The organism is Paracoccus sp. PAR01 (genome assembly GCF_014851995.1).
In the GTDB taxonomy this organism is placed as follows: Bacteria; Pseudomonadota; Alphaproteobacteria; order Rhodobacterales; family Rhodobacteraceae; genus Paracoccus; species Paracoccus litorisediminis.
This window is the reverse complement of record NZ_JACVAW010000002.1, coordinates 226,946-282,899: the sequence shown is the minus strand read 5'-3', so window position 1 is coordinate 282,899 and position 55,954 is coordinate 226,946. Positions and strand designations below refer to the sequence as shown.

The following is a 55,954-nucleotide window of genomic DNA, read 5'->3' as shown; positions in this document are numbered from 1 at the left end:
TTTGGCATCGTGCTGATGCTGGATCGGCTGGCGGCGATGATGGTGGCGCTGACCGCCGCTTTGGCGCTGGCGGTGCAGCTTTACGCCTTTGGTTCGGGCTGGGACCGCAAGGGCTGGCATTTCCATGCGCTGTGGCAGTTCCAGTTGATGGGCGTCTGCGGCGCCTTCCTGACCGGAGACGCCTTCAACCTTTTCGTCTTTTTCGAGATCCTGCTGATCGCCAGCTACGGGCTGATGATCCATGGCGGCGGCCCGATGCGACTGCGCGCGGGCGTGCAATACATCGCCTATAACCTTGCCGGATCGACCCTGTTTCTGGCCGCTTTGGGGGTGCTTTACGCCGTCACCGGCACGCTGAACATGGCCGACATGGCCGCCCGCGTCGCCGTCATGCCGGCCGAGGACACGGCGCTGCTGCGCACCGGCGCAGTGCTGCTGATGCTGGTCTTTGCGATCAAGGCCTCGCTGGTGCCGCTGCATTTCTGGCTGCCCTCGACCTATGCCAATGCGCCGGGTCCGGTCGCGGCGCTGTTCGCGGTGATGACCAAGGTCGGGGTCTATGCGATCCTGCGCTTCTACACGCTGATCTTTCCGCAGGACACGGTGATCGAGGGGGTGGTGATGGACCTGCTGCTACCCGCCGCCCTGTTCACACTGGCGATCGGGCAGATTGGCATTCTGGGCACGCGCAATCTGGGCCGTCTGGCAGCCTTTGCAGCGATTGGCTCGGTCGGCACGCTGATGATCGCGGTGTCGCAATTCACCCCGCAGGCGACCACGGCGGCGATCTATTACATTATCCACTCGACCCTTGCCGGGGCGGCGCTGTTTCTGGTCGTCGACATGGTCGGTGCCCGACGCGGAGACCTGTGGCTGCGTCTGGACGGGGTCATGCCGGGCAATGGGCTGATCGCGGCGCTGTTCTTTGCCACCGCCATTGCCGTGGTAGGCATGCCGCCGTTTTCGGGCTTCATCGGCAAGCTGCTGGTGCTGGACGCCACCCGCGATGCGGCGGCTGCTCCGTGGATCTGGGGTACGGTGATCCTGTCCTCGCTGGTGGCGATCTATGGCATGTCGCGGGCGGGCTCGCTGGTGTTCTGGAAGTCCTACGAGCTGCAAGAGGTACCGGTGCCCGTCGCCGCGCCCGCCGCGCCGCGCCGCGGTCCGATCCCGACCAAGCTGGAACCCGATGAGCATATTCAGGATCTGGGCGACGCAGCCTCGCCCGCGCTGGCGGCCAGCGCCGTGGGTCTGTTGCTGGCGGGGATCGTGGCGCTGACCATCTTTGCCGGGCCGGTGACGCGTTTTGCCGAGGCGACCGCCGATCAGCTGTACAACCCCTCAATCTACCTGCACGCGGTGCTTGAGGGGCAGGAGGGCACGAAATGATGCGCCGCCTGCTGCCACATCCCTATCTGTCGCTGGTCCTGATTGCGGTCTGGATGCTGCTGGTGAACCGCTGGGCCGTCGGATCGCTGGTCTTTGCGGTGATCCTTGGCGTGGTGATCCCGCTGATGACGGCGCCCTATTGGCCCGATACGGCCAAGCTGAAATCTCCGGGCCGGATTCCCGGCTATCTGGCGATCGTGCTGCATGACATCGTCAAGGCGAACTTCGACGTGGCCCGGATTGTGCTGTTCAAACCGCGCCGCGATCTGCAGCCTGCATGGATCGTCATTCCGCTGGAGCTGACCCAGCCCGAGGCAATCACCGCCTTGGCCTCGACCATCACGCTGACGCCCGGCACGCTGACCTGCGATCTGTCCGAGGACGGACAGGCGCTGCTGGTCCATTGCCTGCACGCGCCCGATCCCCAAGCCATCGTCGATGAGATCAAGGACCGTTACGAGGCCCGCTTGAAGGAGATCTTTGCATGATCGGTTACGCGCTGGCTTTCGCCTATGTCTGCTTTGGACTGGGGATGCTGTTCTGCCTGTATCGCGTGGTCCGCGCGCCCGGCATTGCCGACCGGGTGCTGGCGCTGGACACGATGACCATCAATGCCATCGCGCTTCTGGCGCTGTTCGGCATCGACAAGGGCACCGGCATGTATTTCGAGGCCTCGCTGCTGTTCGCGATGGTCGGCTTCATCTCGACCGTCGCTTACGGGAAATTCATCCTGCGCGGCGACATCATCGAATAAGGGGCAGCCAATGGAAATGATCGGGGAAATCGTCGTTTCGTTCCTGCTGGTGGTGGGCGGGATCTTTGGCTTTGTCGGCTCTTATGGGCTGGTGAAGCTGCCCGACCAGATGACGCGGCTGCATGCGCCGACGAAGTCGGCGACGTTGGGCGTGGGCGCGGTGCTGATCGGCTCGCTGGTGTGGTTTCCGACCCAACACGGGCAGGTCACGTGGCATGAACTGCTGATCACCCTGTTCCTGTTCCTGACCGCGCCGGTCACCGGCAATGTCATCGCCAAGGCCAACATGCATGTGAACTGGCGCGAGGAGGAAATTCCCAAGCCTTCGCCCGACACCTCATGGTCGACCTATGGCGATCCCATGCATGAGCCGCTGAACAAGGGCTGATCGTTTCACTTGCCGCCCTTAAGATTGTATTGATGCCGCGCGCCATAATTGGCGTCGCGGTTCAAGTTTTTTGCAGGATCTTATGAAGAAGTTCGCTTCAGTTGCGGTCATTTGCCTTGTTGCAGCCTGTTCCCAGCCGGGTGCGCCCAAACCGGACAATCCGATTGTCCCAAGCATGCCCAAGGGCATCGTGCGGACCGACGGGCATGGGGCGGTCAATGTCTCGGTCGCGGGTGACGCCCAGTGTCGGGCTTTGTCGGCCTCGGAAACCGGGATCGCCCTTGCGCAGACCAACGCGGTGCGTGCGCAGGCGGGGTTGTCGCCCTTGCGCGGGAACGCCAAGCTGCAAAAGGCGGCCCAGCAACAGGCCTGCGACATGGCCAGGCGCGGCCAGATGGATCATCGCGGGGCGACCTCGACCGGGCCGGGGATGCGGGTCAAGCAACTGGGCTACAAGCCCCGCATCACCGCTGAAAACATCGCGGCCGGGGCCAGTTCGATCTTTGACCTGAATGGCGCGCTGCGGGAATGGTCAAGCTCGGCCAAGCACCGCGAGAACATCGTGATTCCCCAGTTGCAGGATATGGGGATCGGACACGCGCTGTCCGCTGACGGGCGTTTCGCCTATTGGTCGGTGGTCTATTCCGCGCCGCGTTGAATGAAAAAGGCCGCCCTTGGGGCGGCCTTTGCGTTCCGGGGGCAGGGCCTCAGATCAGGCCCGCATGTTTGAGCGCGGCGTCGATCGCCACCTTGGTCGCCTCGGTCAGCCCGACCAGCGGCAGGCGTACACGGTCGCTGCACAGGCCCAGTTTCGACATCGCGTATTTCGCCCCGGCCACGCCCGGCTCAAGGAAGATCGCGACATGCAGCGGCATCAGCTTGTCCTGATATTCCAGCGCCTTGGCGAAATCGCCCGCCATCATCGCCTGCTGGAATTCCGAGCAGAGCCGCGGCGCGACGTTGGCCGTGACCGAGATGCAGCCAACGCCGCCATGGGCGTTGAAGCCAAGCGCGGTGTCGTCATTGCCGGACAGCTGGATGAAATCCGTGCCGCAGGTGATGCGCTGCTGGCTGACGCGCTCCAGCTTGCCGGTCGCGTCCTTCACGCCGATGATGCGCGGCAGCTTGGCCAGTTCGCCCATCGTTTCGGGGGTCATGTCGATGACCGAGCGGCCGGGGATGTTGTAGATGATGATCGGCAGGGCGCTGGCGTCATGCAGCGCGGTGTAATGCGCGATCAGGCCGGGTTGGGTCGGCTTGTTGTAATAGGGGGTCACGACCAGCGCGGCATCGGCGCCCGCGGCCTGCGCGTGCTGGATCAGACCAATCCCCTCACGCGTGGAATTGGACCCGGCACCGGCGATGACCGGGATGCGACCGGCGGCAAGGCGCACGACCTCTTCGACGACGGTGCGGTGTTCGTCATGGCTCAGGGTCGGGCTTTCGCCGGTGGTGCCGACGGGTACCAGCCCATGGCTGCCCTCGGCGATATGCCACTCGACCAGCTTCTTCAGCGCAGCGAGATCCAGTTCCCCCTCGGGGGTGAATGGCGTGACCAGCGCGGGCAGAGAGCCTTTGAACATGACAGTATCCTGAGTTTGAATCTTTGTTGGCCTTACATCCCGTGGCGGCGCTTGCCAAGGATGTGAGTTGCGCGACGGCAGGAAAGCCCGCAGTAATGGGGACATGATGTATCCTTTGCGCGACAGGGTTCTGGGGCCCTTGCTGGCCCTTTCGCTGGCCTTTGGCCTGCAACCTGCGCATGCCGAGGACGCCGGGGCGATTGCCAGCGCGCTGGCCGCGTCGGGCGCACGCGACTGGGCGGATGCCGAATCCTATGCCCGCAAATCCGGTCCGATGGCGCAGGCGCTGATCGAATGGCAGAAATTGCGGGCAGGGCAGGGGACTTGGCCGGAATATCTGGCCTTTGCCCGCGCGCATCGCGATTGGCCGGGGATGACGCTGCTGTATCGCCGGGGCGATGCGCTGCTGCGCCGGGATCTGCCCGCGACCGAGATCATCGACTGGTTCGGCCCGCGCCGCCCCGACACGGTGGCCGGGGCCAAGGCGCTGGTCACCGCGCTGCGCGAGACGGATGCCGCAGCGGCACAGGCGGAACTGGCGCGCTTCTGGACGACTCAGCCGCTGACCGACCCCGAATCCGACAATTTCGTCGCCATCTATGGCGCGGATCTGGTCGGATTGCACGACGCGCGCCTGTCCAGCCTGCTGGATCAGGGCGAATGGGAATCGGCCGAGATTGCCTTGCCGCTGGCGACGCCCGCCGCGCAGAATATCGGCCGGGCACGCATCGCGCTGCAATCCGGCAAGGCTGGGGTCGATGCGCTGATCCTTGTCCTGTCCGACGAACAGCGCGCCGATGCCGGGCTGGCGCTGGACCGTTTCCGCTGGCGGATGCGGGCGAAAATGCCGGATCTGGCGCGAGAGTTGATGCTGGAACGCTCGACCGATGCGCAGGCGCTGCGCGTCCCCGAGGATTGGGCCAAGGCCCGCGCCGATTTCGTACGCGAGGCGATGCGCGCAGGCGACTGGCCGCTGGCCGAGAAGCTGGCCGCCGGGAACTTCCTTCCCGAAGGCGGCGAGCCCTTCATCGATCTGGAATGGCTGGCCGGGTTCGCTGCGCTGAAACAGGGCGCAAGCGACCGCGCGCTTGGGCATTTCACCCGGCTGCAGGCGGGCGTCAGCAGCCCGATCTCGCTGTCGCGGGCGCTTTACTGGCAGGGCCGCGCGCATGAGGCCGCTGGCGACAAGGATGCCGCGCGCGGCGCCTATCTGCATGCCGCAAGCTGGCAGACCGCTTATTACGGCCAGCTGGCCGCCGAAAAGCTGCGCCAGCCGATGCAGCCCGCTTTAGCGGTTCCGGGTCTGGCCAATGACAGCCTGCCGGAATGGCGTGACAGCGATCTGCGGTACAATCCGGTCTGGCAGGCGGGCGTCTGGCTGATGGCGGCGGGCGATACCGATCAGGCGGCGCGCTTCTTCCTGCATCTGGCCGAGACCGCCGCGCCGGAGGATATCGGTCGCATGGCCCGGATGATGCTGGAAATGCACCATCCGTGGTATGCCTTGCGTCTGGCCAAGGCGGCCGCAGCCAAGGGTGTGATCTATCCTGCCGCCTATTTCCCGCTGACCGGGCTTGAGACCAAGCCGCTGGGCCTGCCGCCGGAACTGGTCATGTCGATTGCCCGCCGGGAAAGCGAATTCAACCACACGGTCTCGTCGCATGTCGGCGCGCAGGGGCTGATGCAGGTGATGCCCGGAACCGCCAAGGAAATGGCCCGCAAGCTGGGCGAGCCTTATGACGCGCCGCGTCTGTCCAAGGACGCCGCCTATAACGCGCGATTGGGGGCGGCCTATCTGGTTGGGTTGCGCGACCGCTTCGGTCCGTCAATTGCCTTGGTCAGCGCCGGCTACAATGCCGGGCCGGGGCGCTCGGCGCGCTGGATCAACGATTTCGGCGATCTGCGCCGCGCTGCCGACCCGATCGAGTGGGTCGAGATGATCCCCTTTGACGAAACCCGCAACTACGTCATGCGCGTGGCCGAGGCGCTGCCGGTCTACCGCGCGCGCATCATGGGCAAGCCCGCGCCCATCGTGCCCAGCTTTGACCTGAGCGGCGGGGGCATCATGCCGATCCCGCCGCAGCCTCCGATCCGTCTGGCCCTGTCGAAGCGTCCGCCAATGTCGGAGCGCGCGCTGATCCATTACGCGGCGGGCGGCGTGCTGGCCGAGGTGCTTGGCCCCGCCCCCGACATTCAGGAAGCCAAGGCTGCCGTCACCCCTGCCGAGCAGCCCGTTCCCGCTGGCGCGACCGCCACCAGGTGAACAGGCCCGCGCCGACGACGATCAGCCCGCCAAGGGCGACGTTGGGGGCCAGCGTCTCGCCAAAGATCAGCACGCCAAAGATGCTGACCCAGACCAGTTGGGTATAGGAAAACGGCTGCAGCGCCGAGGCCTCGGCCATCTCATAGGCCTTGATCAGCAGCATATGCCCGGCTGCCGCCCCAAGGCAGAGCAGCAACAGCCACGGCAGATCCCAAGCAGCAATAGGTTGCCATTCTCTCAGGCCGAAAGGCGTGATTGCGACGGCCCCCGCCACGGCAGTCCAGAAGAAGCTGACCATGGCCCCATCGTCGCGCGCGACCAGACGTGTGAGCAGCCCGTATAGTGCGAACATCACGGCGGCGAGGAAGGGCAGGGCGGCCTCGGTCGAAAACACCCCGCTGCCGGGTTTCAGCACGATCAGGATGCCGGTGAACCCCACGGCGACGGCGGCCCAGCGTCGCCAGCCCACCTTCTCGCCAAGGACTGGGCCGGACAGAGCCGAGATCAGCAGTGGATAGCAGGCAAAGATGGCATGGGTGTTGATCAGGCCCAGCCGGACAAAGGCCTCGACCGTGACCACGACCTCGAAGACCAGAAGCACACCGCGAAATATCTGCATTCCCGGTCGCTTTGAACGGATTGCGCCGCGAATTCCGCCCGGCGACCGGGCACAAAGCAGCAGCACGAAGCCGACAAAGAACCAGTAGCGCAGGGTGATGACGAAAATCGGCGAATAGGCTGCGCCAAGATAGCGCGACATGCCGTCCATCATGGCAAAGACAAGCGCGGCCGCGCAGATCATCATGATGGCTTTTCCCTGCCGATCCTCGCCCGGTGAAGGCTGATAAGAGGCGGTCGGGGAGTCTGGCGGGGCCAAGTGAGGCCCCGTCCGGTGGTTCTCAGTCATGGCGGGCTTTCCTCTGGTATGGAAGCCATGCGCCCGACCGGCGGAAAGGTCAACCGGGGTCAGTCCCGGCTGCGGATGATTTCCGCGAAGGGTTCGAACAGCTGGGCATTGCCCGCGATGATCGAGCCGGATTCGACCGGGTTGTCCTCGGAACGGATCGATTCGACGAAGCCGCCCGCTTCCTTGACCAGCAGGATGCCCGCAGCCACGTCCCAAGATTTGATCCCGCGTTCCCAGTAGCCGTCGAAGCGGCCCGAGGCGACATAGGCCAGATCAAGCGAGGCCGCACCCCAACGACGCACGCCGGCGGTCAGCGGCATCAGGCGGCTGAGGTCGCGGATGGACGCGGGCAGGCCGGGCTGACCCGCGAAGGGCACGCCGGTCGCAAAGATCGATTCGATCATGTGGCGGCGGCCCGACACGCGGATGCGGCGGTCGTTCAGGAAGGCGCCGTCGCCTTTTTCGGCGGTGTACATCTCGTCCTTGGCGGCGTCATAGACCACGGCGGCGACGATTTCGCCCTTGTGCTCCAGCGCGATGCTAACCGCCCAATGCGGCAGGCCGTGCAGGAAGTTGGTGGTCCCGTCCAGCGGGTCGACGATCCAGCGGCGGGTCGGGTCCTCGCCGGCATCAGTACCGGTTTCCTCGCCAACCCAGCCGTAGTTCGGGCGGGCGCCACGCAGTTCTTCCTTGATGATGCGCTCGGCCTCGCGGTCGGCGCGACTGACGAAGTCGCCTGCGCCTTTGACGCTGACCTGAAGGTTTTCGACCTCGCGGAAGTCCTTGACAAGGCTGCGGCCCGCCTTGCGCGCGGCCTTGATCATGATGTTGAGATTGGCGCTGGCCATTGCATTACCTTTTTTGGGATTGGCAGCCTATTAGACAAAGTGCCGGAAAAAGTGAAGCGATAGCGGGTCATGGCCCCCATGCAGTGGCCGCGACGGAACAGATCGGTCGGATTTGGGCGTGGGGCTTGTGAATCCCCATGGCCCGACTACTTCATTTCTGCATCATCAGCAGGAGGGCCCCATGCCCCAATCCAAGCTTTTCGAGCCGATCACGATCGGAGGCTCGACCCTTGCGAACCGCATCGTCATTGCTCCCATGTGCCAGTATTCGGCCGAAGATGGCAAGATGACGGACTGGCACCTGATGCATCTGGGCATGCTGGCGCAATCGGGCGCGGGTATCCTGACCATTGAGGCGACCGCCGTCCTGCCTGAAGGCCGCATCAGCTATGCCGATGTTGGCCTGTGGGACGACCCGACCGAGGCGGCGATCGACCGCGTGCTGAAGTCCGTGCGGGCATGGTCCCACATGCCCATCGCGATCCAGCTGGCCCATGCCGGACGCAAGGCCTCGACCGCGAAGCCCTGGGATGGCGGCGGCCAGATCGCGCCCGATCACGCGAATGGCTGGCAGACCGTCTCGGCCTCTGACCTGCCCTTCGCGGCCAGCGACAACCCTCCGGTCGCGCTGGACAAGGCCGGGATGGCCAAGGTGCGCGAGGCCTTTGCCGAGGCCGCCCGCCGTTCGGTCAGGCTGGGCATCGACGCGATCCAGATCCATGCCGCGCATGGCTATCTGCTGCACCAGTTCCTGTCGCCCCTGTCGAACAAGCGTACGGATGAATATGGCGGCAGCCTTGAAAACCGCATGCGCTTCCCGCTTGAGGTCTTTGATGCGGTGAAGGCTGCCGTCCCCGAGGGCTATCCCGTTACCGTGCGCCTGTCCGGCACCGATTGGGTCGATGGCGACGACTGGCAAGAGGGTGGCTGGGACAGCGACAGCACCGTCGCGATCTCGGTCGAGCTTGAGGCTCGGGGCTGTCACGCGATCCATGTGTCCAGCGGCGGGCTTGACCCGCGGCAAAAGATCCCGGTCGGGCCGAACTATCAGGTGCCGCTGGCCCGCGCGGTGAAACAGGCCGTGGGTATTCCGGTCATTGCCGTCGGGCTGATCACCGAGGCGCATCAGGCCGAGGCCATCGTGTCCACGGGCGATGCCGATATGATCGCGGTGGCGCGTACCGTGCTTTACGACCCGCGCTGGCCCTGGCATGTCGCGGCCGAACTGGGGGCCAGTGTCACCGCCTCGCCGCAATATCTGCGCTGCCAGCCCTCGACGCTGAAATCGCTGTTCAAGACGGCCTGACCCGTCCCGCCGGGGCGCGCAAATCGCCCCGGCATCACGGATACGTCATCGGCGGTTGTTCTTGGCGGTCATTTCGCTACAGTGGGTGCGTCCCACTTATGGAAAGCGGCCGCCGACTCTTCGATGATCGACGACATTTCCGACACGCCCGAGCCCCCGCGAAGATGCGGGCCGGGCCAAGTCGAAACCCTCGCCCCTGATCCCGGGGGTGACCCTTCGCCGGAGCCCGGCCCTAGCCGACCCGAGGCGCGCCAGAGCCTGTCTCAGCGCCTGACGACGCTTGCGCAGGACAGTCAGCGGCAGCGCATTGCCATGGGCGACCTGCTGACCCTGATGCCGGGGCAGGCGCTGGCGGCACTGATTCTGATCTTTGCCGTGCCGAATGTCGTCCCCGCCCCGCCGGGGTTGTCGGCAATTCTGGGTTGGCCGCTGATCTATCTGACATGGCAGCAGATGACCGGGCAAAACCCGTGGTTGCCGCCGTTCATCTCGCGGCGCTCGATGCCGCGCAATATGTTTGCAGGCGTGGTGCGGCGCGTGACGCCGCCGCTTTCCGCGCTGGAGCACCTGCTTCGCCCCCGTATCGCCGCCTTGGTCACACCCCGCAGCGAAAGGCTGATCGGTGGGCTGTGCCTTGCCTTGTCCGTCGTGCTGCTGCTGCCGGTACCCTTGGGCAACATGCTGCCCGCCTTTGCCATCAGCGTCATGATGCTGGGCCTGCTCGAACGTGACGGGCTGTGGGCGGGTCTTGGCGCGGTGCTGGGCATCGTTTCTTTCGCCATCGCGGTCGGGGTCGTCTATGCGATGATCAAGGCCGTGATTTTTCTTTTGTCGCGTGCGCTGGCCTGACCTGCAACCGCATCGTTTCCGGAACCGAGCTGTCCCATGTGGATCGAAATAACCATCGTCGTCCTTCTGACCCTGCTCAACGGCCTGCTGGCCATGTCCGAGCTGGCTATCGTCTCGTCGCGCCCGGCGCGGCTGAAGGTGCTGGCCGACAGGGGCAACCGCGGGGCCGCGACCGCGATCCGTCTGGCCGAGGAGCCGGGACGGTTCCTGTCCTCGGTGCAGATCGGGATCACGCTGGTCGGCGTGCTGTCGGGGGCGTTTTCCGGGGCGACGCTGGGCGCGCGTCTGGCCAATGCTCTGCCCGGCTGGGGCGTGCCGCCGACGCTGGCGCAGCCCCTGGGCATGGGCGGCGTGGTCGTGGCCATCACCTATTTGTCGCTGATCCTGGGTGAGCTTGTGCCCAAGCAGATTGCCCTGCGGTCGCCCGAAACCGTCGCGGTGAAGGTCGCGCCGCTGATGAAGGGCATCTCGCGCGTCGCCGCGCCGCTGGTCTGGCTGCTGGATCGCTCGGGCAGGCTGGTGCTGTCGCTGCTGCGCCAGACAGGCGATGACGATCGCGGCATCTCGGACGAGGAAATCCGTCTGGTCATCGCCGAGGCCGAAAGCGCCGGCGTCATGCACCGTGCCGAGACCGAGATGATCGCCGGCGTCATGCGCATTGCCGACCGCAGCGCGCGCGGGCTGATGACCCAGCGTCGCGACATTGCCGCCGTCGACGTGAATGACAGCTATGCGACCATCGCACGCAAGTTCAAGGACAGCCACCGTACCCGCCTGCCGGTCAGCGACGGCAACGAAAACGAGATGATCGGCGTCGTTGCCAGCGCCGACCTGATTTCGGTGAATGGCCAGCAGTTCGATCTGCGTGCGCTGATGAAGCCCGCCCCGATCATCCCCGAGACCATGGACGCCCCCGAGGTCATCGCCAAGCTGCGCGCCTCTCCGGGTCAGATGCTGCTGGTCTATGACGAGTACGGCCATTTCGAGGGCGTGGTGACGCCGATGGACGTGCTTGAGGCGATCACCGGCGAATTCGTCGGCATGGATGACGACGAACCGAAACTGGTCCAGCGCGAGGATGGCAGCCTGCTGATCGCGGGCTGGATGCCGGTCGATGAATTCGCCGACCGCCTGTCGGTGCCGCTGTCGGACGATCACGACTATTCGACCGTCGCCGGACTGGTGCTGGATCTGGCGGGCGCAATCCCGCAGGTGGGCGATGTGGTGGAATGGGACGGCTGGCGGATCGAGGTCGTCGACCTTGACGGGCGGAGGATCGACAAGCTGCTGGTGTCGCGCCCCGCGCGCAGCGATTAATGCGCCCCGCACGCGCCGATTAAGGGGGGTTCTTGTTCCGGCGCATCGTGATAATCACCGCTTATGAACTTCACGCTGCGCCAGATCACCTATTTCCTTGCCGTCGCGCGGCTGCGCAACTTCGGACGCGCGGCCGAGGTATCCAACGTCTCGCAACCCGGCCTCTCCAGCCAGATTGCCCAGCTTGAGGCGCGTCTGGGCGGTGCGCTGTTCGAACGCGGCGCGGGCACCGGGCCGGTTCGGCTGACCGCGCTGGGGGACCGGCTGCTGCCCATCGCGCAAGAGCTGATGGATTCGGCGCAGCGCTTGCAGGCTGTGGCGCGGGCGGGACGTGGCGCGCTGACCGGCAAGCTGCGGCTGGCACTGATCCCGACGGTGGCGCCCTATCTGATCCCGCATCTGATCTCGGCCCTGCGGCAAAGCCATCCGGCGCTGGATCTGGAACTGCATGAGGTGGTGACCGACGACCTGCTGGCCGGGATCGCCAGCCATCGTTACGACGCCGGGCTGATGGCCCTGCCGGTGATGGAAGCGGGCATCATGGCCGAGCCGGTCCTGCGCGACGGCTTTCTGGTCGCCCTGTCCGAGGATGACACCACCTTCCTGTCCGGCCCCGCCAAGCCCGAAAGCATTGCGGCGGAACGCCTGCTGCTGCTGGCCGACGGGCATTGTCTGCGCGATCAGGCGCTGGAGGTCTGCGGCATGCGCAACCCGCGCCGCAAGGTGAACCTTGAGGCGGCATCGATGGCCACGCTGATGCGGATGGTGTCAAGCGGGCTGGGGATGACGCTGATCCCGCGCATCGCCCTCGCCGATGAGAACCACGATGGCCGCTTGCGCATCGTGCCCTTTGCCGCGCCAGAACCCTCACGCGATCTGGCAGTGGTCTGGCGGCGCAATGCCGATGCCGGAACCGATGCGCGGGCGTTGGCCGAGGTGATCCGCGGCCTTGCCCCCGCGCTGGGGGTTCAGGCGCTCACTTCCTGATGGTGACTGGAAGCGTCATGGGCGTCGCCTTGCCAGACGGCGGCGGCGGCATCTTGGGCAGTCTGGCTGCCTGACGCGCCAGCGCGGCATCGGTCTTGGCATCGCCGGTCGAACTCCCCAACCGACCGCCCGAGACACTTCCATTCGCGTTGATGGTGAACAACACGGTCACATGGACCCCGCCTTTGTTCAGCCTTGCCCGCATCATGTGGCGGGCCACCGAAGATTGCACCTTGGATTGCCATGACGCCACCTGTTTGGCCGAGGGCGCGCCGCCCTGAGACGGAGCTGCCGTGCGGGTCGAAGGCTGAGCGCGGAGCGTGGTCGTGGCCTTGCGGGCGGTCTGCTCTTCTTTGGCGACTTCCTTCTTCTTCTCGACCTTCTTCGGTTCCGGTTCCTTCTGGACGACCTTGGGTTCCGGCTCCGGCTCGGGTTCGGGAGGCTCGGGGCGGGTCTTGGGACGCACAGATTTCTGCAGCACCACCGCATCGGCGGGCGGCGGGAACAGCGTGTTCATGTCCGGCAGCGGTTCCAGCTGCGGCAGCGGCTCATCCATGACGAAATCGGGCGCAGGTTCGGGTTCCGGCTCGGGCTCTGGTTCAGGCTCCGGCGTGGGTTCGGGCGCGGCCTCGGCGATTTCCGGGGCCTCTGCCTCATCCGGCGGGGCTGCGGCCTCGGGCATCGGGGCCAGTTCGACAAAGATCGGGTCGGGCAGGCCGGGGGGCGCTGCCGCCTCGGCCCGATGCATGATCCAGATCGCGCCGCCCAGATGCGCGGCCAGCACGACGACCGCTACCGAGCCCCAAAGCGCGCCATCGCGTATCGCCGCCTGCGCGCTCATGGCTGAGGGGTTCCGGCGGGGGCAGGAGCAGGAGCGGCGGCCGGAGCGGCGGCGGCAGGGACCGCGCCGGGCGCTGCGGCGGTCGATTCCAACCCGACCAGCGCGATTTTCAGGTAGCCGGTCTCGCGCAGCGTGTTCATCACGCCCATAAGGTCGCCATAGGTCACGGCCTTGTCGGCGCGCAGGAAGATGCGCCTTTCGTGGTCATTCTCGGTGGCGGTGGCCAGTGCTGCGGCCAGACCGCCCGCCGGAATATCGTCATTGCCCAAGGCCAGCGTCAGGTCGGGCTTGACCGTGACCCAGACCGGTTGATCCGGGCGCTGCGCGGGGGTCGCATTGGAAACCGGCAGGTCCACATTCACATCGACCGTCGCCAGCGGGGCGGCGACCATGAAGATGATCAGCAGCACCAGCATGACGTCGATGAAGGGGGTGACGTTGATCTCGTGGTTCTCGACCAGATCGTCGCCTTGCGATTCGCGGACACTGCCAGCCATGGCTCAGACCTCGCTGCGAGGGGTGGTGCCGCGGAAATCCAGATCGCGGCTGACAAGACGCTTCACCCCGGCCGAGGCATTGGCCAGACGCAGCCGGTAGCCGGTGATGGCGCGGGCAAAGACGTTGTAGATGACGACGGCCGGAATTGCGGCGACCAGACCGATGGCGGTGGCCAGCAGCGCCTCGGCGATGCCGGGGGCGACGACGGCAAGGTTGGTGGTCTGCGATTCCGAAATGCCGATGAAGCTGTTCATGATGCCCCAGACGGTCCCGAACAGCCCGACGAACGGCGCGGTCGAGCCGATGGTCGCCAGAACCCCGGTGCCACGGCCCATGCGGCGGCTGGCAACGGCCTCGATGCGGTCAAGATGGGACTCAACGCGCTCTTTCAGCCCGGAATCGCCCGCCACGTCCAGTGCCGGGGCCGAGCGGTCATATTCCGTCGCCGCTGCCTTGATCATGCGCGAGACAGGGTCCTTGCGTCGCCCGGTGGCGGCAAGGGCCGCGGGCAGGCTGGTTGCGGATTCAACGCGGCGGATGCCGGTCTGAACGCGGCGCAGCGCCCCCATCAGTTCAAGGAATTTCGCGAAAAGCACGGTCCAGGTCACGACCGAGGCGAATGCCAGCCCGATCATCACGCCCTTCACGACCCAGTCAGCGGCCCAGAACATCCCCATCGGCGACAGGTCATGGGGCAGGTTCGGATCGCGCTCCTGCGGGGAAAGCGGTTCCAGCGCGTCCTGGATCACTTCGGGCAGGATGCTGCTGGAGGTGGGTGCTGCCAGCTGCGCCTCGGGTACCGGAGCGGGGACGATCGCCGGAGTGGCAGCCACAGGCGCGGCTTCGGTGGACGCTGCCGGAGCGGTTGCCGGTGCAGGAACAGTTGCTGGTGCGGCAGGAACGGTCGCAGGCGGCGTCGACACCGCAGGCACCTCGGTCGTCGTGACCGGGGCTGCGGGTGCTGCCGGTTCAGTGGCTGCGGGTGCGGTCTGCGCCGGCTCGACCGCTGGGGCCACGGCGCCATTTGCCGCCTCCTGCGCGCAAAGGGGCGAAGCCGTCGCCAGACATGCTAGAACAAGTGCGGTCCCCACGCGGGTGCGCGGCAGCGACGATTGGCTCATGGTGATCCTTCGTATCTTCGGCATTAGATCCGTCCGCACTGGCTGATGGCGCATCCTTTCCACGAAAGGAATTCCGCCCCATGGCCGCGGCTTTTGCGGAGGGTATTAATCTTCGGGGTAAAATTGTCAACTATTGGCCGGGTTTCAGGCCCCGGTATCTGGCGTCCCTGCCGTCCAATAGGCCGCCAGATGGGCGTGCCGTTTGTCATGGCCCAGCTTGTCCAGCAGCAGATGCCGCAGCATGGCGATCCGGGACTTTTCTCCTGCCATCCAAAGATGTTCGGTGGATTCCGGGGGGCTTTCCTGCAGGATCGTGGCCAGAGCCTCGGCCCCGTCCGGCAGGGGGGTCACGGAAATGTTCCCGGTCTTGGGCATAGGATAGTCGGATTCTGCCCCCAGAAGCCATGCTGTCCCCATGGCATCGGGGCGCGACTCGAGGATGCGGGCGATGGCGGGCCACGCGGTCTGGTCCCCGGCCAGCAGCAAGCGCTCGGTCGTCGGAATGCCGCCGCCCGACGGCCCCATCAAGCCGACCAGATCGCCCTCGGGTCCGGCCAAAGCCCAATCCGAGATACGCCCGCCATGATGCAGGAAGATGTCGGTCTCAAGCCAGCCGGCATCGGCATCGATGGCCCGCACCGTATAGACCGGTCGATGCAGCGTCTTGGTCCCGGAGGGCCATTGCACCTGCCCGTTCGCACCCAGCCGTGGCCATTCGGGGGCCGTGTCACCCGCCACCGGCAGGACCAGCCGGAAATGGATCGAATCCAAGGTCGCCAGCCGCCCCAGATCAGGGCCATGCAACCGCATGCGCAAAAAATCCGCCGAGATCCGCCGCACCTTGCCCACCCGCGCCAGACTGAAATTCGCCGGCGGCTTGCCGATATCGGCCAGTGAGGACCAGCGCAGGCGCTGCACCGTTTCGGGCATGGTTTCGGCCAGATGCTCGACGATGGCTTCCTGAATGGCCGACAGCCATTCGGGACGATGCGCATGGGCAAAGACCAGCACGTCGCCGCCGCGCTTCTTGACGCCAAACTCGCCCAGCTCCGTCTCGCACCAGGTCGAGCGGCCATGCCCATCATGGACCTCCAACCCATGCTCCAGCGCCTCTTGCCGCAACAGCAGGTCCAGCGGGGCGAAATCGATGCCCCGCAGCATGGCTTCGGACTGGAACTCGGGTGGCGTGGTCAGTCGCATCGCATTTCTTTCATTGGCACAGGGAACCCTTATGCCCGCACCCAGCCCCGGCGCATGATATCACGCGCCAAGGCCCGATTTCACCGTTTTACAAATACCCATGCGACGGCGCAGGTCGCACAGGTCAGGCCGATTGGGCGATCAGCCGTGCCGCCGCTTCGATCCCGCCCGGTCCATGGGCAATGCCAAGCGCATCCATCCCGGCCTCGATCACCGCCAGCGTGCCCAGCAGCTGATGGGCGCTGACATGGCCCATATGGGCGATGCGCAGCCCGGCTTCGGGATCGGCAGCGCCAAGGCCGACGCCCAGCGTCAGCCCGGCCTTTTCCTGCGTCCAGGCCCGCAGCGCAGTGGCATTCGGGATCGTCGCCGCCGTGACCGAGCGCGCGCGCCCGGCCGGGTCCGCGACCACCGTGGAAATCCCGGTCCCGCCCGCACCCCATGCCTCCAGCGCAGCCCAGGTCGCGCGGGCCAGCGCCTCGTGCCGAGCCCAGGCGACGGGCAGCGTTTCCTCGTCCAGCAGCAGGGTCAGCGCCTCGTTCATGCCATAGACATGCTGAACCGGCGGCGTGCCGCCCCAGAACTGCCACAACTCCTGCGCCTCGGATCGCGGCGTCCAGTCCCAGTACGGCGTCGCCAGATCGGTGCGGCCCAGCAGCTTCACCCGGTCCGAGAACCAGACCAGCGCCAGTCCCGGCGGCACCATCAGCCCCTTCTGACTGGCCGAAACCAGCAGGTCGATGCCCCACTCATCCATCAGCAACGGCTCGCAACCCAGCGAGGCGATGGCATCGACGGCCAGCAGCGCCGGGTGATCGCCCATCGCCGCACGGATCGCCGGAATATCGGCCCGCGCCGAACTGGCGGTATCGACCTGACAGACCAGCACGGCCTTGATCCGGCCCTCGCGGTCCTCGGCCAGACGTTCGGCCAGCCTTTGCGGATCGGGCGGGCTTAGTCCGAAATCCAGCGTCTCGACCTCGATCCCCAGCCCCCGCGCGGTCTGCGCCCAGCCCCGCCCGAAATGGCCCGAGGTCAGCACCAGTGCCAGCTCGCCCCGGTTGAACAGGTTCACGTTCGCGGCTTCCCAGCCGGCATGGCCATTGCCGATATAGGGTACGCAATGCGCCGACGTTCCGGCCAGACGCTTCAGCCGTGCGATCATGGCCAGGTTTTCCTGCGCCAGTTCGGGGCCATAAATGTCGGGGGAGGGGCGGTGCATCGCGCGCAACACGCGGTCGGGAACGGGCGAGGGGCCGGGGATGGCGATGACCGGACGCCCAAGGGCAAAGCTCATGACGTGACGCCTTTTTTGCAGAACGTGCAATCGGTAGGCCCGCGCCGTTGCGGCGTCAACCGGGGGCGGCCCTTGCCCTGAGGGGCTGCGCGGCTTATCCCTTGGCGAGTTTCTTGCGGGGCAGCGATGGCCGAAAAAATCCAGAAAACAGCCAATCTGTTCTCACGCATGTGGCGGGACTACCTGCATCCCTACTGGGCGCGGATCTCGCTGGCACTGTTCTTCCTGGTCCTTGAGGGCTCGACGCTGGGCCTGCTCAGCTGGATGCTGAAGCCGCTTTTCGACCGCGTCTTCGTCGGTGGCGACAGCGACGCGATCTGGTGGGTCGGCGGCGTGATCTTTGGCCTGTTCCTGCTGCGGGCCGCGACTTTCGTTATCAACCGAAGCCTGATGACCTCGGTGTCGCTGGCGGTGTCGACGACGATGCAGACCGACATGCTGCGCCATGTGATGACGCTGGACGGGGCATTCTTCCAGAAGAACCCTCCCGGCGCGATGATCGAGCGGGTGCAGGGCGATTCCATCGCGGTGCAAGGGGTATGGTCCACCTTCATCTCGGGGATGGGGCGCGACATCGTCTCGTTGGTGTCGCTGTTCGGCGTGGCGATCGCGGTCGATCCGGAATGGACCTTGGCCGCGCTGATCGGTGCGCCGCTGCTGATCCTGCCGATGGTCATGGTCCAGCGCTACATCCGCCGCAAGATGCGCCAGAACCGCCAGAATGCCAGCCAGCGCGCCACCCGTCTGGATGAGGTCCTGCACGGTATCAACGCGGTCAAGCTGAACCGGATGGAGGATTATCAGGCCGGTCGCTTCGCCCAGATCGTCGACCGCATCCGCATCGGCCAGATCAAGATGTCAGCCATCGGCGCGACGGTTCCGGCACTGGTCGACGTGGTGACCGGCCTTGGTTTCATGGGCGTCCTTTGGCTGGGCGGGGCCGAGGTCATGTCGGGCGAACGCACGGTCGGCGACTTCATGTCCTTCTTTACCGCCATGGCACTGGCCTTCCAGCCGCTGCGTCGCTTGGGCACCCTTGCGGGCACCTGGCAAACCGCCGCCGCCAGCCTTGAGCGTATCTATGAAATCCTCGACATGCGGCCCACGATTACCTCGGGGCCGCGCCGCGAGGCTCCGCCGGACACTACGATCCGGCTGGAGGATGTGCATCTGTCCTATGACAACCACCCGGTGCTGAACGGCCTGACCTTCACCGCCGAGGCGGGGCAGACCACCGCGCTGGTCGGGCCGTCCGGGGCGGGAAAGTCGACGGTCTTCAACCTGCTGACCCGCATGGTCGATCCGGCCTCGGGCAGCATCACCCTGGGCGGGGTGCCGCTGGCCGAGTTCGATCTGGCGACCCTGCGCGACCAGTTTTCCACCGTCAGTCAGGACGCGGCCCTGTTCGATGAGACCCTGCGCGAGAACATCCTGCTGGGCCATGCCGAGGACGAACCCCGCCTTCGCGCCGCCATCGAGGCCGCCCATGCCGCCGATTTCGTCGATCCGCTGCCCTATGGCCTGGACACGCCTGCCGGACCGCGCGGCTCGGCCCTGTCGGGCGGGCAGCGCCAGCGCGTCGCCATCGCCCGCGCCATCCTGCGCGATGCCCCGGTCCTGCTGCTGGACGAGGCAACCAGCGCGCTTGACGCACAAAGTGAGCGGCTGGTCCAGCAGGCGCTGGACGGGTTGTCGGTCGGCCGCACCACTTTGGTCATCGCGCACCGCCTGTCCACCATCCGGCAGGCCGACAAGATCATCGTGCTGGAAGCCGGCAGGGTTGTCGAAGAGGGCAGCCATGACCAGTTGATGGAAAAGGGCGGCGCTTATGCGGCGCTGGTCAGATTGCAATTCGGAGAAGAATGATGCGGCGGATTCTGGCGGTCTCGGGGCCGGATCGGGTGCAGTTCCTGCAAGGACTGGTGACGAACAAGGTCGGCGACGTGCCGGTCTGGGCGGCGCTGCTGACCCCGCAGGGCAAGTATCTGGCCGATTTCCTGATCGTGCCCATGGGCGAGCGGCTGCTGATCGACGTGGACGAACGGCTGGCCGACGACCTGATGCGCAGGCTGACGATGTACAAGCTGCGCTCGGCGGTGACGATTGAGGCGACCGACCTGACCGTTTCACGTGGCACGGGCGACATGCCCGACGCGGCCATTGCCGATCCGCGCCATCCAGCACTTGGCTGGCGGCTGTATGGCGGCACGGGCGATGACGGCAGCGATTTCGACGCGATCCGGGTCGAGCATTGCATCCCCGAGTCGTTGGTCGAACTGATCCCGAACGACACCTTCATTCTTGAGGCCGGGTTCGAGCGTCTGCATGGCGTCGATTTCCGCAAGGGCTGCTATGTCGGGCAGGAGGTCACTGCGCGGATGAAGCACAAGACCGACTTGCGCAAAGGGCTGGTCACTGTCGGCATCGCGGGCGAGGCCCCGACCGGCACGCCGATCCTGATGGCCGACGGGCGCGAGGCAGGCACGCTTTTCACCCAATCGGGCGGGCACGCCATCGCCTATATGCGCTTTGATCGCATGGGCGAGGGGCTGGTTGCGGGGGATGCCCGCATCCTCGCGTGAGCGAGCCGGAGCGTATCCGCCGCATCGTCCATGTCGACATGGACGCGTTTTTCGCGTCCGTCGAGCAACGCGACAATCCCGACCTGCGCGGCCAGCCGGTCGCCGTGGGTGGTATTCAGCGCGGCGTCGTCGCCGCCGCCAGCTATGAGGCGCGGCGGTTCGGGGTGCGCTCGGCCATGCCCTCGATGCGGGCAAAGCGGCTGTGCCCGGACCTGATCTTCGTCAAGCCGCGCTTCGAGGTCTATAAATCCGTCAGCCAGCAGATCCGCGCGATCTTTGCCGATTACACGCCGCTGATCGAACCCTTGTCGCTGGACGAGGCCTATCTGGACCTGACCGATTATCTTGATGGCCGCACGGCCACCCGCATCGCGCAGGAAATCCGTGCCCGCATCCGCGAGGTGACGGGGCTGACCGCCTCGGCCGGGGTCAGCTACAACAAGTTTCTGGCGAAACTGGCTTCGGATCAGCGAAAGCCCGACGGGCTGTTCGTGATCCCGCCCGAGGCCGGGGCCGAGTTTGTGCAATCCCTGCCCATCGGCCGCTTTCACGGCGTCGGCCCCGCGACCGCTGCCCGGATGGAATCGCATGGCATCCTGACCGGCGCGGATCTGGCGCGGCAAAGCCTTGAGTTCCTGACCGCGCGCTTCGGGAAATCGGGGACCTATTACTGGAACATCGCCCGCGGCATCGACACCCGAGAGGTCAAACCCGACCGCATCCGCAAATCCATCGGGGCCGAGAACACGTTTTTCGACGATTTGCGCGACATCGGCGCGGCGCATGCGGAACTGGCACCTCTGGCCGACAAGGTGTGGCGGCATGCGGTCGCCTCGGGCAAGGCTGGGCGCACCGTGACGCTCAAGGTGAAATACGGGGATTTTCGGCAGATGACGCGGGCGAAGTCGCTGCCGCGTCCGGTGGCGAGCCGGGACGAGATGCTGGAGATCGCGCGGGAATTGCTGGAGCCGGTCTTTGCCGATCCGCATGGGGTCAGGCTGCTGGGGATCACGCTTTCCGCGCTTGAGGCGGCGGGGGCAGAGACTGCCCCGCGCCAGCTTGGCCTGTTTGATCAGGCATAGGGTCGGTCAGGCGTAAAGATTGGTCGCGCCGACTTTTTCGTGGATGCCGTTCACCGTGGCCTTGTCCAGCCCCAGCGCGGTCGCCAGCGAATGCAGGTATTCGGCCTCATTGCGGTTGTCGAAGTCGATGGCCATCAGCGACATCGTGTAGATCTGCGGACCCAGACCCTGCGGCACTTCCTTGGCAAGGGCGGCGGCGTCGACCGGGGCGGCCATCTGCTCGCGGATGAAGGCGCGTTCCTCATCGTCAAGCTCGCCCAGTTCGGCGGTCAGGCGGGCCTGTTCGGCCTCGTCGATCTTGCCGTCGGATTTCGCGGCCTGGATCATCGCGCGCAAGATCAGCCCGGCCACCGCATTCTGTTCCGGGGTGGGGGTGATCGAGGGCTCGCCGCCATTGACCAGCGCGTCGTTCAGCACCTCGCCGAAGCTGGCGTCATTCGCGGGCTGAGAGCCCTTCTGCGCCAAGCCGCCAGCGGGCGTTCCAGCCTTGGCCTGTCCGCCGCCCAGAAGCTCGCCAAGGATGCCGCCAAGGCCACCAGCCGCAGCGCCGCCAGCAAGGATCTGGCCCAGACCGCCACCGGTGCCTGCACCTGCGCTGGTCGTGCCGCCGCCGCGCCCGGCGGTCAGTTGGTCAAGGATGCCGCCAAGGCCGCCACTGGCACGCCCCGAGGGCGAATGCGCCCCACCATAGGGCGAGCCGCCGCCTGCGCCGGGCGCGCGACCGCCCAGAATCTGGCCAAGGATGTCGCCAAGGCCACCCGCACCGGTGCCAGCCCCGGCCTGACGGCCAGCTGTACCGCCGCTTTTGCCGACGATCTCATCAAGGATGCTGCCTGAAGGCGCGTTCCGGGCCTGGGTCGAGCCACCCGCCGCTCCGCCGCCCTGGGCATTCTTCATCATCGTACCGATACCCTTCGCCAGCATGATACCGGCCGCAACGCGGGCAAGTGATTTCATTAGGCTCATGTCGTCCTCCGACGTGAAAGGGCGCCCACCGCATAACGGGGCGCCATCCCCTGCTAAAGCCTGCTGGACCGGGCTTGGTTCCAAGCCGATTTCCTGACCCTGCGTTCATCGGTTTCGTTATCACGGTGCTGCTAGGCTACCCTTGATTTTTCCGCGCCACGATTATAAGTCGCGGCGGATGTTTCACGATGGGGCTGTCGCGCGGGTGGCCCCTCCGATAGGAGGCCATGATGGCAAAGGCAAAGTTTGAACGGAATAAGCCGCACGTCAACATCGGGACGATTGGTCACGTTGACCACGGCAAGACGACTCTGACGGCTGCGATCACCAAGTATTTTGGTGAATTCAAGGCCTATGACCAGATTGACGGTGCGCCGGAAGAGCGCGCTCGTGGCATCACGATCTCGACCGCGCACGTCGAGTACGAGTCGGAAGCGCGTCACTACGCCCACGTCGACTGCCCCGGCCACGCCGACTACGTCAAGAACATGATCACCGGTGCTGCCCAGATGGACGGCGCGATCCTGGTCGTGAACGCTGCTGACGGCCCGATGCCGCAGACCCGCGAGCACATCCTGCTGGGCCGTCAGGTCGGCATCCCCTACATGGTCGTCTACCTGAACAAGGTCGACCAGGTGGATGACGAAGAGCTGCTGGAACTGGTCGAGATGGAAGTTCGCGAGCTTCTGTCCTCCTATGACTACCCCGGCGATGACATTCCGATCATCAAAGGCTCGGCTCTGGCCGCAATGGAAGGCCGCGACCAGGCTATCGGCGAGGACTCGATCCGCGCTCTTATCGCTGCTGTCGACGAATACATCCCGACGCCCGAGCGCGCCATCGACCAGCCGTTCCTGCTGCCGATCGAAGACGTGTTCTCGATCTCGGGCCGCGGCACCGTTGTGACCGGCCGTATCGAGCGTGGCGCTGTCAACGTCGGCGACGAACTGGAAATCGTGGGCATCCGCGACACCAAGAAAACCACCTGCACCGGCGTGGAAATGTTCCGCAAGCTGCTGGATCGTGGGGAGGCTGGCGACAACGTTGGCGTTCTGCTGCGCGGCATCGACCGTGACGGCGTCGAGCGTGGCCAGGTTCTGGTGAAGCCGAAGTCGGTGACCCCGCACACCCAGTTCGAAGCTGAAGCTTATATCCTGACCAAGGAAGAGGGTGGCCGTCACACGCCGTTCTTCGCCAACTACCGTCCGCAGTTCTACTTCCGCACCACGGACGTCACCGGTACCGTCAAGCTGCCGGAAGGCACCGAGATGGTGATGCCGGGCGACAACCTGAAGTTCGAAGTCGAACTGATCGCTCCGATCGCGATGGAAGAGAAGCTGCGCTTCGCCATCCGTGAAGGCGGCCGCACCGTCGGCGCCGGCGTTGTGTCGAAAATCCTGAAGTAATTCGGGACCGGGCTTTGCGTGGGGTGCGCTCAAGCACACCCTACGGGGGGCCGGGGTAGGGTGCGCTTGAGCGCACCTTCACCAGATATCATCGGGTGATCCCCTCGGGGATATCGCGATGAGAGGGCCGTCCCGAAAGGGACGGCCTTTTCCGTTTTCGGCACCCTGGTGAAGCCGGATGGACAGGCGCGGGCAATGGCGACATCCTTGAAGGGACAGCAAAACCGCGCCGTCATCGGAATGGCCGGTTGCATGTCCGACAGGGAGGAAGACGCATGCCACAACGTCCCACCGTCATTCTGGTCCATGGTTTCTGGGGAGGAGCCGCGCATTGGGCCAAGGTCATCATCGAGCTGCACAGGCGCGGCCATACCGACATCCACGCCGTCGAAAACCCGCTGACGTCGCTGGCCGATGATGTCGCGCGCACGCAGAAGATGGTCCGTCAGATCGACGGCCCCGTGCTGTTGGTCGGACATTCCTATGGCGGCGCCGTGATCACCGAGGCGGGCGATCTGCCCAATGTCGCGGGGCTGGTCTATGTCGCGGCCTTCGCCCCCGATGCCGGGGAAAGCCCGGGCAGCATCAGCCAGGCCAAACCGCCCGAGGCCTTTGCGAATATCGCGCCGGACAGCGACGGCTATCTGTGGGTGAAGCCCGAAAAATACCGCGAGAGCTTCTGTCAGGACCTGTCCGAGGACGAGGCGCTGGTCATGGCCGTGACGCAAAAGGCTCCGCTGGGCAGCACCTTTGGTGACGCGATCTCGGCCCCGGCATGGAAGGTCAAGCCAAGCTGGTATCAGATCTCGACCCTCGATCGGATGATCCATCCCGAGAACCAGCAGATGATGGCGGCGCGGATGAACCCCAAAGACACGATCAGCCTTGAGGCCAGCCATGCCTCATTGGCGTCGCAGCCGGGACGTATCGCCGATCTGATCGACATGGCGGTCGAGGGCACTGCTGGCTGAGCCTGCGGTTCCATCGCACCCGGCGGGGACATGCGCCCTGCCGGGCAAACTCCGCCGAATGTGGCGGCTGTGCTGAACCGCGTCGCGGTTTCAGAGTTGTTCCCGCAGTTTGGGCTACCCGCAGGAGGACGGCATGGACGGCAATGGCAGAAGGAAGGCATCCGACTTTCACCCCCGCATTCTGGAAATCTTTGACGGCTACGTGCATGGCCGCATCAGCAAGCGCGACTTCATGGCGCAGGCCGCGCAATTCGCGACCGTGGGCATGACCGCCGCAGCGATCTTCGAGGCGCTCAAGCCCGACTATGCGCTGGCCCAGCAGGTGCCGCCGGACGATCCGGCCATCCGCACCGAGACCGTCAGCTATGACAGCCCCGAGGGAAACGGCAAGATATCGGGCCTGATGGCGCGCCCGGCGGTCGCGCAGGGCAAACTGCCCGCGGTGCTGGTCGTCCACGAAAATCGCGGGCTGAACCCCTATATCGAGGATGTCGTGCGTCGTCTGGGCAAGGCGGGCTATCTGGCATTCGGGCCTGACGGGCTCAGTTCCGTCGGCGGCTATCCCGGAAATGACGAAAAGGGCCGCGAGATGCAGTCCAACCTCGATCCGGCCAAGCTGATGGAGGACTTCTTCGCCGCATATGAATTCCTGCGCGATCACCCCGATTCGACCGGCAAGGTTGGCTGCGTCGGCTTCTGCTATGGCGGGGGCGTGTGCAATGCGCTGGCCGTGGCCTATCCCGACCTGTCGGCTTCGGTCCCCTTCTATGGCCGCCAGCCGCGGCCCGAGGAGGTCGTGCGGATCAAGGCGCCCTTGCTGATCCATTACGCCGAGAATGACGAACGGGTGAACGCGGGCTGGCCGGACTATGAGGCAGCACTGAAAGCGGATGGCAAGGAATACCAAGCCTTCATCTATCCCGGCACTCAGCACGGTTTCCACAATGACACCACGCCCCGCTACGATGAGGCGGCGGCGAAGCAGGCCTGGGACCGGACCTTGGCCTTCTTTGCCGAAAAGCTTGCCAACTGACACGTTCTGTCAGCAGTGACCTGCCAGACTGGACCCTGCCGAAGTTTCGGCGGGGTTCCTGCGGAGGTGAGCGATGAAGACCTATCACGGTTCCTGCTTTTGCGGCGCGGTGCGCTTCGAGGCGGATGGCGATCTGGCCGAGGGCACGATGCGGTGCAATTGCAGCTTTTGCCGCAAGATGCGCTACTGGGAAATGCGTCTGTCCGATCCTGCCGGATTTCGCGTGACGGCGGGACAGGAGCATCTGGCCGAGACGCCGCGACGAAATGGTGACGACATCGACATGCACCACCGCTTTTGCGTGCAATGCGGCACGCGGCTGTGGACCGAAGGCAATATCGCCGATCTGGGTGGGCGTTTCGTCATGGTCTGTGTCAGCGCGCTGGACGACGCGACCGAGGCGGAACTGATCGCTGCCCCGATCTATTATGCCGATGGCGCTCATGATGCCTGGTGGGACCCCGCGCCCGAAACGCGGCATCTGTAGCCCCCCTTGCAAATTCGCTTGCGGCCATGAGACTGTGCCGCCGGGCGACGAGGGCGTCCGAAAACTCCACGAGGTTTGACATGTTCAGCTGGTTCGAAAGCCGGCTCGATCCCTATCCTGCCGATCCGCCGCGTATGCCGCCCAAGGGGCTGTGGCGATTCATCCTGCATTTCTCGCGGGGGGCATGGGGCTATATGCTGGCCATGTCGGCCTGCTCGGCGCTGATCGCGGTCTTCGAGGTGATTCTGTTCGGCTATATGGGCGATCTGGTCGATCGGCTGGCCGGGACCGGGCGGGATCAATTCTGGCAGGTCGAGGGCAGCCGGCTGCTGGCGATGGCGGCGATTCTGGTGATCGGCATTCCGCTGCTGCAGATCGTCTTCTCGCTGCTGATGCACCAGACGCTGATGGGCAACCTGCCGCAGCGCATCCGCTGGCAGGCGCATCGCTACCTGCTGCGCCAGTCGATGAGCTATTTTCAGGACGAATTCGCCGGGCGCATCGCCACCAAGCTGATGCAGACCGCCTTGGCCGTGCGCGAAGTGGCGATGAAGTTTCTGGACGTGCTGGTCTATGTCGGCGTGTATTTCCTGGGGGCGCTGGTGCTGGCGGCCTCGACCGATGGCTGGCTGGCGGTGCCCTTTGTCATGTGGGGCGTTCTTTACGGGCTGATGCTGTGGTGGCTGGTGCCGCTGATCGGCCGCGTCAGCGAGGCGCAGGCCGATGCCCGTGCCGTCATGACCGGCCGGGTCGTCGACAGCTATACCAATATCTCGACGGTGAAGCTGTTCTCGCACAGTTCGCGCGAGGAGGCTTATGTCCGCGACAGCATGGACGGGTTCCTGCAGACGGTGCATCGCCAGATGCGGCTGGCCTCGGTGCAGAACATCCTGCTGTCCTCGCTGAATTCGGGCCTGACCTTCTCGGTCACGGCGCTGGGGATCTGGCTGTGGACCCAAGGCCGGATCGAGGTGGGCGCAGTGGCGATTGCCATCCCGCTGGCGCTGCGACTGGGCAACATGTCGCATTGGATCATGTGGGAGTTCGCCGGGCTCTTCGAAAATATCGGCACGGTGCGGGACGGTATCGGCTCACTGGCGCTGCCGCGCATGGTGACGGATGCGCCCGAGGCAAAGCCATTGGTGGTGACGCGCGGCGCGGTCGAGTTCCGCGATGTGACCTTCCGCTATGGGGATGCCGATGGCGGCAAGGGCACCACGGTTCTGGACCACCTGACCCTGAACATCGCTCCGGGCGAACGGATCGGTCTGGTCGGGCGGTCAGGCGCTGGCAAGTCGACGCTGGTGAACCTGCTGCTGCGTTTCCACGACATCAGCGCGGGGCAGATCCTGATTGACGGTCAGGATGTCAGCCGCGTGACGCAGGAATCGCTGCGCGCGGCCATCGGGGTGGTGACGCAGGACACCTCGCTGCTGCACCGCTCGATCCGGGACAATATCAGCTATGGCCGCCCCGACGCGAGCGAGACCGAAATCCTGCGCGCCGCCGATCTGGCCGAGGCCAGCGATTTCGTCGGAGCCTTGGGCGATTCGCAGGGCAGACGGGGTCTGGATGCGCATGTTGGTGAGCGGGGGGTCAAGCTCTCGGGTGGCCAGCGTCAGCGCATTGCCATTGCCCGCGTGCTGCTGAAGGACGCCCCGATCCTTGTGCTGGACGAAGCGACCAGTGCCTTGGACAGCGAGGTCGAGGCCGCGATCCAGAGCCAGCTTGAAATGTTGATGCAGGGTAAGACCGTCATCGCCATTGCGCACAGGTTGTCGACCATTGCGCGGATGGACCGGCTGGTGGTTATGGACCGCGGCCGCATCGTCGAGCAGGGCAGTCATGACGAATTGCTGGTCCGCGGCGGCATCTATGCCGGGCTATGGGCGCGGCAGTCGGGTGGTTTTCTGGAAAGCGACGACAGTGACGTATCCGAGCCTGTCCGGGCAGAAATGCGCAAGGCCTAGGGTGTAGCAGACGGCGATGGAAATGGCGCGGATCTGGCTTCACATCGGGATGATGAAGACGGGCACCTCCGCGCTGCAGGAATGGTTCGCGACGCATGAGGAGACGCTGCTGGCGCAGCGGCTGCTTTATGTCCGGGTCAAGCCGAAGCTTCCTGCCAGCATGGTGCCGCCGACGCCATGCTGGCTGCGATCCGGTCGCGGATCGAGCAGGTCCAGCCCGAAGATGTGCTGATCTCGGCCGAATCCTTCTCGGTTCACGGCCCGCAAGTGGCGGGGCCGCTGTTCGCGGCGCTGGCCGGGCACCCCCTCCGTATTCTGGTCTGGTTGCGGCGTCAGGACCGCTATGCCGAGGCGGTTTACAAGCAGACCGTCAAATGGAACGGTGCCAGCTCCAATCCTGATGCGGTGCTGCGCCGGATTGCCCTGCAGCTGAATTACGAGCAGCTGCTGGTGAAGTGGCAGGAAGCCTACCCACAGGCCGAAATCATCCTCCGCATCTATGAAGAAGCCGCGCCGGGACCTGTGCCGGACAGCATTGCGGATATGCTGGCGGTGATGGGCCGGGCGCGGCTGGTGCCACAGGAAAGCGCCGGGCATCGCCGAACTGGTCACGCATTACACTGGGATTCCGCGCGACGATGCCCGCGCCCTGCGACGCGCGAACCGGAAGCTGATGAATGAGCTTGACGAGGCGGCCGCCGGGCGCGGTGATCTGCTGTCGCAAGCACAGTCGGACCACATCCTTGCCCGTTTCGCGCCACGCAATGAGCGGCTGCGCAGCCGCTGGTTCCCCGAGCGGGCCACATTGTTCGCCGAGGACGCGACCGCCGACACCCAACGCGCCGACAGCGCCGAACTGCTGCAACGCTTCGACCAGCTTTTCCGGGGCGAGGGTGGAAAGGATTAACCCTTCGGCCCGGCACCCGGAAAAGACTGTGGAAATCTGCAGCGATCCGCATCGGACCCCGGAAACCGCCTTGACGACCCGAAGCGCAGGCCATATTGGGTTCCTCGACCTAGGGGTTTAGCTCAGTTGGTAGAGCATCGGTCTCCAAAACCGAGGGTCGTGGGTTCGAGTCCCCCAACCCCTGCCAGGTCTTCCGATCATCGCCATGTGTCACCACCCAGCCTCCGGCTGGATCGTGCCATGCCATGATCGCTACCACATCCACCCGAGAAAACGTGAACCGCCTGACCTTGTCAGCACGGACGCGACGCGACAGAATCGTCCTGTTTGCAAGTGCAGTATTTGAACTGCCTTCGATCCCATGGGCGGAGCGGATGCGGGCATGTCGGAATATCCGTCCCGGTCATTCGCGGGACTCAGCGAAAGGACGGCCGGATTGCTGAGCCTCCATTTGGGCGCGCACAAGACCGCCTCGACCCATCTTCAACAATCACTGCGTCAGGTCCGGGAAGAACTGGGGCAGGGCGGGCTGTGCTATGCCGGGCCCAAGACCCTGCGCGCAATGACCCTGGCCGAGGCGCTGGAAAAGGGCGGGGCCAGTCGTCCTGCACGGGAATGCCGGCAGGCCATGTCCGAACTGGCCGCGAATCATGCGCGGTTGCTGCTGTCCGAGGAAAACATCCTGGGCGGCACCCGCCGCTACAACATGATCGCGGAAAATGGCGTGCTCTATCCCCATGCCGGTCGGCGGGTGCGGCAGGTGATCCAGATGGCCGGGCGCGGTAATGCCACGCTGTTCCTGTCTCTGCGCGATCCGGCGGCCTATAACCAGTCGGCCTTTGCGCTGCAGGTCTCATTGGGGAATGAAATCGAGCTTGATCCGTGGCTGCATGGCCGCGACCCGACAAGGGTGCGCTGGTCGGGTCTGGTGAAACGGCTGGCCGCGATCGATTCCGTCGACCTGATCGTGATCTGGCGCTACGAGGACTACCGCGAATTGCGGCCCCGCGTGCTGGAACTGATGCTGGGCGAGGAACTGGCCGCGCTGATCCCCGAATTGCCACCGTCGAATGTCAGTCTCACGCAGGCGGGCTATGACTGGTTTCGCAGGCGCGCGATGGCCGATAGCGAGGAAGATCTGCGTGTGTTGGTCCGACGGGCGCAGCGTCGCTTCAGCCGAGATGCCGGCCACGCGCCGCTGCAATTGTTCGACGATGAGGTTCGTGCCCGCTCTGCGCTGATGTATGCGCGCGAGGTCTCGTTGGTGCGGGCAACCGAAAAGGTGCAGTTCCTTGATCCGTGACAGCGGCAATCGCAAAGCCGGGACCGGTTCCGGCTTGAAAATCCGCCGCGCCCGGTCTATCTGACGCGCTGCATGACCAAAGGGATCAACATGGCCAACCCCGTCCAGTTCATCAGCCAGGTGCGCGCCGAAGTCGGCAAGATCAGCTGGCCCACCCGCCGTGAGGTGGTTACCACGACGATCATGGTCCTGATCATGGCGACGCTGGCCTCGATCTTCTTTTTCCTTGTCGATCTGGCGATCAAGTCGGGTCTGGCAGGCATCCTGAGCGTCGTCGGTAGCTGAGGTCTTGCATTACAGGGCAGGGGGCGCTATGTGCTTGCGACCTGCCCGTGACGCGGCGTGCATCGATTCGGTCGTGCGCGCCGATTTCAATTTGAGCTAGTGTCGTTTGAAATGGCGTCTGGTTCTTGGGCGGAATTTGAATTGAAGGGTCTGGCGCAAGCCGGCCTGGAGTAAACAGGGGTCGATCGAGACATGGCAAAGCGTTGGTATTCGGTCAGCGTCCTGTCGAACTTTGAGAAGAAGGTCGCCGAGGCGATTCGCCAGGCTGCTGCTGAAAAGGGTCTCGAGGACGAGATCGACGAGGTTCTGGTCCCCACCGAAGAGGTGATCGAGATCCGTCGCGGCAAGAAGGTGACCTCTGAGCGTCGCTTCATGCCGGGCTATGTGCTGGTTCACATGGATCTGTCGGACCGGACCTACCACCTGGTCAACTCGATCAACCGAGTGACGGGTTTCCTGGGTGCGCATGGCAAGCCGATGCCGATGCGCGACGAAGAGGTGAACACGATTCTGCATCGCACCGGCGAAGGTGGGGTCGAGGTTGCGCCGCGCAACCTGATCCGCTTCGACGTGGGCGAGAAGGTGAACGTGACCGACGGGCCCTTCGAGGGCTTCTCGGGGATGGTCGAAGAGGTGGATGAGGTCTCGAGCCGCATCAAGGTCACCGTTTCGATCTTTGGCCGGCCGACGCCGGTCGAGCTGGAATTTACGCAGGTCTCCAAGACCGCGTGATGTCATGCGGGAGGCGCAAGCCGTCGAACCGCTAAGTCTGCCCGCAAGGGCGTGATGATAAGGAGAAGGCCAGATGGCCAAGAAAGTTGTCGGCAGCCTCAAGCTGCAAATCAAGGCGGGTCAAGCCAACCCGTCCCCGCCGGTCGGCCCCGCACTGGGCCAGCGCGGCATCAACATCATGGAATTCTGCAAGGCGTTCAACGCCAAGACGCAGGAAATGGAACCCGGTTCGCCGGTTCCGGTCGTGATCACCTATTACGCCGATAAATCCTTCACCTTCGAAACGAAGACCGCTCCGGCCTCGTTCCTGCTGAAGAAAGCTGCTGGCCTGAAGCCGGTCGGCAAGCGCAACCGCGCCAAGGGTTCGGACAAGCCCGGCCGTACGGTCGCCGGCACCGTGACCGCGAAGCAAGTTCGCGAGATCGCCGAAGCCAAGATGAAGGACCTTTCCGCGAACGATATCGAAGCCGCGATGCAGATCATCGTTGGTTCGGCCCGTTCGATCGGTATCGAGGTGAAAGGCTAAGTCATGGCAAAAGTCTCGAAAAACAAAGCCGCCGCTCGCGCCGCTTTCGAAGGCAAATCGGCTCTTTCGGTTGAAGAAGCTGTCGCGCTGGTGAAAGCCAACGTCAAAGCGAAATTCGACGAAACCGTTGAAATCGCGCTGAACCTGGGCGTCGACCCGCGTCACGCCGACCAGATGGTTCGTGGCGTTGTCACCCTGCCGAACGGCACGGGCAAGCACGTTCGCGTCGCTGTCTTCGCTCGTGGCCCGAAAGCTGACGAAGCGAAAGCCGCTGGCGCCGAGATCGTCGGTGCAGAAGACCTGCTGGAGACCATCCAGTCGGGCAAGATCGAATTCGATCGCTGCATCGCCACCCCGGACATGATGCCGCTGGTCGGCCGTCTGGGCAAAATCCTTGGCCCGCGCAACCTGATGCCGAACCCCAAAGTCGGCACGGTGACGATGGACGTTAAATCGGCCGTCGAAGCTGCCAAGGGTGGTGAAGTCCAGTTCAAGGCTGAAAAAGCCGGTGTCGTTCACGCTGGTGTTGGCAAGGCTTCGTTCGATGCCGCCAAACTGGCCGAGAACATCCGCGCTTTCGTCGACGCCGTGAACCGTGCGAAGCCGTCGGGCGCCAAAGGCACCTACCTGAAGAAGGTCTCGATCAGCTCGACCATGGGTCCGGGCGTGTCGCTGGACCTGGCTTCGGCCGCCGCTCAGTAAGCGGCATGAGTTTCGCCGGAGCAATCCGGCGGATGGCGGGGCAGCAATGCCCCGTCCTGTCCGAGACGGAGGGTGCAGGGCGACCTGCTTAATTTCCTTCCTGAGATGGGATCAAGACCATTTTCCGAAGGTTTCTTCGGGGGATCTTGGACCGTCACGGACCGGTTCAGTCGCTGTTCGAGCGGCTGGATAGTTGAGCCGGGGGGAAACCCCCACACTTGGAGTGAAACCGTGGATAGAGCGCAAAAAGAGCAGTTGGTCGATGAACTCGGCCAAATCTTTGAAGCCTCTGGCGTCGTGGTGGTTGCCCACTACGAAGGAATGACGGTTGCCCAAATGCAGGACCTGCGCGCGCAAATGCGTGAAGCTGGCGGGTCCGTTCGCGTTGCCAAGAACAGGCTCGCCAAGATCGCCCTGGATGGAAAGCCTTGCGCAAGCATCGCCGACTATCTGACGGGTATGACCGTGCTCGCCTATTCCGAAGATCCCGTGGCTGCTGCCCGGATCGCGGATAAATACGCCAAGGCTAACGACAAGTTCGTGATCCTGGGCGGTGCGATGGGTGACACGGCCCTTGACCCGGCTGGTGTGAAAGCCGTGGCCCAGATGCCGTCGCGTGAAGAGCTTATCGCTTCGATCGTGTCCTGCATCGGTGCCCCTGCTTCGAACATCGCGGGCGCGATCGGCGCACCTGCCAGCAACATCGCGAGCATCCTCACGACTCTGGAAGAGCGTGAGGCCGCTTAAGGCAAACCCATTCCCTCGTAGGGTCGAACACCCATCGTTGGAACATTTAGTGAAAGAACGGAAAAATGGCTGATCTGAAAAAACTCGCCGAAGAAATCGTGGGCCTGACCCTGCTGCAAGCCCAGGAACTGAAAACCATCCTGAAAGACGAATACGGCATCGAGCCGGCTGCTGGTGGCGCCGTCATGGTTGCCGGTCCGGCTGCAGCTGCTGAAGCAGTTGAAGAGAAAACCGAATTCGACGTCGTCCTGGTTGACGCCGGCGCGAACAAGATCAACGTGATCAAAGAAGTTCGCGGCATCACCGGTCTGGGCCTGAAAGAAGCCAAAGACCTGGTCGAAGCCGGTGGCAAAGTCAAAGAAGGCGCTTCGAAAGCCGACGCCGAAGAAATGAAGAAAAAGCTCGAAGCGGCTGGCGCCAAGGTCGAGCTGAAGTAATTGGCCTTAACAGGCCGATTCATTTCGGATGAAATGGGCAGGGTCCGGGCTTTCCCGGTCCCTGCCGAACCTGTCTTGAAGGACGGTTTCGCAAGAAATCGCAGGAGACCTTCCTTCAGGGCATGTTCGGGGTTCGGGAGCCGCGCGGTGGGACGCGAGGCACGAATGGAACCCCGCCCCTCATTCGCCGCCTTGCGCCGGTCGGGCCCCGACGACCGCTGCAAGCGAAAGACGAAAGGTTAGACCCTCTATGGCGCAAGCTTATGTCGGCCAGAAACGCATCCGGCGTTATTATGGCAATATCCGCGAAGTCCTGGAAATGCCGAACCTCATCGAGGTTCAGAAATCCTCTTACGACCTGTTCCTGCGGTCGGGCGAGGCCGAGGGCCATCAGGACGGCGAGGGCATCAACGGTGTTTTCCAATCGGTATTCCCGATCAAGGACTTCAACGAGACCGCGACGCTCGAATTCGTGAAATACGAACTCGAACGCCCCAAATACGACGTTGACGAGTGCCAAGCCCGCGACATGACCTATGCCGCGCCGCTCAAGGTCACCCTGCGTCTGATCGTGTTCGATGTCGACGAGAACTCGGGCGCGAAGTCCGTCAAGGACATCAAGGAACAAGACGTCTACATGGGCGACATGCCCCTGATGACCCAGAACGGGACGTTCATCGTGAACGGCACCGAGCGCGTCGTCGTGTCGCAGATGCACCGCTCGCCCGGCGTGTTCTTCGACCATGACCGCGGCAAGACCCACTCCTCGGGCAAGCTGCTGTTCGCCTGCCGCATCATTCCCTATCGCGGCTCGTGGCTGGACTTCGAATTCGACGCCAAGGACCTGGTGTTCGCGCGTATCGACCGCCGCCGCAAACTGCCGGTGACGACTCTGCTCTATGCGCTTGGCATGGATCAGGAAGGCATCATGGATGCCTTCTACGACACCGTGGACTACAAGCTGCAGCGCGCTGGCAAAGGTCAGGACGCGGGCTGGGTCACCAAGTTCTTCCCCGAGCGCGTGCGCGGCACCCGTCCGACCTATGATCTGGTGAATGCCGATACCGGCGAAGTCATCACCAAGGCCGGCGAAAAGGTCACCCCGCGTCTGGTCAAGCAGCTGGCCGAGAAGGGCCCGCTCAATCTGCTGCTGCCGTTCGAAAAGATCGTCGGCCGCTTTGTCGCCAAGGATATCGTCAATGACGATACCGGTTTCATCTATGCCGAGGCCGGTGACGAGATCACCCTTGAATACGGTCGCGACGGCGAGATCTCGGGCGGTCTGCTGAAGGTCCTGATGGACAACGGCATCACCGAGATCCCGGTTCTGGACATCGACCACGTCAACGTCGGTCCCTATATCCGCAACACCATGGCGGCGGATAAGAACATGAGCCGCGATGGCGCGCTGATGGACATCTACCGCGTGATGCGTCCGGGTGAGCCGCCGACCGTCGAGGCTGCCTCGACCCTGTTCGACAGCCTGTTCTTTGACAGCGAGCGCTACGACCTTTCGGCCGTGGGTCGCGTCAAGATGAACATGCGCCTTGATCTGGATGCGCCGGACACCCAGCGCACCCTGCGCAAGGACGACATCAAGGCCTGTATCCGTGGCCTGGTCGAACTGCGCGACGGCAAGGGCGAGATCGACGATATCGACCACCTCGGCAACCGCCGGGTGCGCTCGGTCGGCGAGCTGATGGAGAACCAATACCGCATCGGTCTGCTGCGTATGGAGCGTGCCATCCGCGAACGTATGTCCGGCGTCGAAATCGACACCGTCATGCCGCAGGACCTGATCAACGCCAAACCGGCAGCCGCTGCCGTCCGCGAATTCTTCGGCTCGTCGCAGCTGTCGCAGTTCATGGACCAGACCAACCCGCTGTCGGAAGTGACGCACAAGCGCCGTCTGTCGGCGCTCGGGCCGGGCGGTCTGACGCGTGAGCGTGCAGGCTTCGAGGTTCGCGACGTTCACCCGACCCACTATGGCCGGATGTGCCCGATTGAAACGCCGGAAGGTCAGAACATCGGTCTGATCAACTCGCTGGCCACTTTCGCCCGCGTGAACAAATACGGCTTCATCGAGACCCCGTATCGCAAGGTCATCGAAGGTCACGTCACCGATGACGTGGTCTACATGTCCGCGACCGAGGAAATGCGTCACACCGTGGCTCAGGCCAACGCGACGCTGGACGAGAACGGCAAGTTCGTTGACGAGCTGATCTCGACCCGCCAAGCCGGTGACTTCATGCTGAACCCGGTCGATGCCGTCGATCTGATCGACGTGTCGCCGAAACAGCTGGTCTCGGTCGCTGCGGCGTTGATCCCGTTCCTTGAGAACGACGACGCCAACCGCGCGCTGATGGGCTCGAACATGCAACGTCAGGCGGTTCCGCTGCTGCGTGCCGAGGCGCCGTTCGTCGGCACCGGCATGGAAGCGACGGTTGCGCGCGATTCCGGGGCGGCCATCATGGCCCGTCGCGGCGGCATCATCGACCAGGTCGATGCGCAGCGTATCGTTGTGCGTGCGACCGAGGATCTGGGTGCGGGCGATGCCGGCGTCGACATCTATCGTCTGCGCAAGTTCAAGCGTTCGAACCAGTCCTCGACCATCAACCAGCGTCCCATCGTCAAGGTGGGTGACTCGGTGGTCAAGAATCAGGTCATCGCCGACGGTCCCTCGACCGATCAGGGCGAACTGGCCATCGGCCGGAACGTGGTCGTCGCGTTCATGCCGTGGAACGGCTACAACTACGAAGACTCGATCCTGATTTCCGAGCGCATCCACCGCGACGACGTGTTCACCTCGATCCATATCGACGAATACGAAGTGGCGGCCCGCGACACGAAACTGGGGCCGGAAGAGATCACCCGCGACATCCCGAACGTCGGTGAAGAAGCGCTGCGCAACCTCGACGAGGCTGGCATCGTTTACATCGGCGCCGAGGTTGGCCCGGGCGACATCCTGGTCGGCAAGATCACCCCGAAAGGTGAATCGCCGATGACGCCGGAAGAAAAGCTTCTGCGCGCCATCTTCGGTGAGAAGGCTTCGGATGTCCGCGACACCTCGCTGCGTCTGCCGCCGGGTGCTTACGGCACGATCGTCGAGGTCCGCGTCTTCAACCGTCACGGCGTCGACAAGGACGAACGTGCGCTGCAGATCGAACGTGAAGAAGTCGAACGTCTGGCCCGTGACCGGGACGACGAGCTGGCGATCCTTGAGCGCAACATCTATGCGCGCCTGAAAACGCTGATCATGGGCCGCGAAGTGGTCAAGGGTCCGAAGGGCATCAAGTCCGGCTCGGCCGTCAATGATGACCTGCTGGGCCAGTTGAGCCGCGGCCAGTGGTGGCAGCTTGCCGTCGCTGACGAAGAGACCGCCAAGGAAGTCGAAGCGCTGAACCAGCAATTCGACATGCTGAAGCGTGCTCTGGACAACCGCTTCGACGACAAGGTCGAGAAGGTCCGTCAGGGCGACGATCTGCCTCCGGGCGTCATGAAGATGGTCAAGGTCTTTGTCGCCGTGAAGCGCAAGCTGCAGGCGGGCGACAAGATGGCCGGTCGTCACGGCAACAAGGGTGTCGTGTCCAAGGTCGTTCCGATCGAGGACATGCCGTTCCTGGCCGATGGTACCCCGGTCGATCTGGTGCTGAACCCGCTCGGCGTGCCGTCGCGCATGAACGTCGGTCAGATCCTTGAAACCCACATGGGCTGGGCTTCGCGCGGTCTGGGCATCAAGATCGACGAGGCTCTGGAAGATTATCGCCGCAATGGCGACATGACTCCGGTCCGTGAGGCGATGAAGAACGGCTATGGCGACGAGTTGTACGCCCAGCAGTTCGAGACTCTGGACGACGAGACCCTGCGTGAGCACGCCAACGCCGTTCGCGGCGGTGTTCCGATCGCCACGCCCGTCTTCGACGGTGCAAAAGAGGCGGACGTGAACGATGCGCTGCGTCGTGCCGGTTTCGACACCTCGGGTCAGTCGGTGGTCTTCGATGGCCGCTCGGGCGAGCAATTCGCCCGTAAGGTCACCGTCGGGGCGAAATACGTCCTGAAGCTGCATCACCTTGTCGACGACAAGATGCACGCCCGTTCGACCGGTCCGTACTCGCTTGTCACGCAGCAGCCGCTGGGTGGTAAGGCGCAGTTCGGTGGTCAGCGTCTGGGTGAGATGGAGGTCTGGGCCCTTGAGGCATACGGCGCCGCCTACACCCTGCAAGAGATGCTGACGGTGAAGTCGGATGACGTGGCTGGCCGGACCAAAGTCTATGAGAGCATCGTGAAGGGCGAGGACAACTTCGAAGCCGGCGTGCCGGAATCGTTCAACGTTCTGGTCAAGGAGGTCCGGGGTCTGGGCCTCAACATGGAACTCCTGGATGCGGAGGACGAGGAGTGACGTCACCCTCGTAGGGTGCGCTTAAGCGCACCCTACGGGAGCACGTCACCCATCCCCCGCGCCCCTCATTAGGATTTGAAAATGAACCAGGAACTTGCCACCAATCCCCTGAACCCGCTGGCCCAGCCGCGGCAGTTCGACGAAATCAAGATCTCGCTGGCTTCGCCCGAGGAAATCCTTGCCTGGTCCTTCGGCGAGGTGAAGAAGCCCGAGACGATCAACTACCGTACGTTCAAGCCCGAGCGTGACGGCCTGTTCTGCGCGCGTATCTTTGGCCCGATCAAAGACTACGAATGCCTCTGCGGCAAATACAAGCGCATGAAATATCGCGGCCTCGTCTGCGAGAAATGCGGCGTCGAAGTCACGCTGCAGAAGGTCCGCCGCGAGCGCATGGGCCATATCGAGCTGGCCGCTCCGGTCGCCCATATCTGGTTCCTCAAGTCGCTGCCCTCGCGCATCGGCCTGATGCTGGACATGACCCTGCGCGATCTTGAGCGTATCCTGTATTTCGAAAACTACGTCGTGATCGAACCCGGTCTGACGGACCTGTCCTATGGTCAGCTGCTGACCGAGGAAGAGTTCCTCGACGCTCAGGACAATTTCGGTGCCGACGCCTTCACCGCCGATATCGGCGCCGAGGCGATCCGCGCGATGCTGGCCAATATCGACCTGGCCGCCACCGCCGAGCAGCTTCGCGAGGAGCTGAAAGAGGCGACCGGCGAGCTGAAGCCGAAAAAGATCATCAAGCGCCTGAAAATCGTCGAGTCCTTCCTGGAATCGGGCAACCGTCCGGAATGGATGGTCCTGACCGTGATTCCGGTCATTCCGCCGGAACTGCGTCCGCTGGTTCCGCTGGATGGCGGCCGTTTCGCGACCTCGGACCTGAACGACCTGTACCGCCGGGTCATCAACCGGAACAACCGTCTGAAGCGCCTGATCGAGCTGCGCGCGCCCGACATCATCGTCCGCAACGAAAAGCGGATGCTGCAAGAGTCGGTCGATGCTCTGTTCGACAACGGCCGTCGCGGCCGCGTCATCACCGGGAACAACAAACGCCCGCTGAAGTCGCTGTCCGACATGCTGAAGGGTAAGCAAGGTCGCTTCCGTCAGAACCTTTTGGGCAAGCGCGTCGACTTCTCGGGCCGTTCGGTCATCGTGACCGGTCCGGAACTGAAGCTGCACCAATGCGGTCTGCCCAAGAAGATGGCGCTCGAGCTGTTCAAGCCGTTCATCTATTCGCGTCTTGAGGCGAAGGGGCTTTCCTCGACCGTCAAGCAGGCGAAGAAGCTGGTCGAGAAAGAGCGTCCCGAGGTCTGGGATATCCTTGACGAGGTCATCCGCGAGCACCCGGTTCTGCTGAACCGTGCGCCGACGCTGCACCGTCTGGGCATCCAGGCGTTCGAGCCGATCCTGATCGAAGGCAAGGCGATCCAGCTGCACCCGCTGGTCTGCTCGGCCTTCAACGCCGACTTCGACGGCGACCAGATGGCCGTTCACGTTCCGCTGTCGCTGGAAGCGCAGCTGGAAGCGCGCGTCCTGATGATGTCGACGAACAACGTTCTGTCGCCCGCCAACGGCGCGCCGATCATCGTTCCGTCGCAGGACATGGTCCTTGGTCTGTACTACACGACCATGGAACGCGAAGGCATGAAGGGCGAAGGCATGGCCTTCACCAGCCTCGAAGAGGTCGAGCATGCTCTGGCCTCGGGCTCGGTGCACCTGCACGCCAAGATCAAGGCCCGCCTGCCGCAGATCGACGAGAACGGCAACGAAGTGATCATCCGCTTCGACACCACGCCGGGCCGTCTGCGTCTGGGTTCGCTGCTGCCGAAGAACGCGAAAGCGCCCTTCGAGCTGGTCAACCGCCTGCTGCGCAAGAAAGACATCCAGAACGTCATCGACACCGTCTACCGCTACTGCGGTCAGAAGGAATCGGTGATCTTCTGTGACCAGATCATGGGTCTGGGCTTCCGCGAGGCATTCCGTGCGGGCATCTCGTTCGGCAAGGACGACATGGTCATCCCGCCGGCGAAATGGGAACTGGTCGAGGAAACCCAAGACCAGGTGAAGCAGTTCGAGCAGCAGTATCTGGACGGCCTGATCACCCAGGGCGAGAAGTACAACAAAGTTGTCGATGCTTGGTCGAAATGTAACGACAAAGTCACCGACGCGATGATGAAGACCATCTCGGCCACGAAAAAGGACGAGAAGGGCGCTGAGCTGGAACCGAACTCGGTTTACATGATGGCCCACTCGGGCGCTCGGGGCTCGGTCAGCCAGATGAAGCAGCTGGGCGGGATGCGCGGCCTGATGGCCAAGCCGAACGGCGAGATCATCGAAACGCCGATCATCTCGAACTTCAAGGAAGGTCTGACCGTTCTTGAATACTTCAACTCGACCCACGGCGCCCGGAAGGGTCTGTCCGATACGGCACTGAAGACCGCGAACTCGGGTTACCTGACCCGTCGTCTGGTTGACGTGGCGCAGGACTGCATCATCCGTGACCATGATTGCGGCACCGAACGTGCGATCACCGCTTCGGCGGCGGTCAACGATGGTGAAGTCGTCAGCCCGCTCAGCGAGCGTGTTCTGGGCCGGACTGCGGCCGATGACGTGCTGGTTCCGGGCGAGGATGTCGTGATCGTTCGCAAGAACGAGCTGATCGACGAGCGCAAGGCAGACGAGATCGAGCAGGCCGGTGTTCAGACCGTCCGCATCCGCTCGGCCCTGACCTGCGAGTCGGACGATGGCATCTGCGCACTTTGCTACGGTCGCGACCTTGCTCGTGGCACGCTGGTCAACATCGGCGAGGCTGTCGGCATCATCGCCGCGCAGTCGATCGGTGAACCGGGCACCCAGCTGACGATGCGGACCTTCCACATCGGCGGTATTGCACAGGGTGGCCAGCAGTCGTTCATCGCAGCGGCGCAGGAAGGCACGATCGCCTACCAGAACGAGAACACGCTTGAGAACGCGAATGGCGAGCTGATCGTCATGAGCCGGAACATGCAGATCGAAGTCAAAAATGCGCAGGGCGAGGTTCTGGCGAACCACAAACTGTTCTACGGCTCGAAACTGTTCGTGCGCGAAGGCGATCACGTCAATCGCGGCCAGAAGATGTTCGAATGGGACCCCTATACCCTGCCGATCATCGCCGAAAAGGCCGGTCTCGCGAAGTATGTCGACCTGCTGTCGGGGATCTCGGTCCGCGACGAGACCGACGATGCGACGGGCATGACGCAGAAGATCGTCACCGACTGGCGCTCGGCCCCCAAAGGCAACGAGCTGAAGCCGGAGATCATCATCGTCGATGCCGATGGCGAGCCGGTCCGCAACGAGCAGGGCAACCCGGTCACCTATCCGATGTCGGTAGACGCGGTTCTCTCGGTCGAAGAAGGCCAAGAGATCAAAGCCGGTGACGTGGTGGCGCGTATCCCGCGCGAAGGCGCCAAGACCAAGGACATCACCGGGGGTCTTCCCCGCGTGGCGGAACTGTTCGAGGCCCGTCGTCCCAAGGATCACGCGATCATCGCCGAAATCGATGGCTATGTGCGCTTTGGCAAGGACTACAAGAACAAGCGCCGCATCAGCATCGAGCCCTCTCAGGACGGTATGGACCCGGTCGAGTACATGGTGCCGAAAGGCAAGCACATCCCGGTTCACGAAGGCGACTTCGTGCAGAAGGGTGACTACATCATGGACGGCAACCCGGCACCGCATGACATCCTGCGCATCATGGGGATCGAGGCCTTGGCCGACTACCTCATCGACGAAGTGCAGGACGTCTATCGACTGCAGGGCGTGAAGATCAACGACAAGCACATCGAGGTGATCGTTCGCCAGATGCTGCAGAAGATCGAGATCCTCGACAGTGGCGATACCACGCTGCTGAAGGGCGAGCATGTCGACCGCGACGAGTTCGAGGAAGAGAATGCCAAGATCGAAGCCAAGGGTGGCCGTCCGGCCAATGGCGAGCCGGTGCTGCTGGGCATCACCAAGGCTTCGCTGCAGACCCGCAGCTTCATCTCGGCCGCTTCGTTCCAGGAAACGACTCGTGTGCTGACCGAGGCCGCCGTTCAGGGCAAGCGCGACAAACTGGTCGGGCTGAAGGAAAACGTCATCGTCGGCCGTCTGATCCCGGCCGGTACCGGTGGCGCGACCGCCCGCGTGCGTCGCATCGCGACCGATCGCGACAACGACGTGATCGAGGCGCGCCGCGCCGAGGCGGAAGCCGCTGCGGCCCTGATCGCGCCGGAAGCCGCGCCGGTCGAGGCTGCTGGCGACAACTGATCGCTGCAACATGACACAGGAAAGGCCCGGCATTGCGCCGGGCCTTTTCCATTGGGCGGTGATCGCTGCCGCAGGGGTATTTAGGAAACGGTGAAAACGCCGGGCGACGGTCGCGGCAGAAGTTCCGGATGTATGGAAGGCCGTGCTGGCTTTTGCGAGCGGGCATGCTTAACCCTTGTCCTGGGGTTTTCGGGGACAGAATGCGCTCGCCACTCATCTCGTCATTTCGTCGGGTCGCGCCCGTGTCGCTGCATCCGCAGGGGCATTCGGACATGGCTGCCAATCTGCGCGGGACATTGTTCATGGTCCTGTGCATGGCGGCATTCACCTGCAACGATTCCCTGATGAAGACAGTGACGCGGGAGTTGCCGCTATATGAATCGGTGGCAATCCGGGGCGGGTTGGTGCTGATCTTCATGCTGTTGCTGTCCGCTTTGCAGCGCAAGCCGCTGGTGGTGACGGTGCCGCGCCATGACATTGGACCGCTGGTGCTGCGCGGCGCGGCGGATATCATCTCGACCCTGCTTTATCTGCTGGCGCTGCGGCAGATGGCGTTGGCCGATCTGTCGGCGATCATGCAGGCGCTGCCCTTGGCCGTGACGCTGGCGGCCGCGCTGGTGTTTCACGAACGACTTGGCTGGCGTCGGATGGGGGCGATCGGGGTGGGCTTCGCCGGTGTGCTGGTGATCCTGCGACCCGGAAGCAGCGCGTTCGATCTGTGGTCGATTGTCGCACTGGCGGCGATGGGGCTGATCGTGGTGCGCGATATTGCGACGCGGCTGTTCTCGGTGCAGGTGGACAGTTCGACCATCGCCTTTCACGCCGCGTTGCTGGTGACGCTGTCGGGGCTGGTCATGGGGATCGGAGAGGAATGGCGCATGCCAAAAGTCGGTGAGATTGGCCTGCTGGCCGGGGCGGCGACCCTGCTGACCGTGGGCTATTTCACCGCCGTCGCAGCGATGCGGGTGGGCGAAGTCTCGTTCGTCGCGCCGTTCCGCTACACCTCGCTGCTATGGGCGATCGGGTTGGGGCTGGCATTCTTTGGCGAATGGCCGGATCTGTGGACTTGGGTCGGGTCGGCGCTGGTCGTGGGCGCGGGACTTTATTCCATCCTGCGCGAGCGGCAGTTGCGGAAGGCAGGGTGATGCGGGTTCAGATGCTTGGCCTGTGCCGGTTTTCCTATCTGGGCGGGCGGGGTTTTCAGGTTACCCATACCAGCATCGAGGAGCGGCGTGCGTTCCTCTATGATGCCGAGCGACTGGCGCGGCGTTGGTTCTGGTTCGAGAACATCACCTTGCCCAGTCTGCTGGCCCAGACCGATCCCGATTTCACACTGGTGTTGATGACCGGGCCGGACCTGCCCGAACCCTATCTTTCGCGTCTGCGAGAATTGACCGAGATCGCGCCACAGTTCCGGCTGGCGTTGATCCCGCCGATGGAGATGCATCTGGCGGCCTGCCTTGCTGCGATCCGTCCTCATGTCGAGGCGGATGCCGATGTCGTGGGCCATTTCCGTCAGGATGATGATGATGCGGTCGCCATCGACTATATCGCCCATGCGCGCGGGGACTTTGCCGCCATGCGGCCGCTATGGCAGCTAGGCCGCAAGCTGTCTTGCGACTATTCGCGCGGGTTGGTGCTGAAGGCCACGCAGCGCGGGATCGAGGTTCAGCAGCGGGTCATCCACAATGCCAGCGTCGGGCTGACGGCCTATTTGCCGCCTGATGCGCCGCAAACCGCCATACATTTCCCGCATTTTAAGATCGGGCTGTCGATGCCCGGCGTCACGATGTGCGATAAGGTGATGTTTGTGCGTTTTCTTAATCACGACAATGATTCCGGGGCGATTGGTGCCGGATACCCATTGCCGGATCAGGATGCGCAGTGGCATAAGGTCCTGGCTGAGCGTTTCCGCATCGACCTGTCCAGCCTTGATGACGCGGCCCGTGCCTTTGGCTTGCCGGGTGCGGCGCGACCGCGCTGGGGGCAATAGGGGGCGGCTGTTGACTCACCCCGCGATTCCCCCTATACGCCGCACACCCGGCAGAATCCTGCCTGGTGCCCAGAACCTATATTTGGTCAAGATCCGGGCGTAAGCCCCGATCCTCTGGAACTGAACCCATCCTCCCGCATGGGATGTGATGGGTCGTGGCGTTTCGCGATGGGCGCGTTACGCCGTCGAGAAGTGGCGCAGCAATTTTGCTGCGAGTATTGACGAAAGCAAGACGGGGAACCGAATGCCGACGATCCAACAGCTGATCCGCAAACCGCGGCAGCCGAAAGTGCAGCGCTCGAAGTCGCAGCACCTGCAAGGGTGCCCGCAGAAGCGCGGCGTATGCACGCGTGTGTACACCACCACGCCGAAGAAACCGAACTCCGCTATGCGTAAAGTCGCCAAAGTGCGCCTGACGAATGGCTTCGAGGTCATCTCCTACATCCCGGGCGAAAAGCACAACCTCCAGGAACACAGCGTCGTGCTGATCCGTGGCGGCCGTGTAAAAGACCTTCCGGGTGTCCGTTACCACATCCTGCGCGGTGTGCTGGATACCCAGGGCGTCAAAGATCGTCGTCAACGCCGTTCGAAATACGGCGCGAAGCGTCCGAAGTAAGGAGAGGCATCAATGTCCCGTCGTCACGCCGCTGAGAAGCGCGAAGTTCTGCCTGACGCCAAGTATGGCGATCGTGTGCTGACCAAGTTCATGAACAACCTGATGGTTGACGGTAAGAAATCGGTCGCCGAGCGCATCGTTTACAGCGCCCTTGAACGCGTTCAAGGCAAGCTGAAGCGCGAGCCGGTCGAAGTCTTCCACGAAGCCCTCGACAACGTTAAGCCCTCCGTCGAAGTGCGTTCGCGCCGCGTCGGTGGTGCGACCTACCAGGTTCCGGTCGAGGTTCGCCCGACCCGCCGTGAAGCGCTGGCGATCCGCTGGCTGATCACTGCGGCCAAGAACCGCAACGAACACACCATGGAAGAGCGCCTCGCGGGCGAGCTGGCCGATGCCGTCAACGGCCGCGGCACCGCTGTCAAGAAACGCGAAGACACCCACAAGATGGCCGACGCCAACAAAGCGTTCAGCCACTACCGCTGGTAAGGGAATAGCATCATGGCACGGGAATATCCGCTCCAGCGTTACCGCAACTTCGGGATCATGGCCCACATCGACGCGGGTAAGACCACGACGACGGAACGCATCCTCTACTACACCGGCAAGTCCCATAAGATCGGCGAAGTCCATGACGGCGCCGCGACCATGGACTGGATGGAGCAGGAGCAGGAGCGGGGCATCACCATTACCTCGGCTGCGACGACCACTTTCTGGCAGCGCCAGGAAGATCCGACCACCGAAGGCACCTCGGACACGAAGTACCGCTTCAACATCATCGACACCCCCGGCCACGTCGACTTCACCATCGAAGTCGAACGTTCGCTGGCCGTGCTTGACGGTGCGATCTGCCTTCTCGACGCCAACGCTGGCGTTGAACCGCAGACCGAGACCGTGTGGCGCCAGGCTGACCGTTACAAGGTTCCGCGGATCGTGTTCGTCAACAAGATGGACAAGATCGGCGCTGACTTCTTCAACTGCGTGAAGATGATCAAGGACCGTACCGGTGGCATCCCGTGCCCGATCGCTTTCCCGATCGGCGCCGAGGACAAGCTGGAAGGCATCGTCGACCTGATCAAGATGGAAGAGTGGGTCTATAAAGGCGAAGACCTCGGCGCGAGCTGGGTCCGTCAACCGATCCGCGAAGAACTGCAAGATCTGGCCGACGAATGGCGTGGCAACATGATCGAGCTTGCCGTCGAGCAAGACGATGTTGCCATGGAAGCCTATCTGGAAGGCAACGAGCCCGACGAAGCCACCCTGCGCGGTCTGATCCGCAAGGGCACGCTGTCGCTGTCGTTCTTCCCGGTCACCGCTGGCTCGGCGTTCAAGAACAAAGGCGTTCAGCCTCTGCTCAACTCGGTCATCGACTTCCTGCCCTCGCCGCTGGACGTGCCCGCCTACATGGGCTTCCTTCCGGGCGATGAGACGGAAACGCGTAACATCGAGCGTCGCGCTGATGACGCGCAGCCCTTCTCGGGCCTCGCGTTCAAGATCATGAACGACCCCTTCGTCGGCTCGCTGACCTTCACCCGCCTGTATTCGGGCGTGCTGAAGAAAGGCGACCAGATGATGAACTCGACCAAAGGCAAGCGCGAACGCGTTGGCCGGATGATGATGATGCACTCGATCAACCGCGAGGAGATCGAAGAAGCCTTTGCAGGCGACATCATCGCGCTGGCCGGTCTGAAAGACACCACCACGGGCGACACGCTTTGCGATCCGTCGAACCCGGTGGTTCTGGAAACGATGACCTTCCCCGAGCCGGTCATCGAGATCGCCGTCGAGCCGAAGTCGAAAGCTGACCAGGAAAAGATGGGCCTCGCCCTTCAGCGTCTGTCGGCCGAAGACCCGTCCTTCCGCGTCGAAACCGACATCGAGTCGGGCCAGACCATCATGAAGGGCATGGGCGAACTTCACCTCGACATTCTGGTCGACCGGATGAAGCGCGAGTTCAAGGTCGAAGCCAACATCGGTGCGCCGCAGGTGGCTTACCGTGAGACGATCTCGACCTCGGCTGATATCGACTACACGCACAAGAAACAGACCGGTGGTACCGGCCAGTTCGCGCGCGTGAAGCTGACGATCACCCCGACCGAGCCGGGCGAAGGCTATTCGTTCGAGTCGAAGATTGTTGGTGGTGCGGTTCCGAAGGAATACATCCCCGGCGTCGAAAAAGGCATCAAGTCCGTCATGGACTCGGGCCCGCTGGCAGGCTTCCCGGTTATCGACTTCAAGGTCGCTCTGACGGACGGTGCCTTCCACGACGTCGACTCGTCGGTTCTGGCCTTCGAAATCGCCTCGCGCGCAGCAATGCGTGAAGGCCTGAAGAAAGCCGGCGCGAAACTGCTCGAGCCGATCATGAAAGTCGAAGTTGTGACGCCGGAAGAATATACCGGTTCGATCATCGGCGACCTGACCAGCCGTCGTGGCATGGTCCGTGGTCAGGACTCGCGCGGCAACGCCAACGTCATCGACGCGTTCGTGCCGCTGGCCAACATGTTCGGCTACATCAACAACCTGCGCTCGATGTCCTCGGGCCGTGCAGTGTTCTCGATGCAGTTCGATCATTACGAAGCCGTGCCGCAGAACATCTCGGACGAGATCCAGAAGAAATACGCCTGATCGGGATGGCGGGGCTGACGCCCCGCCTTTCCTCGTAGAACACCTGAATCCAAGGAGCCCTGCTTATGGCAAAGGCAAAGTTTGAACGTACGAAACCGCACGTCAACATCGGGACCATTGGTCACGTTGACCACGGCAAGACGACTCTGACGGCTGCGATCACCAAGTATTTTGGTGAATTCAAGGCCTATGACCAGATTGACGGTGCGCCGGAAGAGCGCGCTCGTGGCATCACGATCTCGACCGCGCACGTTGAGTACGAGTCGGAAGCGCGTCACTACGCGCACGTCGACTGCCCCGGCCACGCCGACTACGTGAAGAACATGATCACCGGTGCGGCGCAGATGGACGGCGCGATCCTGGTGGTGAACGCTGCTGACGGCCCGATGCCGCAGACGCGCGAGCACATCCTGCTGGGCCGTCAGGTCGGCATCCCCTACATGGTCGTCTACCTGAACAAGGTCGACCAGGTTGACGATCCGGAACTGCTGGAACTGGTCGAGATGGAAGTGCGCGAGCTGCTGTCCTCGTACGACTACCCCGGCGATGACATTCCGATCATCAAGGGCTCGGCTCTGGCCGCTCTGGAAGGCCGCGATGCGGAAATCGGCGAGAACTCGATCCGCGAGCTGATCGCGGCTGTCGACAGCTACATCCCGACCCCCGAGCGTGCGGTTGACCAGCCGTTCCTGCTGCCGATCGAAGACGTGTTCTCGATCTCGGGCCGCGGCACCGTTGTGACCGGCCGTATCGAGCGTGGCGCTGTCAACGTCGGCGACGAACTGGAAATCGTGGGCATCCGCGACACCAAGAAAACCACCTGCACCGGCGTGGAAATGTTCCGCAAGCTGCTGGATCGTGGGGAGGCTGGCGACAACGTCGGCGTTCTGCTGCGCGGCATCGACCGTGACGGCGTCGAGCGTGGCCAGGTTCTGGTGAAGCCGAAGTCGGTGACCCCGCACACCACCTTCGAAGCCGAAGCTTACATCCTGACCAAGGAAGAGGGTGGCCGTCACACGCCGTTCTTCGCCAACTACCGTCCGCAGTTCTACTTCCGCACCACGGACGTCACCGGCACCGTCAAGCTGCCGGAAGGCACCGAGATGGTGATGCCGGGCGACAACCTGAAGTTCGAAGTCGAACTGATCGCCCCGATCGCGATGGAAGAGAAGCTGCGCTTCGCCATCCGTGAAGGCGGCCGCACCGTCGGCGCCGGCGTTGTGTCGAAAATCCTGAAGTAATTCGGGACCGGGCTTTGCGTGGGGTGCGCTCAAGCACACCCTACGGGGGCCGGGGTAGGGTGCGCTTCAGCGCACCTTCACCAGATATCATCGGGTGATCCCCTCGGGGATATCGCGATGAGAGGGCCGTCCCGAAAGGGACGGCCTTTTGGTGTTTGCCGGATCGCAGAGGGCGTTGCGCCGAAGGTGTGCGTGACGACTTTGCCGAGCAAACCGGAACCCGGCGGCAATGCTTGACCGATGCCGGTCAACCCGTTAAACGGGCGCATTGCCACTGATTCCCTTCCTTGCCGAAAGAATCGGTTGCCTTATGACGGGTCGCCATGTAATGGGGCGGCCTGCTCTTATTTTTACGGTTCGACGCTGGCGGGACGTGGTGTTTCGTCAGCCTCTCAACTCGAGTTCCCCGCAAGAGGGATGATAATGCAAAGCCAGAATATCCGCATCCGGCTCAAGGCGTTCGATTACCGTGTCCTGGATGCCAGCACGCAGGAAATCGTGAACACCGCCAAGCGCACCGGCGCTCAGGTCCGCGGTCCGATTCCGCTGCCCAACAAGATCGAGAAATTCACCGTTCTGCGCGGTCCGCACATCGACAAAAAATCCCGCGACCAGTGGGAAATCCGCACGCACAAGCGCCTGCTGGACATCGTCGACCCGACCCCTCAGACCGTTGACGCCCTGATGAAGCTCGACCTCGCCGCTGGCGTTGACGTCGAAATCAAGGTGTAAGGAGGCCATTATGCTGCGGACTGGTGTAATCGCCAAGAAGCTGGGCATGACCCGGCTGTTCCTGGAAGACGGGCGTCAAGTTCCTGTCACCGTTCTTCACGTCGACAACCTGCAAGTCGTTGCTCAGCGTACCGCTGAGAAAGACGGCTATGTGGCCCTGCAGCTGGGCGCGGGCGAGGCGAAAGCCAAGCGCACGACCGCTGCTCTGCGTGGTCACTTCGCGAAAGCGAATGTTGCTCCGAAGCGCAAGATCGCGGAATTCCGCGTTGCCGCCGAAAACCTGATCGAAGTGGGCGAAGAAATCATCGCCGACCACTACTTCGCGGGTCAGTTCGTCGACATCGCCGGTACCTCGATCGGTAAAGGCTTTGCAGGTGCGATGAAGCGTCACAACTTCGGTGGTCTGCGCGCCTCGCACGGCGTGTCGATCTCGCACCGCTCGCATGGTTCGACCGGCCAGTGCCAAGACCCGGGTAAGGTCTTCAAAGGCAAGAAAATGGCGGGTCATCTGGGTGCCGTTCGCGTCACCACGCAGAACCTGCAAGTCGTTCGGACCGACGCCGACCGTGGCCTGATCATGGTCAAGGGTTCGGTTCCGGGCTCGAAAGGTGGCTGGGTCACCATCAAGGACGCCGTGAAAAAGCCGCTGGCCGAAAACACGGTCTTCCCGGCTGCGACCCGTTCGAAGGCTGCCGCTGAGGCTCAGGTCTCTGCCGAGGCCGTTGCGCCCGAAGGAGACAACTGATGAAACTCGATGTGATCACGCTCGAAGCCGGCAAAGCCGGTGACATCGACCTGAGCGATGACATCTTCGGGCTCGAGCCGCGTGCCGACCTGCTGCACCGCGTCGTGCGCTGGCAGCGTGCGAAAGCCCAGCAAGGTACCCATTCGGTCCTGGGCAAGTCGGATGTCAGCTACTCGACCAAGAAGATCTATCGCCAAAAAGGCACCGGTGGCGCTCGTCACGGTTCCCGCAAGGCGCCGACCTTCCGTCACGGTGGTGTGTACAAGGGTCCGACCCCGCGTTCGCACGCTTTCGATCTGCCGAAGAAAGTTCGCGCACTTGGCCTGAAGCACGCTCTGTCGGCGAAATTCGCCGCAGGTGAGCTGGTCATCGTGGACAGCCTGAACCTCGCCGATGCCAAAACTGCGGCCGTTGCTAAAGCGGTCAAAGAAAACGGCTGGAAGCGCGTTCTGGTGATCGACGGTGCCGAAGTGAACGAGAACTTCGCCCGTGCCGCCCGCAACCTCGAAGGCGTGGACGTCCTGCCGTCGATGGGTGCCAACGTCTATGACATCCTGCGTCGCGACACGCTTGTCCTGACGCGCGCCGGAGTCGAAGCTCTGGAGGCTCGTCTGAAATGACCACGAAGCCCGAACATTACGATGTGATCGTCAAGCCGCTGATCACCGAGAAAGCGACGCTCGTTGGTGAAGCCAACGCCTTCGTTTTCCAGGTCGCCAAAGACGCGAACAAGCCCTCGATCAAACAAGCGGTCGAAGCCCTGTTCAACGTCAAGGTGAAAGCGGTCAACACCACGATCACCAAAGGCAAGACCAAGCGTTTCAAAGGCCGCCCCGGCGTCCGTTCGGACGTGAAGAAAGCCTATGTCACGCTGGAAGCTGGCAACACCATCGACGTGTCGACCGGCCTCTGATATAGAGCCACCGAATCGACGGCCCCCCTGTGGGGCCGTCGTGTTTTGACTGAAACGGACCACCACAGGTCCAAAGCAACGGAAGACAGAAAGCATGGCACTCAAGTCGTATAAACCGACTACGCCTGGCCAGCGTGGGCTGGTTCTGATCGACCGTTCGGAGCTTTGGAAAGGGCGCCCGGTCAAATCCCTCACCGAGGGTTTGACCAAGAACGGCGGCCGGAACAACACCGGACGGATCACGATGCGCCGCAAAGGCGGCGGGGCGAAGCGTCTCTACCGCATCGTCGATTTCAAGCGCACCAAGTTCGATGTCCCGGCGACGGTCGAGCGGATCGAATACGATCCCAACCGCACCGCCTTCATCGCGCTCATCAAATACGAAGATGGCGAACTGGCCTACATCATTGCTCCGCAGCGTCTTGCTGTTGGTGACAAGGTGATCGCTGGCGCCAAGGTCGACGTGAAACCCGGTAACGCGATGCCCTTCTCGGGCATGCCGATCGGTACGATCGTCCACAACGTCGAGCTGAAAGCCGGCAAGGGCGGCCAGCTGGCCCGCTCGGCAGGCACCTACGCCCAGTTCGTCGGTCGCGACGGCGGCTATGCACAGATCCGCCTGTCCTCGGGCGAACTGCGTCTGGTTCGTCAAGAGTGCATGGCCACCATCGGTGCCGTGTCGAACTCGGACCACTCGAACCAGAACCTGGGCAAAGCAGGCCGCAACCGTCACAAGGGCATCCGCCCGAGCGTTCGCGGTGTTGCAATGAACCCGATCGACCACCCGCATGGTGGTGGTGAAGGCCGGACTTCGGGCGGTCGTCATCCTGTTACTCCGTGGGGCAAAGGCACCAAGGGTAACAAGACCCGCACGAATAAAGCGACCGACAAATACATCCTGCGGTCGCGTAACGCGAAGAAGGGGCGCTAATCCATGGCACGTTCTATCTGGAAGGGCCCCTTTGTTGACGCATACGTGCTTCGCAAGGCGGAAAAAGCCCGCGAGGCTGGCAAGTCCGACGTCATCAAGATCTGGTCGCGTCGTTCGACCATTCTGCCGCAGTTTGTCGGCCTGACTTTCGGCGTCTACAACGGCCACAAGCATATCCCGGTCGCCGTGACCGAGGAGATGATCGGCCAGAAGTTTGGTGAATACTCGCCGACGCGGACCTATTACGGTCACGCCGCCGACAAGAAAGCGAAGAGGAAGTAATCGTCATGGGTAAGGAAAACAATCCGCGCCGCGTGGCGGAGAACGAGGCGTTCGCAAAAACGAAAATGCTTCGCACCTCGCCGCAGAAGCTGAACCTGGTTGCGGCTCTGATCCGTGGCAAGAAAGTCGACAAGGCTCTGGCCGACCTGACCTTCTCGCACAAGCGTGTCGCCGGCGACGTGAAGAAATGCCTTCAGTCGGCCATCGCCAACGCCGAGAACAACCATAACCTGGACGTCGACAACCTGATCGTCGCCGAGGCATGGGTCGGCAAGAACATGGTCATGAAACGCGGTCGTCCGCGCGCCCGTGGTCGTTACGGCAAGATCATGAAGCCGTTTTCGGAAATCACCATCAAGGTGCGTCAGGTCGAGGAGCGCGCGTAATGGGTCAGAAAGTAAACCCAATCGGGATGCGTCTTCAGGTCAACCGTACCTGGGACAGCCGTTGGTACGCAGATGACAAGGACTACGGCAACCTGTTGCTGGAAGACCTGAAGATCCGCGACTTCATCCATACTGAAGCCAAACAAGCTGGTGTCAGCCGCGTCATCATCGAGCGTCCGCACAAAAAGTGCCGCGTCACGATCTATGCCGCGCGTCCGGGTGTCATCATCGGCAAAAAAGGCGCCGATATCGAGACCCTGCGCAAGAAGCTGACGAACTTCACCGCCTCGGAACTGCACCTCAACATCGTTGAAGTCCGCAAGCCCGAGCTGGACGCCCAGCTGGTTGCCGAATCGATCGCTCAGCAGCTCGAGCGCCGCGTTTCGTTCCGTCGCGCCATGAAGCGTGCCGTGCAGAACGCCATGCGCATGGGTGCCCTGGGCATCCGGGTGAACGTCGCTGGCCGTCTTGGCGGCGCCGAGATCGCTCGCACCGAGTGGTATCGCGAAGGCCGTGTGCCGCTGCACACCCTGCGCGCCGACATCGACTATGCGCTGTCGGAAGCCACCACCCCCTACGGGATCATCGGTGTGAAGACCTGGATCTTCAAAGGCGAGATCATGGAGCATGACCCGCAGGCACGTGACCGTCGCGCGACTGAAGCGCAAGACGGTCCGGCTCCGCGCGGTCCGCGTCGTGACCGCGACGCGCGCTAAGGAGAAGTAGAGATGCTGCAACCGAAACGGACCAAGTTCCGCAAACAGCACAAGGGCCGGATCCACGGCGAAGCTAAGGGCGGTTTCGCCCTGAACTTCGGCTCGTTCGCCCTGAAGGCTACCGAGCCCGAGCGCGTCACCGCCCGTCAGATCGAAGCGGCCCGCCGCGCGATCACCCGTCACATGAAACGTCAGGGCCGGGTCTGGATCCGGATTTTCCCGGACGTTCCGGTTTCGTCGAAACCGACCGAAGTGCGGATGGGTAAAGGTAAAGGCTCGGTCGATTACTGGGCGGCCCGCGTCCATCCCGGCCGCATCATGTTCGAAATCGACGGCGTGTCCGACGAGATCGCGCGTGAAGCACTGCGCCTGGGTGCGAACAAGCTGCCGGTGCTGACCCGCATCGTGGCCCGCGAAGACTGGTGATCCGAAGGGTAGGGTGCGTTTCAACGCACCTTGCCAACCCCGGATCGGTGCGCTGAAGCGCACCCTACACAATCCGCGCCCCGCCGGGATACTGGCGGGGCGCGCGTCATTTGCGGGTTTTCCACAAAGAGCCTTGCAAAAAATCGGTCATGCCTGTATGGGCAAGCCTTCATCATGAAACTCCACCGGAATCAGGGTGGCCTTGCTGTGCAGGGGCTCTCCGGTGATGTTGAAAGGAAATGGCGTATGAAAGCGCTGGAACTGAAAGACAAGACGCCGGATCAGCTGAAAGAACAGCTGCTGGCTCTGAAAAAGGAAGCGTTCAACCTGCGCTTCCAGCAGGCCACTGGCCAGCTCGAGTCGACCGCCCGCATGCGCGCCGTCCGTCGCGACGTCGCTCGTGTGAAAACCATTCTGAACCAGAAAGCGGCGGAAGCCGCGGCGTCGAACTAAGGAGCCAGGTCCATGCCCAAACGCATCCTGCAAGGCAAGGTCGTCAGCGACAAGAACGAACAGACCGTCACCGTTCTGGTCGAGCGTCGCTTCAAGCACCCGCTGCTGCACAAGACCGTACGGTCGTCGAAGAAATACCGCGCGCATGACGCGCTGAACCAGTTCAAGGTCGGTGACACCGTTCGCATCATCGAATGTGCCCCGATCTCGAAGACCAAGCGCTGGACTGTGCTTGTCGACGCTGTTGAAGCTTCGGCGTGAGCTTCTCCAGTCTTAATCGAAACCCTGGGGCCGGTGATGCTGGTCCCCAAAGGTCGGGAGTAACCCAATGATCCAGATGCAGACCAATCTGGATGTCGCTGACAACTCCGGCGCTCGCCGAGTTCAGTGCATCAAGGTCCTGGGTGGTTCGCACCGTCGCTATGCGTCGGTGGGCGACATCATTGTCGTCTCCGTCAAGGAAGCCATTCCGCGCGGTCGCGTGAAGAAAGGTGACGTCCGCAAGGCCGTCGTCGTGCGCACCGCCAAAGAAGTGAAACGTGAAGACGGCACCTCGATCCGTTTTGACCGCAACGCCGCCGTCATCCTGAACAACCAGGGTGAGCCGGTCGGTACCCGTATCTTCGGGCCGGTCGTTCGTGAGCTGCGCGCCAAGAACTTCATGAAGATCATCTCGCTCGCTCCGGAGGTGCTGTAATGGCTGCCAAGCTGAAAAAGGGCGACAAGGTCGTCGTGCTGGCCGGCAAGGACAAAGGCAAGCAGGGCGAGATCTCGGCCGTTCTTCCCAAAGAGAACAAGGCTGTTGTTGACGGCGTCAACATCGCGATCCGCCACACTCGTCAGACCCAGACCTCGCAAGGCGGTCGCGTGTCGAAAGCCATGCCGATCGACCTGTCGAACCTGTCGCTGATGGACAAGAACGGCAAAGCGACCCGCGTTGGCTTCCGCCTGGAAGACGGCAAGAAAGTCCGCTTCGCCAAGACCACGGGAGACGTGATCTGATGCTGGACCAAGCCACCTATTCGCCGCGTCTCAAAGCGCAGTACCGCGAAGTCATTCGCGCTGCGATGAAAGAAGAGTTCGGCTACAAGAACGACATGCAGATCCCGCGTCTGGACAAGATCGTCCTGAACATGGGTATCGGCGAAGCCGTGAAAGACACGAAAAAGGTCAAGCAAGGTGCTGAAGAGCTCTCGCTGATCGCGGGTCAGAAGGCTGTCATCACTCATGCCAAGAAGTCCATCGCAGGCTTCCGCGTCCGTGAAGAAATGCCGCTGGGCACGAAAGTGACCCTGCGCGGTGACCGGATGTACGAATTCCTGGATCGCCTGATCAACATCGCGCTGCCGCGCGTCCGCGACTTCCGCGGCGTGAAGGGCAGCTCTTTCGACGGTCGCGGCAACTACGCCATGGGCCTGAAAGAGCACATCGTGTTCCCGGAAATCAACTTCGACAAGGTCGACGAAGTTCTGGGGATGGACATCATCATCTGCACCACCGCGCCGACCGACGCGGAAGCGAAGTCGCT

At 63.3% G+C, this 55,954-nt stretch carries 59 protein-coding genes and 1 tRNA gene (2 of these 60 cut by a window edge); 51 read left to right on the top strand and 9 right to left on the bottom strand.

Annotated elements, in window-relative coordinates:
* The 5 genes from IB235_RS06500 to IB235_RS06480 all read left to right on the top strand — a co-directional run.
* On the top strand, positions 1-1,389 hold the 3' portion of the coding sequence (locus tag IB235_RS06500; RefSeq protein ID WP_155038798.1) for a monovalent cation/H+ antiporter subunit D. Its footprint begins 204 nt before the window's first position; 1,389 of the gene's 1,593 nt are visible here — the last part of the coding sequence; the start codon falls outside the window, past its left edge; its stop codon occupies positions 1,387-1,389.
* Entirely contained in the window at positions 1,386-1,877 is a 492-nt protein-coding gene (locus tag IB235_RS06495) for a Na+/H+ antiporter subunit E (RefSeq protein ID WP_192336102.1), read from the top strand. Before IB235_RS06500 ends, IB235_RS06495 begins: the two co-directional genes overlap by 4 nt.
* On the top strand, positions 1,874-2,143 hold the full coding sequence (locus IB235_RS06490; RefSeq protein ID WP_155038796.1) for a K+/H+ antiporter subunit F: 270 nt from the start codon (positions 1,874-1,876) through the stop codon (positions 2,141-2,143). The genes IB235_RS06495 and IB235_RS06490 overlap by 4 nt, the downstream gene beginning before the upstream one ends.
* A gap of 16 nt (positions 2,144-2,159) precedes the next feature.
* Positions 2,160-2,531 (top strand): Na+/H+ antiporter subunit G, encoded by a 372-nt coding sequence (locus IB235_RS06485; protein ID WP_155039222.1) that lies wholly within the window; start codon positions 2,160-2,162, stop codon positions 2,529-2,531.
* A 175-nt stretch (positions 2,532-2,706) separates the two neighbouring features.
* On the top strand, positions 2,707-3,189 hold the full coding sequence (locus IB235_RS06480) for a CAP domain-containing protein (protein ID WP_192336101.1): 483 nt from the start codon (positions 2,707-2,709) through the stop codon (positions 3,187-3,189).
* A 49-nt stretch (positions 3,190-3,238) separates the two neighbouring features.
* Here IB235_RS06480 and dapA read toward each other — a convergent pair whose 3' ends face one another.
* Positions 3,239-4,114 carry a 4-hydroxy-tetrahydrodipicolinate synthase gene (gene dapA, locus IB235_RS06475; RefSeq protein ID WP_192336100.1) on the bottom strand — a complete coding sequence of 292 codons (876 nt, stop codon included), beginning with the start codon at positions 4,112-4,114 and terminating at the stop codon, positions 3,239-3,241.
* A gap of 106 nt (positions 4,115-4,220) precedes the next feature.
* Here dapA and IB235_RS06470 point away from each other — a divergent pair, with 106 nt between their 5' ends.
* Complete coding sequence (locus IB235_RS06470) at positions 4,221-6,377, top strand: lytic transglycosylase domain-containing protein (protein WP_192336099.1); 2,157 nt, start codon at positions 4,221-4,223, stop codon at positions 6,375-6,377.
* Here the strand turns inward: IB235_RS06470 and IB235_RS06465 are convergent.
* Together IB235_RS06465 and IB235_RS06460 are read right to left on the bottom strand one after the other, a co-directional pair.
* The gene (locus IB235_RS06465; RefSeq protein ID WP_255524291.1) at positions 6,328-7,182 is read right to left on the bottom strand and encodes a DMT family transporter; all 855 of its coding nucleotides are present in this window, start codon (positions 7,180-7,182) and stop codon (positions 6,328-6,330) included. The two genes, IB235_RS06470 and IB235_RS06465, sit on opposite strands and share 50 nt — an antisense overlap.
* A gap of 161 nt (positions 7,183-7,343) precedes the next feature.
* A complete protein-coding gene (locus IB235_RS06460; protein WP_192336097.1) occupies positions 7,344-8,132 on the bottom strand; it encodes an inositol monophosphatase family protein in 789 nt (262 codons plus the stop codon).
* 181 nt (positions 8,133-8,313) lie between these two features.
* Between IB235_RS06460 and IB235_RS06455 the strand changes: the two genes are divergently transcribed.
* The 4 genes from IB235_RS06455 to IB235_RS06440 all read left to right on the top strand — a co-directional run bounded on the left by IB235_RS06455 (position 8,314) and on the right by IB235_RS06440 (position 12,591).
* Positions 8,314-9,438: an NADH:flavin oxidoreductase/NADH oxidase gene (locus IB235_RS06455; protein WP_192336096.1), complete on the top strand. Its 1,125-nt coding sequence runs from the start codon at positions 8,314-8,316 to the stop codon at positions 9,436-9,438.
* A 123-nt stretch (positions 9,439-9,561) separates the two neighbouring features.
* Entirely contained in the window at positions 9,562-10,287 is a 726-nt protein-coding gene (locus tag IB235_RS06450) for an exopolysaccharide biosynthesis protein (RefSeq protein ID WP_192336095.1), read from the top strand.
* Between the two features lie 36 nt (positions 10,288-10,323).
* Positions 10,324-11,604: a hemolysin family protein gene (locus tag IB235_RS06445; protein ID WP_192336094.1), complete on the top strand. Its 1,281-nt coding sequence runs from the start codon at positions 10,324-10,326 to the stop codon at positions 11,602-11,604.
* Positions 11,605-11,667: 63 nt separating this feature from the next.
* Positions 11,668-12,591 carry a hydrogen peroxide-inducible genes activator gene (locus tag IB235_RS06440; protein WP_155038788.1) on the top strand — a complete coding sequence of 308 codons (924 nt, stop codon included), beginning with the start codon at positions 11,668-11,670 and terminating at the stop codon, positions 12,589-12,591.
* Here IB235_RS06440 and IB235_RS06435 read toward each other — a convergent pair.
* The 5 genes from IB235_RS06435 to IB235_RS06415 all read right to left on the bottom strand — a co-directional run bounded on the left by IB235_RS06435 (position 12,581) and on the right by IB235_RS06415 (position 17,548).
* A complete protein-coding gene (locus IB235_RS06435) occupies positions 12,581-13,432 on the bottom strand; it encodes a TonB family protein (protein ID WP_192336093.1) in 852 nt (283 codons plus the stop codon). The two genes, IB235_RS06440 and IB235_RS06435, sit on opposite strands and share 11 nt — an antisense overlap.
* Positions 13,429-13,929 (bottom strand): TonB system transport protein ExbD, encoded by a 501-nt coding sequence (exbD, locus tag IB235_RS06430; protein WP_192336092.1) that lies wholly within the window; start codon positions 13,927-13,929, stop codon positions 13,429-13,431. The genes IB235_RS06435 and exbD overlap by 4 nt, the downstream gene beginning before the upstream one ends.
* A gap of 3 nt (positions 13,930-13,932) precedes the next feature.
* A complete protein-coding gene (gene exbB, locus IB235_RS25725; protein ID WP_192336091.1) occupies positions 13,933-15,051 on the bottom strand; it encodes a tonB-system energizer ExbB in 1,119 nt (372 codons plus the stop codon).
* Between the two features lie 144 nt (positions 15,052-15,195).
* The gene (locus IB235_RS06420) at positions 15,196-16,251 is read right to left on the bottom strand and encodes a siderophore-interacting protein (RefSeq protein ID WP_192336090.1); all 1,056 of its coding nucleotides are present in this window, start codon (positions 16,249-16,251) and stop codon (positions 15,196-15,198) included.
* Between the two features lie 124 nt (positions 16,252-16,375).
* Positions 16,376-17,548 (bottom strand): alanine--glyoxylate aminotransferase family protein, encoded by a 1,173-nt coding sequence (locus tag IB235_RS06415; RefSeq protein ID WP_192336089.1) that lies wholly within the window; start codon positions 17,546-17,548, stop codon positions 16,376-16,378.
* A 126-nt stretch (positions 17,549-17,674) separates the two neighbouring features.
* Between IB235_RS06415 and IB235_RS06410 the strand changes: the two genes are divergently transcribed.
* From IB235_RS06410 to dinB, 3 genes are read left to right on the top strand one after another with little or no spacing between them, the layout of a single operon-like run.
* Complete coding sequence (locus IB235_RS06410; RefSeq protein ID WP_192336088.1) at positions 17,675-19,414, top strand: ABC transporter ATP-binding protein; 1,740 nt, start codon at positions 17,675-17,677, stop codon at positions 19,412-19,414.
* Positions 19,414-20,130: a folate-binding protein YgfZ gene (locus IB235_RS06405; protein WP_192336087.1), complete on the top strand. Its 717-nt coding sequence runs from the start codon at positions 19,414-19,416 to the stop codon at positions 20,128-20,130. Before IB235_RS06410 ends, IB235_RS06405 begins: the two co-directional genes overlap by 1 nt.
* Complete coding sequence (gene dinB / locus IB235_RS06400) at positions 20,127-21,212, top strand: DNA polymerase IV (RefSeq protein WP_192336086.1); 1,086 nt, start codon at positions 20,127-20,129, stop codon at positions 21,210-21,212. Before IB235_RS06405 ends, dinB begins: the two co-directional genes overlap by 4 nt.
* Positions 21,213-21,218: 6 nt before the next feature.
* Here the strand turns inward: dinB and IB235_RS06395 are convergent, their stop codons facing one another.
* Positions 21,219-22,178 carry a DUF533 domain-containing protein gene (locus IB235_RS06395; RefSeq protein WP_192336085.1) on the bottom strand — a complete coding sequence of 320 codons (960 nt, stop codon included), beginning with the start codon at positions 22,176-22,178 and terminating at the stop codon, positions 21,219-21,221.
* Between the two features lie 230 nt (positions 22,179-22,408).
* Between IB235_RS06395 and tuf (IB235_RS06390) the strand changes: the two genes are divergently transcribed.
* The 38 genes from tuf (IB235_RS06390) to rplE form a co-directional block, all read left to right on the top strand.
* Positions 22,409-23,584: an elongation factor Tu gene (tuf, locus tag IB235_RS06390; protein ID WP_155038779.1), complete on the top strand. Its 1,176-nt coding sequence runs from the start codon at positions 22,409-22,411 to the stop codon at positions 23,582-23,584.
* A 275-nt stretch (positions 23,585-23,859) separates the two neighbouring features.
* The gene (locus IB235_RS06385) at positions 23,860-24,555 is read left to right on the top strand and encodes an alpha/beta hydrolase (protein ID WP_192336084.1); all 696 of its coding nucleotides are present in this window, start codon (positions 23,860-23,862) and stop codon (positions 24,553-24,555) included.
* 133 nt (positions 24,556-24,688) lie between these two features.
* Entirely contained in the window at positions 24,689-25,588 is a 900-nt protein-coding gene (gene yghX, locus IB235_RS06380) for a YghX family hydrolase (RefSeq protein ID WP_192336083.1), read from the top strand.
* Positions 25,589-25,661: 73 nt separating this feature from the next.
* Positions 25,662-26,075 carry a GFA family protein gene (locus IB235_RS06375; protein WP_192336082.1) on the top strand — a complete coding sequence of 138 codons (414 nt, stop codon included), beginning with the start codon at positions 25,662-25,664 and terminating at the stop codon, positions 26,073-26,075.
* 80 nt (positions 26,076-26,155) lie between these two features.
* Positions 26,156-28,045, top strand: coding sequence for an ABC transporter ATP-binding protein (locus IB235_RS06370; protein WP_192336081.1), 1,890 nt, complete (start codon positions 26,156-26,158; stop codon positions 28,043-28,045).
* A gap of 16 nt (positions 28,046-28,061) precedes the next feature.
* Entirely contained in the window at positions 28,062-28,277 is a 216-nt protein-coding gene (locus tag IB235_RS06365; protein WP_192336080.1) for a hypothetical protein, read from the top strand.
* Positions 28,223-28,726 carry a hypothetical protein gene (locus tag IB235_RS06360; RefSeq protein ID WP_192336079.1) on the top strand — a complete coding sequence of 168 codons (504 nt, stop codon included), beginning with the start codon at positions 28,223-28,225 and terminating at the stop codon, positions 28,724-28,726. Before IB235_RS06365 ends, IB235_RS06360 begins: the two co-directional genes overlap by 55 nt.
* Positions 28,719-28,952: a hypothetical protein gene (locus tag IB235_RS06355; protein WP_192336078.1), complete on the top strand. Its 234-nt coding sequence runs from the start codon at positions 28,719-28,721 to the stop codon at positions 28,950-28,952. Before IB235_RS06360 ends, IB235_RS06355 begins: the two co-directional genes overlap by 8 nt.
* 111 nt (positions 28,953-29,063) lie before the next feature.
* Positions 29,064-29,139 (top strand) — tRNA-Trp (locus IB235_RS06350).
* A 249-nt stretch (positions 29,140-29,388) separates the two neighbouring features.
* Positions 29,389-30,255, top strand: a complete 867-nt coding sequence (locus IB235_RS06345; RefSeq protein WP_192336077.1) for a hypothetical protein — start codon at positions 29,389-29,391, stop codon at positions 30,253-30,255.
* A gap of 72 nt (positions 30,256-30,327) precedes the next feature.
* On the top strand, positions 30,328-30,540 hold the full coding sequence (gene secE / locus IB235_RS06340; RefSeq protein WP_225612090.1) for a preprotein translocase subunit SecE: 213 nt from the start codon (positions 30,328-30,330) through the stop codon (positions 30,538-30,540).
* Between the two features lie 192 nt (positions 30,541-30,732).
* Positions 30,733-31,272 (top strand): transcription termination/antitermination protein NusG, encoded by a 540-nt coding sequence (nusG, locus tag IB235_RS06335; protein ID WP_155038772.1) that lies wholly within the window; start codon positions 30,733-30,735, stop codon positions 31,270-31,272.
* Between the two features lie 73 nt (positions 31,273-31,345).
* Positions 31,346-31,798 (top strand): 50S ribosomal protein L11, encoded by a 453-nt coding sequence (gene rplK, locus IB235_RS06330; protein WP_155038771.1) that lies wholly within the window; start codon positions 31,346-31,348, stop codon positions 31,796-31,798.
* 3 nt (positions 31,799-31,801) lie between these two features.
* Positions 31,802-32,500 carry a 50S ribosomal protein L1 gene (gene rplA, locus IB235_RS06325; RefSeq protein ID WP_155038770.1) on the top strand — a complete coding sequence of 233 codons (699 nt, stop codon included), beginning with the start codon at positions 31,802-31,804 and terminating at the stop codon, positions 32,498-32,500.
* A gap of 231 nt (positions 32,501-32,731) precedes the next feature.
* Complete coding sequence (gene rplJ, locus IB235_RS06320; protein WP_192336076.1) at positions 32,732-33,247, top strand: 50S ribosomal protein L10; 516 nt, start codon at positions 32,732-32,734, stop codon at positions 33,245-33,247.
* A gap of 65 nt (positions 33,248-33,312) precedes the next feature.
* Positions 33,313-33,684, top strand: a complete 372-nt coding sequence (gene rplL / locus IB235_RS06315) for a 50S ribosomal protein L7/L12 (protein WP_155038769.1) — start codon at positions 33,313-33,315, stop codon at positions 33,682-33,684.
* A 250-nt stretch (positions 33,685-33,934) separates the two neighbouring features.
* A complete protein-coding gene (gene rpoB / locus IB235_RS06310) occupies positions 33,935-38,083 on the top strand; it encodes a DNA-directed RNA polymerase subunit beta (protein WP_155038768.1) in 4,149 nt (1,382 codons plus the stop codon).
* An 81-nt stretch (positions 38,084-38,164) separates the two neighbouring features.
* A complete protein-coding gene (rpoC, locus tag IB235_RS06305) occupies positions 38,165-42,373 on the top strand; it encodes a DNA-directed RNA polymerase subunit beta' (protein WP_155038767.1) in 4,209 nt (1,402 codons plus the stop codon).
* Positions 42,374-42,573: 200 nt separating this feature from the next.
* A complete protein-coding gene (locus tag IB235_RS06300) occupies positions 42,574-43,518 on the top strand; it encodes a DMT family transporter (protein ID WP_192336075.1) in 945 nt (314 codons plus the stop codon).
* Positions 43,518-44,366 (top strand): putative rhamnosyl transferase, encoded by an 849-nt coding sequence (locus tag IB235_RS06295; protein WP_192336074.1) that lies wholly within the window; start codon positions 43,518-43,520, stop codon positions 44,364-44,366. Before IB235_RS06300 ends, IB235_RS06295 begins: the two co-directional genes overlap by 1 nt.
* Positions 44,367-44,610: 244 nt before the next feature.
* On the top strand, positions 44,611-44,982 hold the full coding sequence (rpsL, locus tag IB235_RS06290; protein ID WP_022705687.1) for a 30S ribosomal protein S12: 372 nt from the start codon (positions 44,611-44,613) through the stop codon (positions 44,980-44,982).
* 12 nt (positions 44,983-44,994) lie between these two features.
* The gene (rpsG, locus tag IB235_RS06285) at positions 44,995-45,465 is read left to right on the top strand and encodes a 30S ribosomal protein S7 (protein ID WP_155038764.1); all 471 of its coding nucleotides are present in this window, start codon (positions 44,995-44,997) and stop codon (positions 45,463-45,465) included.
* A 12-nt stretch (positions 45,466-45,477) separates the two neighbouring features.
* Positions 45,478-47,601 carry an elongation factor G gene (gene fusA / locus IB235_RS06280; RefSeq protein ID WP_155038763.1) on the top strand — a complete coding sequence of 708 codons (2,124 nt, stop codon included), beginning with the start codon at positions 45,478-45,480 and terminating at the stop codon, positions 47,599-47,601.
* 65 nt (positions 47,602-47,666) lie between these two features.
* Entirely contained in the window at positions 47,667-48,842 is a 1,176-nt protein-coding gene (gene tuf, locus IB235_RS06275) for an elongation factor Tu (protein WP_155038762.1), read from the top strand.
* Between the two features lie 423 nt (positions 48,843-49,265).
* A complete protein-coding gene (gene rpsJ, locus IB235_RS06270) occupies positions 49,266-49,574 on the top strand; it encodes a 30S ribosomal protein S10 (protein WP_010400227.1) in 309 nt (102 codons plus the stop codon).
* A 10-nt stretch (positions 49,575-49,584) separates the two neighbouring features.
* Positions 49,585-50,319, top strand: coding sequence for a 50S ribosomal protein L3 (gene rplC / locus IB235_RS06265; RefSeq protein WP_155038761.1), 735 nt, complete (start codon positions 49,585-49,587; stop codon positions 50,317-50,319).
* The gene (rplD, locus tag IB235_RS06260; RefSeq protein WP_192336073.1) at positions 50,319-50,939 is read left to right on the top strand and encodes a 50S ribosomal protein L4; all 621 of its coding nucleotides are present in this window, start codon (positions 50,319-50,321) and stop codon (positions 50,937-50,939) included. The genes rplC and rplD overlap by 1 nt, the downstream gene beginning before the upstream one ends.
* Entirely contained in the window at positions 50,936-51,232 is a 297-nt protein-coding gene (locus tag IB235_RS06255; protein ID WP_155038759.1) for a 50S ribosomal protein L23, read from the top strand. Before rplD ends, IB235_RS06255 begins: the two co-directional genes overlap by 4 nt.
* A gap of 94 nt (positions 51,233-51,326) precedes the next feature.
* Entirely contained in the window at positions 51,327-52,163 is an 837-nt protein-coding gene (rplB, locus tag IB235_RS06250; protein WP_155038758.1) for a 50S ribosomal protein L2, read from the top strand.
* 3 nt (positions 52,164-52,166) lie between these two features.
* Positions 52,167-52,445, top strand: a complete 279-nt coding sequence (rpsS, locus tag IB235_RS06245) for a 30S ribosomal protein S19 (protein ID WP_017999558.1) — start codon at positions 52,167-52,169, stop codon at positions 52,443-52,445.
* Positions 52,446-52,450: 5 nt separating this feature from the next.
* Positions 52,451-52,831, top strand: a complete 381-nt coding sequence (gene rplV, locus IB235_RS06240) for a 50S ribosomal protein L22 (protein WP_155038747.1) — start codon at positions 52,451-52,453, stop codon at positions 52,829-52,831.
* Positions 52,831-53,547, top strand: a complete 717-nt coding sequence (gene rpsC, locus IB235_RS06235; protein WP_155038745.1) for a 30S ribosomal protein S3 — start codon at positions 52,831-52,833, stop codon at positions 53,545-53,547. The genes rplV and rpsC overlap by 1 nt, the downstream gene beginning before the upstream one ends.
* 12 nt (positions 53,548-53,559) lie before the next feature.
* The gene (gene rplP / locus IB235_RS06230) at positions 53,560-53,973 is read left to right on the top strand and encodes a 50S ribosomal protein L16 (protein ID WP_134680210.1); all 414 of its coding nucleotides are present in this window, start codon (positions 53,560-53,562) and stop codon (positions 53,971-53,973) included.
* 246 nt (positions 53,974-54,219) lie between these two features.
* Entirely contained in the window at positions 54,220-54,426 is a 207-nt protein-coding gene (rpmC, locus tag IB235_RS06225; protein WP_155038743.1) for a 50S ribosomal protein L29, read from the top strand.
* A gap of 12 nt (positions 54,427-54,438) precedes the next feature.
* Entirely contained in the window at positions 54,439-54,687 is a 249-nt protein-coding gene (rpsQ, locus tag IB235_RS06220) for a 30S ribosomal protein S17 (RefSeq protein WP_155038742.1), read from the top strand.
* 67 nt (positions 54,688-54,754) lie between these two features.
* Positions 54,755-55,123, top strand: a complete 369-nt coding sequence (gene rplN, locus IB235_RS06215; RefSeq protein ID WP_010400243.1) for a 50S ribosomal protein L14 — start codon at positions 54,755-54,757, stop codon at positions 55,121-55,123.
* Positions 55,123-55,428, top strand: coding sequence for a 50S ribosomal protein L24 (gene rplX, locus IB235_RS06210; RefSeq protein WP_155038740.1), 306 nt, complete (start codon positions 55,123-55,125; stop codon positions 55,426-55,428). Before rplN ends, rplX begins: the two co-directional genes overlap by 1 nt.
* Positions 55,428-55,954 carry the 5' portion of a 50S ribosomal protein L5 gene (rplE, locus tag IB235_RS06205; RefSeq protein ID WP_155038739.1) on the top strand. The gene runs 34 nt beyond the window's last position, so the window shows 527 of its 561 coding nt (coding positions 1-527); it begins with the start codon at positions 55,428-55,430; the stop codon falls past the right edge of the window. The genes rplX and rplE overlap by 1 nt, the downstream gene beginning before the upstream one ends.

Coding starts and splice junctions, on each gene's coding strand:
- IB235_RS06495 (WP_192336102.1), top strand. CDS start 1,386: ATGATGCGCCGCCTGCTGCCACATCCCTATCTGTCGCTGGTCCTGATT.
- IB235_RS06490 (WP_155038796.1), top strand. CDS start 1,874: ATGATCGGTTACGCGCTGGCTTTCGCCTATGTCTGCTTTGGACTGGGG.
- IB235_RS06485 (WP_155039222.1), top strand. CDS start 2,160: ATGATCGGGGAAATCGTCGTTTCGTTCCTGCTGGTGGTGGGCGGGATC.
- IB235_RS06480 (WP_192336101.1), top strand. CDS start 2,707: ATGCCCAAGGGCATCGTGCGGACCGACGGGCATGGGGCGGTCAATGTC.
- dapA (WP_192336100.1), bottom strand. CDS start 4,114: ATGTTCAAAGGCTCTCTGCCCGCGCTGGTCACGCCATTCACCCCCGAG.
- IB235_RS06470 (WP_192336099.1), top strand. CDS start 4,221: ATGTATCCTTTGCGCGACAGGGTTCTGGGGCCCTTGCTGGCCCTTTCG.
- IB235_RS06465 (WP_255524291.1), bottom strand. CDS start 7,182: ATGATGATCTGCGCGGCCGCGCTTGTCTTTGCCATGATGGACGGCATG.
- IB235_RS06460 (WP_192336097.1), bottom strand. CDS start 8,132: ATGGCCAGCGCCAATCTCAACATCATGATCAAGGCCGCGCGCAAGGCG.
- IB235_RS06455 (WP_192336096.1), top strand. CDS start 8,314: ATGCCCCAATCCAAGCTTTTCGAGCCGATCACGATCGGAGGCTCGACC.
- IB235_RS06450 (WP_192336095.1), top strand. CDS start 9,562: ATGATCGACGACATTTCCGACACGCCCGAGCCCCCGCGAAGATGCGGG.
- IB235_RS06445 (WP_192336094.1), top strand. CDS start 10,324: ATGTGGATCGAAATAACCATCGTCGTCCTTCTGACCCTGCTCAACGGC.
- IB235_RS06440 (WP_155038788.1), top strand. CDS start 11,668: ATGAACTTCACGCTGCGCCAGATCACCTATTTCCTTGCCGTCGCGCGG.
- IB235_RS06435 (WP_192336093.1), bottom strand. CDS start 13,432: ATGAGCGCGCAGGCGGCGATACGCGATGGCGCGCTTTGGGGCTCGGTA.
- exbD (WP_192336092.1), bottom strand. CDS start 13,929: ATGGCTGGCAGTGTCCGCGAATCGCAAGGCGACGATCTGGTCGAGAAC.
- exbB (WP_192336091.1), bottom strand. CDS start 15,051: ATGAGCCAATCGTCGCTGCCGCGCACCCGCGTGGGGACCGCACTTGTT.
- IB235_RS06420 (WP_192336090.1), bottom strand. CDS start 16,251: ATGCGACTGACCACGCCACCCGAGTTCCAGTCCGAAGCCATGCTGCGG.
- IB235_RS06415 (WP_192336089.1), bottom strand. CDS start 17,548: ATGAGCTTTGCCCTTGGGCGTCCGGTCATCGCCATCCCCGGCCCCTCG.
- IB235_RS06410 (WP_192336088.1), top strand. CDS start 17,675: ATGGCCGAAAAAATCCAGAAAACAGCCAATCTGTTCTCACGCATGTGG.
- IB235_RS06405 (WP_192336087.1), top strand. CDS start 19,414: ATGCGGCGGATTCTGGCGGTCTCGGGGCCGGATCGGGTGCAGTTCCTG.
- IB235_RS06395 (WP_192336085.1), bottom strand. CDS start 22,178: ATGAGCCTAATGAAATCACTTGCCCGCGTTGCGGCCGGTATCATGCTG.
- tuf (WP_155038779.1), top strand. CDS start 22,409: ATGGCAAAGGCAAAGTTTGAACGGAATAAGCCGCACGTCAACATCGGG.
- IB235_RS06385 (WP_192336084.1), top strand. CDS start 23,860: ATGCCACAACGTCCCACCGTCATTCTGGTCCATGGTTTCTGGGGAGGA.
- yghX (WP_192336083.1), top strand. CDS start 24,689: ATGGACGGCAATGGCAGAAGGAAGGCATCCGACTTTCACCCCCGCATT.
- IB235_RS06375 (WP_192336082.1), top strand. CDS start 25,662: ATGAAGACCTATCACGGTTCCTGCTTTTGCGGCGCGGTGCGCTTCGAG.
- IB235_RS06370 (WP_192336081.1), top strand. CDS start 26,156: ATGTTCAGCTGGTTCGAAAGCCGGCTCGATCCCTATCCTGCCGATCCG.
- IB235_RS06365 (WP_192336080.1), top strand. CDS start 28,062: ATGGAAATGGCGCGGATCTGGCTTCACATCGGGATGATGAAGACGGGC.
- IB235_RS06360 (WP_192336079.1), top strand. CDS start 28,223: ATGCTGGCTGCGATCCGGTCGCGGATCGAGCAGGTCCAGCCCGAAGAT.
- IB235_RS06355 (WP_192336078.1), top strand. CDS start 28,719: ATGAATGAGCTTGACGAGGCGGCCGCCGGGCGCGGTGATCTGCTGTCG.
- secE (WP_225612090.1), top strand. CDS start 30,328: ATGACCAAAGGGATCAACATGGCCAACCCCGTCCAGTTCATCAGCCAG.
- nusG (WP_155038772.1), top strand. CDS start 30,733: ATGGCAAAGCGTTGGTATTCGGTCAGCGTCCTGTCGAACTTTGAGAAG.
- rplK (WP_155038771.1), top strand. CDS start 31,346: ATGGCCAAGAAAGTTGTCGGCAGCCTCAAGCTGCAAATCAAGGCGGGT.
- rplA (WP_155038770.1), top strand. CDS start 31,802: ATGGCAAAAGTCTCGAAAAACAAAGCCGCCGCTCGCGCCGCTTTCGAA.
- rplL (WP_155038769.1), top strand. CDS start 33,313: ATGGCTGATCTGAAAAAACTCGCCGAAGAAATCGTGGGCCTGACCCTG.
- rpoB (WP_155038768.1), top strand. CDS start 33,935: ATGGCGCAAGCTTATGTCGGCCAGAAACGCATCCGGCGTTATTATGGC.
- rpoC (WP_155038767.1), top strand. CDS start 38,165: ATGAACCAGGAACTTGCCACCAATCCCCTGAACCCGCTGGCCCAGCCG.
- IB235_RS06300 (WP_192336075.1), top strand. CDS start 42,574: ATGCGCTCGCCACTCATCTCGTCATTTCGTCGGGTCGCGCCCGTGTCG.
- IB235_RS06295 (WP_192336074.1), top strand. CDS start 43,518: ATGCGGGTTCAGATGCTTGGCCTGTGCCGGTTTTCCTATCTGGGCGGG.
- rpsL (WP_022705687.1), top strand. CDS start 44,611: ATGCCGACGATCCAACAGCTGATCCGCAAACCGCGGCAGCCGAAAGTG.
- rpsG (WP_155038764.1), top strand. CDS start 44,995: ATGTCCCGTCGTCACGCCGCTGAGAAGCGCGAAGTTCTGCCTGACGCC.
- fusA (WP_155038763.1), top strand. CDS start 45,478: ATGGCACGGGAATATCCGCTCCAGCGTTACCGCAACTTCGGGATCATG.
- tuf (WP_155038762.1), top strand. CDS start 47,667: ATGGCAAAGGCAAAGTTTGAACGTACGAAACCGCACGTCAACATCGGG.
- rpsJ (WP_010400227.1), top strand. CDS start 49,266: ATGCAAAGCCAGAATATCCGCATCCGGCTCAAGGCGTTCGATTACCGT.
- rplC (WP_155038761.1), top strand. CDS start 49,585: ATGCTGCGGACTGGTGTAATCGCCAAGAAGCTGGGCATGACCCGGCTG.
- rplD (WP_192336073.1), top strand. CDS start 50,319: ATGAAACTCGATGTGATCACGCTCGAAGCCGGCAAAGCCGGTGACATC.
- IB235_RS06255 (WP_155038759.1), top strand. CDS start 50,936: ATGACCACGAAGCCCGAACATTACGATGTGATCGTCAAGCCGCTGATC.
- rplB (WP_155038758.1), top strand. CDS start 51,327: ATGGCACTCAAGTCGTATAAACCGACTACGCCTGGCCAGCGTGGGCTG.
- rpsS (WP_017999558.1), top strand. CDS start 52,167: ATGGCACGTTCTATCTGGAAGGGCCCCTTTGTTGACGCATACGTGCTT.
- rplV (WP_155038747.1), top strand. CDS start 52,451: ATGGGTAAGGAAAACAATCCGCGCCGCGTGGCGGAGAACGAGGCGTTC.
- rpsC (WP_155038745.1), top strand. CDS start 52,831: ATGGGTCAGAAAGTAAACCCAATCGGGATGCGTCTTCAGGTCAACCGT.
- rplP (WP_134680210.1), top strand. CDS start 53,560: ATGCTGCAACCGAAACGGACCAAGTTCCGCAAACAGCACAAGGGCCGG.
- rpmC (WP_155038743.1), top strand. CDS start 54,220: ATGAAAGCGCTGGAACTGAAAGACAAGACGCCGGATCAGCTGAAAGAA.
- rpsQ (WP_155038742.1), top strand. CDS start 54,439: ATGCCCAAACGCATCCTGCAAGGCAAGGTCGTCAGCGACAAGAACGAA.
- rplN (WP_010400243.1), top strand. CDS start 54,755: ATGATCCAGATGCAGACCAATCTGGATGTCGCTGACAACTCCGGCGCT.
- rplX (WP_155038740.1), top strand. CDS start 55,123: ATGGCTGCCAAGCTGAAAAAGGGCGACAAGGTCGTCGTGCTGGCCGGC.